The following is a 54,268-nucleotide window of genomic DNA, read 5'->3' on the forward strand; positions in this document are numbered from 1 at the left end:
ATCGCCGGCCGAGCCTTCCGCCGAACCGCCGCCCATGGCGAGCTTGCGGCGAGCATCGGCCAGTTCGCGCTCCAGCTTCTTGCGCTCATCCAGCAGACCCTCGACGCGCGAGATAACATCGCCTGGCTGCACGCGCAGCGACGAGGCAAGTGTTTTCACCCGGTCATCCTGCTCTGCAAGATAGGCAAGCGCACCCGGTCCCGTGACTGCTTCAACGCGGCGCACGCCCGCACCAACGGCACTTTCGCCAAGAATACGCACGAGGCCGATCTGTCCCGTAGCGGAGACATGCGTACCGCCACAAAGTTCGACTGAATAAGGCCGGTTGGCCTTGGCGCCGTGGATACCAGTGCCCATGGAGACAACGCGCACTTCATCGCCATATTTTTCGCCAAAGAGCGCCATCGCGCCTTCTGCAATCGCATCGTCCACGCTCATCAAGCGCGTGACGACCGGCGAGTTCTGGAGAATGATCTCATTAGCCATCTCCTCGACGACCTTGAGCTCGTCCGCCGTCATCGGCTTTGGATGCGACACGTCGAAGCGCAGACGTTCCGGTGCCACAAGCGAGCCCTTCTGCGCCACATGGGTTCCGAGAACCTCGCGAAGCGCTTCGTGCAGCAGGTGGGTTGCGGAGTGGTTGGCACGCAGGCGCGATCGGCGATCATGATCGACCGTCAATTGAACGGCGTCGCCGAGCTTCACGCCGCCCTTGGCGACCTTGCCGATATGGACGAAGAGACCCTCGCCCTTCTTCTGCGTATCGGTGACCGTGACGCTGCCGTTGTCGGAGGAGATGACACCGGTGTCGCCCATCTGGCCGCCGGACTCTCCGTAGAACGGCGTCTGGTTGACGACGATCTGGACAGTCTCGCCTTCGGCTGCAGCGTCGACCGACTTGCCATCCTTGACGATCGCCTGGACCACGCCCTCGGCAGTCTCGGTGTCGTAGCCAAGGAACTCGGTCGCGCCGAACTTTTCCTTCAGCTCGAACCAGACGGTCTCGGTTGCCTTGTCGCCCGAGCCGGCCCAGTGCGAGCGGGCTTCCGCCTTCTGGCGCTCCATGGCATCAGTGAAGCCGGCAATGTCCACGCCGATTTCGCGGGCGCGCAGTGCGTCCTGCGTCAGATCGAGCGGGAAGCCATAGGTGTCGTAAAGCTTGAAGGCGGTCTCGCCGTCCAGCATGCCGCCCTTGGAAAGGTCGGACGTGGCGTCGGACAGAAGCGAAAGACCACGCTCCAGCGTCTTGCGGAAGCGGGTTTCTTCAAGCTTCAGCGTCTCGGAGATCAACGCTTCGGCGCGCACGAGTTCCGGATAGGCGCGGCCCATCTGCTGGACAAGCGTCGGCAAAAGTTTCCAGATCAACGGTTCCTTGGAGCCCAGAAGCTCGGCATGACGCATGGCGCGGCGCATGATGCGGCGCAGAACGTAACCGCGACCCTCATTAGAAGGCAGAACACCATCGGCGATCAGGAATGCCGAAGAACGCAGGTGATCGGCAATCACACGGTGGCTTGCGCGCTTCTCGCCTTCAGCCGGAACGCCGGTCGCTTCGACGGACGCCGAGATCAGCGCGCGGAAAAGGTCAGTATCGTAGTTGTCATGCTTGCCCTGCAGCAGAGCGGAGATGCGCTCAAGGCCCATGCCCGTGTCGATGGATGGACGCGGCAGGTTGATGCGCTCTTCCTTCGTCACTTGCTCATACTGCATGAAGACGAGGTTCCAGATTTCGATGAACCGGTCGCCATCCTCATCTGCAGAGCCAGGAGGTCCGCCCCAGATATGATCGCCGTGGTCGTAGAAGATTTCCGAGCAAGGACCGCAAGGACCGGTGTCGCCCATGGCCCAGAAGTTATCGCTCGTCGGAATGCGGATGATGCGATCATCGGAAAAACCGGCAATCTTCTTCCAAAGGTCGAAGGCTTCGTCATCGGTATGATAGACCGTCACCAGAAGACGGTTCTTGTCGATGCCGAACTCCTTGGTGATCAGGTTCCAGGCGTGCGTGATCGCCTCTTCCTTGAAATAGTCACCGAACGAAAAGTTGCCGAGCATTTCGAAGAAGGTGTGGTGGCGCGCGGTGTAACCGACATTGTCGAGGTCGTTATGCTTCCCGCCCGCGCGAACGCACTTTTGCGATGAAGCGGCCTTCGAATAAGGACGGCTTTCAAGACCAGTGAAGACGTTCTTGAACTGGACCATACCCGCATTGGTGAACATCAGGGTCGGATCGTTGCGCGGCACCAGCGGGCTGGATGGCACAATTTCATGGCCGTTCTTCTTGAAGTAGTCGAGGAAAGTCGACCGGATTTCATTCACACCGCTCATACGAAGTCCTTCATTGCCACGCTCACGCAGCGATAATAAAAAAGTCACAGGCTTTTATCGTCCGCCACCCTGCCTGTCCAGCCAAAGAGCGCCGGGCTCTGCCAGAATGAGGCAGCAAAATGACAAAGGCCGCGCGAAGGGATCGCACGGCCTTGGATCGATTAACGGTGGACGACGATGCCGGAGAAAGCCCGGCAGCGTTTAATCATGCGTCCGGTTCTACCCCATCCGCATCGGCTTCGGGTCCGCCGTTCTCAAGGAAGCGGTCGGCGATCAGGCCGGCATTCTGACGCAGCGCCATTTCGATTTCGTTGGCGACAGCGGGATTGTCGCGCAGGAAGGACTTGGCGTTTTCACGCCCCTGCCCCAGCCTCTGGCTGTTATAGGAGAACCAGGCACCAGACTTCTCGACGATGCCGGCCTTCACGCCGAGATCGACAAGTTCGCCCGTCTTGGAAACGCCTTCACCATACATGATGTCGAATTCGACCTGCTTGAAGGGAGGCGCCATCTTGTTCTTGACGACCTTGACGCGCGTCTGGTTACCAACAACCTCTTCCCGCTCCTTGACCGAGCCGATACGACGAATATCGAGACGAACCGAGGCGTAGAACTTCAGTGCGTTGCCGCCCGTCGTGGTTTCCGGCGAACCGAACATCACACCGATCTTCATGCGGATCTGGTTGATGAAGATCACCATGGTCTTCGACTTGGAAATGGATGCGGTCAGCTTGCGCAGCGCCTGGCTCATCAGACGGGCCTGAAGACCCGGCAGGCTGTCGCCCATCTCACCCTCGATTTCAGCACGTGGCGTCAGAGCAGCAACGGAGTCGACCACCAGCACGTCCACGGCACCGGAGCGCACCAGCGTGTCGGTAATTTCAAGCGCCTGCTCGCCCGTGTCGGGCTGCGAAATCAGAAGGTTGTGAAGATCGACGCCAAGCTTGCGGGCATAGACCGGATCAAGCGCGTGCTCGGCGTCCACAAAGGCGCAGATGCCGCCCTTCTTCTGGGCTTCTGCAATGGTCTGCAGTGCCAGGGTCGTTTTACCCGAGCTTTCCGGCCCGTAAATTTCAACGATACGCCCCTTCGGCAGACCGCCGATGCCGAGCGCAATATCAAGGCTGAGAGATCCCGTCGAAACGGTCTCGACCTCGATGACGTTTTCATTGGAACCGAGCTTCATAATCGATCCCTTGCCGAACGAACGTTCGATCTGGGAGAGCGCCGCTTCCAGTGCCTTGCTTTTATCCACCGAATTGTCCTCTACAAGACGCAAAGAATTTTGTGCCATCTGAACCACCTTTAGGTTATTGAAGCCGCACAGGCAACGAAGCAGTGTGTAGACTGTATGTACTCTTTTTGTTCTCATTCCACAACAGCGCATCAGCCCGTTGAAAACAAATAACGATAAGCCGTTCGTTCTGCTTTTGTTTTTCTTTGTTGAAGAATTTTCCACTGCCAAGGGGTCAGTTGGAAAGAGCCGAAAAACACCGAATCGGATTTGGCAGTTTGTCGCGTGAAGAAGGATTGGCCAGCGTGAAGAAAATACTCGTTCTGGGCGGCGCGCATATTGACCGGCGCGGCATGATCGAGACGGAAACGGTGCAAGGGGCAAGCAACCCCGGTTCCTGGATGGAGGAAGCCGGCGGCGGCGGTTTCAATGCGGCCCGCAACCTTTCCCGGCTGGGATTCGAGGTGAGGCTCATCGCGCCGCGTGGCGGTGACGGCAATGGTGCGGCTGTTGCCGCAGCAGCGCGAGATGCGGGGGTCGAGGATACGCCTTTCACCTTCCTGGACCGCAGTACCCCGAGTTACACGGCAATTCTGGAGCGCGACGGCAATCTGGTCATCGCCATTGCCGATATGGATCTCTACAAGCTCTTCACGCCGCGTCGCCTCAAAGTGCGCGCCGTGCGCGACGCGATCAACACCACCGATATCATTCTCTGCGATGCCAACCTGCCTGAGGATACGCTGAGCGCGATCGGCATGGCGGCGCGTGCCTGCGAAAAGCGTCTCGCGGCCATTGCCATTTCGCCAGCCAAAGTCGTGCGTATGAAGCCCGCATTGGCCGAGATCGACATGCTGTTCATGAACGAGGCGGAAGCGCGCGCGCTGACAGGCCAGAATGTCACCGAGGTGAGACAATGGCCGACTTTGCTGAGAGAGGCCGGCCTACGCGGCGGCGTCATCACCAGTGGCGCCAAACGCGTTGTCGCTTTCGACCAGAACGCTACTGCGGTGCTGACTCCGCCCCTGATCGAGGATGTGAAAGATGTGACCGGTGCGGGCGACGCCATGGCATCCGGCTACCTGTCGGCCATTGCCAGCGGCAAACCCATCACCGAAGCCTTGCGCCATGGTGCCGCCGCAGCTGCCATCACCGTCCAGTCTCCTTTTGCGACGGCCAGCGAATTGAATGCGGAGACACTTGCTGCCGCACTGGCGCTTGTGCCGCAGGCTGAAATGGTGTGAAGAGATCGCTTAATTAAACTGGAAGAGACCATGACCAAGACCACCTCCCCGCTCCTGCCGATCGTCTATTCGGAAGAAGTTGCCGCCGCCAAGCAGCGCGGCGCGCCGATCGTTGCGCTTGAATCCACGATCATCACCCACGGCATGCCCTATCCGGGCAATATCCGCATGGCTGAAGGCGTGGAGAAACTGATCCGTGATAATGGCGCGGTTCCGGCCACCATTGCCGTCATTCACGGCACGCTGCATATCGGTCTCGAAAAGGATCAGTTGGAAGCCCTGGCACAGACCAAGGATGCCATGAAGGTCTCTCGCGCCGACATCGCTTTCGCGATTGCCGAGCGTCGTACGGGTGCAACGACGGTTGCCGCCACCATGATTGCGGCTGAACATGCCGGGATCAAGGTCTTCGCGACCGGCGGAATCGGGGGCGTACACCGTGGGGCCGAAGAAAGCTTCGACATCTCGGCCGACCTGACCGAGCTTGCACGCACCGGCGTCATCGTCGTCTGCGCAGGCGCAAAGGCGATCCTCGATGTGCCGAAGACGCTCGAGGTTCTGGAAACCAACGGCGTTCCGGTCGTCACCTATGGCTCGCAAGAATTCCCGGCCTTCTGGTCGCGCGCGTCGGGCCTCAAGAGCCCGCTGACGCTCAACAGCCCGGCAGCGATCGCAAACTTCCAGACGACCCGTGAACAGTTCGGCCTCGACGGCGGCATGCTGATTGCCAACCCGGTGCCGGAGGAAGATGAAATCGGCCGTGACGAGATGGAGATCTACATCGAGCGCGCGCTTTCCGCAGCCGAAGGAGACAACATCACCGGCAAGGCGGTCACGCCCTATCTGCTGGCAAAGATTTTCGAGATCACCGAAGGCCGCAGCCTCGACACCAATATCTCGCTGGTGCGCAACAATGCCCGCCTCGCAGCCGAGATCGCCGTCGCACTCGTCTGAACACGGCCGCTTAGAGACAAAAATAGGCCCGGAAGCTGATGGCTTCCGGGCCTTCTTATTGATCGGTACGAATTTTAGTTCTGCGCGACCGGGCGCACCAGCGGCGTGATACGGCGGATGGTAACGCGACGGTTCTCCTGGTTCGGACCAAGCGTCTGGACCTTCAGGTAGCGCTCGCCATAGCCCTGCGTCGTCAGGTTTTCCGGCGGAATGCCGTACACTTCGGTCAAGACCTTGGCGACAGACTCTGCGCGTTCGTCAGAGAGCACAAGGTTGCTTTCATCCGAACCGACGGCATCGGTATGGCCTTCGATCAGGAAGGTTTCAGCCGGGTTCTTTTCAAGCACCTTGTTCATCGCATCGGCAACCTTGCGCAGCGAGCGTGCCTGGCTCATGGGAATTTCGGCACTGCCGGTCGCAAAGGTGATGGTGTCAAGGTCGATACGACGCACCATGTCACGCACACGAGCCGAGTAGCGGACCTCATCCATGGAGTAAACGCGCTGGACGGGCTCTACCGGAGGCTGTTCCAGGAAGCGATAGTAGTCGCGGTCATCGTCGGACGACGTATCGATGATATACTCGTTGACGGGAATGCGCAGACGCAGTGGCGGCAGGTCGAGACCAGGATCGCGATAGACGTATTCGCGGTCCGGTTCATCCGCCAGCTCCGGTGCGTAGAACAGCACATATTCGCGACCGCGGGCGTCGATACGGGAACGCTGAATGACGTCACCATAGCGATTGCGGATCGTCACCACCTGCGTTCCGTCGGATCGCTCGATCGTCTCGCGGTAGCGATCGTCAGGAAGGCGCTCATAGTAGGGCTTCGCGCCTTCGCTGACGAAGCGGTCGTCATCACTGCCACGCACCACGACGCGGTCACCGAACTGCAGGAACACGCGGTCGCCCATGTCGCGGTCGCGCGGCATGTCGCGAGGACGCCATTCGCGTACACCGTCGGGACGGTCGAACTGCGGACGGCGGTCGATGCGCTCACCCTGGATATTGGTGATGTTCTGAATATTGATCTGCGGCGCGGGCTGTCCGTCACGGCGTCCACCCGCCTGGGCTTCGGCATCCGAGGTCGGGACCTTGAAGTCCTGGCCCTGCTCGCGTTCACGACGACGCTGTTCGCGAAGCTGCTCGTTGCCGCTGCGATAGACTTCCTTGTCGCTGTCGAGAACGGCAGCTCCCTTGTCCACGGGCAGCACGACGGTATCAGCCGACTTGGACGGGTCCTTGGCTATCGCGCGGGCCTTGTCCAGCTGTTCCTTGGTCGTCGTAGGCGCTTCTGTCTGAGGCGTTGCGACCTGGGCTGGAACCGGCTCACCGGCTGGTGCCTGGCCAGTCGCGGCGCCGTCCAGCGGCGTTGCGGGCGCACCCGGAACAGGGGCTGGTGCAGGTTCGCCGTTTTGCGCGCGCGGCGGGCGTGGCTGCTCGGATGGCTGCTGGCCTGGGGCCGGGTTCGGCTGCTCTGTCGGTGCGGGAGCGCGACCAGGTGTCGGCGGTTCTGCAGGCACCGGTGCGGCACCCTCGGCAGGTTCTGGAGCTGCCGGACGCTTTGCAGGCTTCGCAGGCTTTTCCGGTGCAACTTCATTGGCTGCGGGTTCATTTGCAGGCTTTGCGGTCGGGGCTTCGGGCTTTGCTGCCGGCGCTTCCGGCTTCGGCGGCTGCTTGCCTTCAGCTTCAGGCTGCGCTTCGGCAGCGGGCTTGCGGCGCGGGCGCTCCTGCTGCTGCTCGGGCTCAGCCTGTGGCGCGGCTTCGGGAGCAGCGTCGCGGCGCGGACGCTCTGGACGTGGCTGGCCTTCGGCTTCAGGCTGAGCCTCTGCGGCTGGCTTGCGGCGCGGGCGTTCCTGCTGCTGCTCAGGCTCGGCCTGCGGCGCTGCCTCTGGGGCGGCTTCACGGCGTGGGCGCTCTGGGCGAGCCTCACCTTCTGGCGCTGCTTCGCGGCGTGGACGCTCCTGTGGCTGCTCGGCCTGCGGTTCAGGTGCTGCTTCGCGCTTCGGACGCTGCGGGGCTTCCTCACGCTTCTGCTCAGGCTCGCGCTTCGGCTCAGCCTGGGGCTCGCCCTGCTGCTCGCGCTGGCGGCGCTTCAACAATTCTTCTTCTGGGTTCGGCGGCGCTTCGGCCTGCGCAAGAGTGATGGCTCCGTTGCCGTTGGAAAGGGTTCCCTGTTGCTCAACCTGCGCCATCGGCGCTGCATGCGCAACGGTGGCCACAAGTGCCGGCTCGACTGCAATGGCAATCGACATCAGGGGAAAAACGACCCCGGTCATCAATTTATTCTTATTCAGCATGGCGCTTCCTCATCTGCCGTCTTCATTTGCGTCTGCCCTGCGGCATTGGGGCACAGTCTGCACATCGTGGCGCTAAACAACGCCCGGCATGCCGTCTTGTTCCAATGATGAAGATGCCGGCCTGTACCGGGAATGAACGAATAAAGGCATTTTCTGGGAGGACTGCCATGATTGAAAGAACTGGCTTATGGCAACAGCCGCCATGCCCATCACATCGCAACGACGGCGGGGATGAATCCGCCGTCGTCCAGCGCAAATTTCAAGCCGTTCTTCCCCGCGCTGACGGCGCAGGTTCAACCGGTTGGTCATCTGGGACGCCAAACTGTACGTTGCGCTTTTCATATCCGAACCCCGCCAGCAGGGCGACCGCGCAGGCAACGACAACGGCAACGCTGAACAGCGCCAGAGCGTAGTCCCCCTGCCAGTGGGCGGCCAGCGTCGTCTGCAGGGTTGCGTTGCCGGAGGCCAGCAGGTTTCCAAGCTGGTAGGCAAAGCCTGGGAATGTGCCACGCACTTCGTCCGGCGAGAGTTCGTTCAGGTGAACAGGGATAACGCCCCATGCACCCTGGACGAAGAACTGCAGCACGAAAGCACCGATAGCAAGCAGGACGGCGCCGGGAGCATAAACCCAGAACCAGGCGGCCGGAATGGCCAGAAGCGAGGCAATCACAATTGCCTTCCGGCGGCCAATTCGTTGCGACAGAGCGCCGAAGAACAGACCACCGCAAATCGCCCCAATGTTGTAAACGATCGCAATGGCGCCTGTCGTGTGGCTGTCATAGCCCCGCTGCGTTTCCAGGAAGGTTGGGTAGATATCCTGCGTGCCGTGGCTGAGGAAATTGAACGCCGTCATCAGGATAACAGTCCAGATGAAGAGTGGAATATTCTTCTTCAAGACAGTCAGGAACGGTTGCTGAGGTCTGCTCTTGCGTTGGAGGAATGCGGGGGATTCCTCGACGCTGCGCCGGATATAGAGAACGATCAGCGCGGGCAGAGCGCCGACGAAGAACATGCCTCTCCAGCCGATGATCGGGTAGAGCAGAAAGAAGACGATCGACGCCAGCAAATAGCCAGCCGGGTAGCCCGCCTGGAGCAGGCCGGAAACGAAGCCACGTGCTTGTGGCGGCACCGTTTCCATGGTCAGTGAAGCCCCGACACCCCACTCGCCGCCCATGGCGATGCCATAGAGCAGACGCAGGACGATGAACATCGTAAGCCCGGTCGAGAAGCCGGAGAGAAGTTCAAGGGCCGAATAAAGAAGGACGTCGACCATGAGCGTGATGCGGCGACCGTAACGGTCGGATGCAAGGCCAAAGATCAGCGCGCCGATCGGACGCATGGCAAGCGTCAGGAAAATTGCGATCGAGACCGCAGGGATGCTTGTATTGAACTCCTTCGCGATATCCTTGATGACAAAAACAAGGATGAAGAAATCGAAGGCGTCGAGAGTCCAGCCGAGGAAGCTGGCGATGACAGTGTTGCGCTGCGCAGGTGTCAGCGCCCGAATGCTGTGTGTGATACCCATGAAAATTCCTCCTGGAGGTGGAGGCGGAGGCCGAAAATCGGGAACCGTCGTCTGAAAAAAATGAATTATCGCCTGAAATTATAAGGCTTCCTTACTACGCATAAGCGCCATATTTTGTTCCCTGGATTTCGAGCAGGTGGCAGCGATTCAAATCGATTTATTGAGGAGGCTGTCGCAGCGCAAAACAATGATGTTGCATTTTTTTTGCAACGGGATGAGTATCCCGGCAAGCATCCGCAACCGGCCTCGACCGCGCGCGGAATGCCAAAATCTTCACGCACGCAGAACATAAATGAGGCGTGCGTCGTATCGCCGAAAGAGAGGATCTAAATGCTGAACCCCACCCGTCTGTTTGCTGCAGCTTCCATTGCAGCCTTGTCGCTGTTTGCTGGCTCCGCCATGGCGCAGGACAAGATCGTCATCGGCACGGAAGGCGCCTACCCGCCATTCAACGTTCTGGAGGCTGACGGAAAGCTGACCGGCTTCGATATCGATATCGCCAAGGCGCTCTGCGAACAGATGAAGGCCGAATGCACCTTCGTCACCAATGACTGGGACGGTATCATTCCAGCCCTTCAGGCGAAGAAATTCGACGCCATCGTTGCCTCCATGTCGATCACGCCTGAGCGCCTTGAAAAGGTGGACTTCTCCGAGAAGTACTACAACACGCCTCCGGCGATCGCCGTACCAAAGGACTCGCCGATCAAGTCCGTTGAGGACCTGAAGGGCAAGACAATCGGCGCGCAGGGCTCCACCACGCACGCCAACTATGCTGAAAAGCACTTGGCTGATTCCGAGCTGAAGCTCTATCCGACAGCTGACGAGTACAAGCTCGACATCACCAATGGCCGCATTGATGGCGTCATCGACGATATCGTGGTTCTGTCGCAGTGGGTGAAGTCGGACGCTGGCGCATGCTGCAAGATTCTGACGGCTATGCCTGTCGATGAACAGATCAACGGCAAGGGCGCAGGCATTGCCGTTCGCAAGGGCGACAAGGCTCTCGCCGATAAGTTCAGTGCGGCGATCAAGGCCATCCGCGCCAATGGCAAGTACAAAGAGATCAACGACAAGTACTTCGATTTCGACGTCTACGGCCAGTAAGCCTGTTTCTCATGTTGAAATATCGTGGCGGGAGGGTTGCCCTTCCGCCATTTTTGTTTGAGAACACCTTCATAAAACAAATATGAAAGCGGCGCAGACCGCGGGGGAAGTTGGCATGAGCGGAGTGTTTTCCGCCATAGGTTCGTTCTGGACCTATCTCACATATCTGTTCGACCCGTTCTGTGGTCCGGTCGGTATCTTCTCACTCTTTGGTAACGGCACCCTGCTCGCCTGCGGCGATGGCTGGGGCGACGAAATTGCCTTCGGCGTGAAAGTGACGATTTCCGTGGCCCTCGCCACGCTTCCCGTCGGGCTGTTCCTGGGTTTCCTGATCGCGCTAGCCGCGCAGTCGCAGGAAAAATCCCTCCGGCTCGCGGTCGGCATCTACACCACGATCTTCCGTGGTCTACCCGAGCTCCTGACCCTCTTCATCGTCTATTACGGCATGCAGATCCTGCTCCAGACGATCGGCGGTTATCTCGGCTTTACCGGCCCCATCGAGATCAACGCCTTCGTTGCGGGCATGATTGCGCTTTCAGTCGTCTTCTCGTCCTACTCGTCCGAAGTGCTGCTGTCTGCGTTTCGCGCCATTCCCAAGGGGCAATATGAGGCGGGTGATGCGCTTGGCCTGTCGCGCGGCCGCACCATGGTTCTCATCATCATCCCGCAGCTCGTGCGTATCGCTCTTCCCGGCATGACCAATCTTTGGGTCATTCTGTTGAAGGACACGTCCTACGTCTCGATCATTGGGTTGGCGGATATCGTGCGCCAGACCGGTATCGCCGCACGGGTGACCAAGGATGCGTTTCTGTTTTACGGCATTGCCTGCCTGCTCTACCTCATTCTCGCTCTCATTTCCTCGATCGGCATTGGCTATATCGACCGCTGGGCGCGCCGCTCGGAGGTGCAGAGATGAGCCATATCGACAATTTGATTGAGGCAAGACCCGCACCACCCGCTCCTGCGCGGCGGTTCTCATTCGCGCGGATCGCCGGCTATGTCATCGTCACTCTCTGGGCCATGCTGTTCGTCGGTCTGGTGCTTTCGCTGATCCTGGACTGGGACGCGGATAAGATCGCGCGCTATGGCTGGCGCTATATCGATGGATTGTGGACGACGGTCAGCCTCGTCGGCCTTGCTTTGATCCTTGGCGCTGTCCTGTCTGCTCCGATTGCTTTCGCCCGCATGTCGAAGAATAGGATCGTAAGCGCCATTGCGTTCGCCTATGCCTATCTCTTTCGCAGCACGCCACTTCTGGCGCAGCTTTTCCTCATCTATTACGGCCTCGGTGGCTTTCGTACCGAGCTTGAGGCCGTCGGCCTGTGGTGGTTCTTCCGCGACGCGTGGTATTGCGGGCTTCTTTCACTGACGCTGAACACCGCCGCCTACCAGGCCGAGATCCTGCGCGGCGCAGTCCAAAGCGTTCCACGAGGCCAGCACGAGGGCGCCGCATCGCTTGGCATTTCCAAGCCGGTGACATTCTGGAAGGTCGTTCTGCCGCAGGCATTGATCGTGGCGCTTCGCCCCTACGGCAACGAAATCATTCTGATGATTAAAGGCTCGGCGGTCGTTTCCATCGTCACCGTCTTCGACCTGATGGGGCAGACCCGATACGCCTATTCCCGCACATTCGACTTCCAGGCCTATCTCTGGGCGGCGATCTTCTACCTCTCGATGGTGGAAATCCTGCGCCATGTCTGGGCAGGCGTGGAAGCGCGGTTGACACGCCACCTGAAGCGATGAGAGATTGGCAGCACTCATAAAGCTAGGATGCTAACACTCTGAGAAATATAAATAATTTGTGACATCTCGGTTTCTTGGCAAGCTTTGATTAACCATGTCATGTTCCCATTGTCGATGACACCTCGGTGTGTCGGCGATCAATAGAATGGGAGCAGCCACATGAACCAAGACATGGAAATGATGCTGAAAGGCTATGGTCTCACCACAGCCGAAATCCTTTATCGCATGCCGGATCATCCTTCCGTGCTTCAGAGCTATCTCTGGCAGAACTATGACCTCGCACCCGACTTTCCGGAAATGCACGGCTTCCTGAAATTCTGGCAGGAAAAGCTGGACGGCCCACTGCACTCGGTGCGCTACGTCCACCGAAAGCTGATATCGGCCCAGGAATGGCGCTCGTTGAAGGGCGAATTCATCCTGCACTGACATAAATGTCTGCACGGATGCGCCTTCGGCTTCAAATCGAACGATGAAACAAAACATTGCGCGCAAAAGCGTTGCGGCTTAATCAGGCTTCCAACGAAGCGGAGCCTGATGAACGCCATGACCAAGAACGCCAAGATCGATGAAGAGGCTCTTGCAGAAGCCTATAACCGCGCGCTTGCGCTCGAAAAGGCCGGCGATATCGACGCCGCGGTGAAGGCTTACGAAGAGGTTCTCGCGATCGATCCCGAAGATCATGGCGGTGCCGCCGTGCGCATCGCATCGATGGGACGAGGCGAAGCGCCGCCTAAGGCACCGGACGCCTATGTCGAAACGCTCTTCGATCAGCACGCGGAAGCCTTTGAAGGCATTCTCGTCGAACAGCTTGGCTACGCCGTTCCGATGATGGTGCGCCAGCGTTTACAGACGCTTGAACTCGGTCCCTTCAAGCGCATGCTGGATCTTGGTTGCGGCACCGGTCTCACGGGCGAAGCGCTTCGCGACATGGCCGACGACATCACCGGCATAGACATCTCCGAGAACATGGTCGAAATCGCCCATGAAAAGGATGTCTACGAGACGCTCTACGTCGCCGAAGTCGAGGATTTCCTCGAAGACAATGACGACGATGCTTTCGATCTGATCACCGCAACCGACGTGCTGCCCTATCTCGGCGCCCTCGAACCGCTGTTCTTCGGTGCCGCAGAAAACATGGTGAAAGGCGGCATCTTCGTCTTTTCGTCAGAGACCCTCCCCAACGATAAAATGGCTGACAGACCCTACATCGTCGGCGCGCATCAGCGCTTTGCCCATGCGGAAACCTATGTGCGCGAACGTCTGGCCGCGACGGGCTTTGATGTGATCGAGGTCACCGACATCAACGTGCGCATGCAGGATGGCGAGCCGACACCCGGCCATCTGGTGATCGCGAAGTTCAAGGGCTGAGCGTGGCTCTAATCATTCCCGCGATCAGCGCGGGAATGAGCTATCCGTTGAAACGGCTGATCACTCTTCGCCGGACTTCGGATTGTCCAGGATCATGTAATCGAGCGGCAGTTCGGTCGTATACTTGATCTGCTCCATGGCAAATACCGATGACACATCGCGGATTTCGATCTTGGCAATCATCCGCTTGTAGAAGGCATCATAAGCAGCAATATCCGGTACGACGACGCGCAGCAGATAATCCACGTCACCGCTCATACGGTAGAATTCGACCACTTCCGGAAACTCGGAAACAACCTCCGAAAAGCGCTTCAGCCACTCGATCGAGTGAGACGCGGTGCGAATGGAAACGAAGACCGTGACCTTGGTATTGACCTTCGCCGCATCCAGAATCGCCACGCGACGACGAATGACGCCATCCTCTTCCATCTTCTGGATACGCCGCCAACAGGGCGTCGTGGAAAGCCCGACCTTCTTTGCAAGGTCGGCAACAGCCAGCGTGGAATCCTCTTGCAGAATACGCAGAATTTTACGGTCGAGACGGTCCAATCTTCTCTCCTACGGAATTATTTTCCTCTATTTACACTAAAAAAAACGAAGAAAAAGAAATTTGTTTCATCGCGTGAGAATTTCCACATGCTGACGGAGGGTCGGCAGTATCTCCTGCTCGAACCAAGGGTTCTTTCGCAACCAGGAGGTATTGCGCCAGCTTGGATGCGGTAGGGGCAGCACGGGAATGCCCGTATTGCTTTGCAGATAGTTTCGCCAGTTCTGCACGGTTTCCGTCATGCTTTTCTTGCGGCGGCCGCCAAGATGATAGGCTTGCGCATATTGGCCAATCGCCAGCACAAGCTCGATCTGCGGCATGGCGGACATCGCCTCATCGCGCCAGCGCGGTGCGCATTCCCGCCGGGGCGGCAGGTCGCTGCCGCGCTCGTCATATCCGGGAAAGCAAAAGCCCATCGGCACGATGGCGAACCGATCGGCATCGTAAAACATCTCCCGATCGACATTCAGCCACGTGCGCAGTCGGTCGCCAGAGGCATCATTGAATGGCAGACCGCTTTCATGCACACGAAGTCCGGGCGCCTGCCCGGCAATCAAGATTTTAGCCTTGGCCGAGATGACAGCGACCGGTCTGGGCTCATGCGGCAGCCGGTCGCCTTCGCCCTTCAGCGGCGTGTCCCGACAGATCCGACATCGCGCAATACTGTCGCGCAGCGTCTCGATCAATGCCTCTTGGATATCCCCCTGCTTCTCCACAGTCACGCTCATGTCACCAGCCGAAGGCATGGCGCAGCACCGTCAAAGGCCCTGCCCGCGGCGCATCGGCTTCCATTGTCTTCTGCTCCTGTCGCCAGTCCCTGGGGTTTTCGAATGCTCCACTCCAGAGGCCAAGCTTTTCCTCTCGCGCATTGTCCTCCTCCTTGGCGTAGAGGAAATATTCCGTGGTCACAGCCAGACCTTCAGAGACGATGAGGCTGCCGAGGTCTGCACCATTCACAGAACAGCGAACGAGAAAACGGGAATACCGATCTTTGCTACCGCCGGTACACTCGACCTCGCCTGTCTCGAGAACCTCTCTGACGAAATCCTTAGCCGCGTGTCCACATGCCCAGGTTCCATCACCCGTTCCGCAATCCTGACGAAGCTCAGGCGCATCGATCCCGATCAACCGATAACGGGAAGCACCGAGCGCAAGCGTATCTCCGTCAATCGCGACGAAGCTACCGGAGAACTGCCGATCATTCAGACCATCGACCTTCGCCATGATCAAGGCACCCAGAACGATCAGCAAAAGCAGAATGATTCCGTCCTTCACCGGAGAAAATCTCCTGCCTGACTTTCGTCTCATATCCCAACAAACCCTTTGCAGAAATGGCAAACAAATCCTTTCGCGGCAGCATCTTCTTAAGACTTTACCGGTAACGTGCAAACATCTCGCATCGGTTTCGTTCAGTAGATGAGTAAAAGCGCCAGCAACATAGCCGACAAGAACATCGTCGATCGGTCTCGCACGCGGCGTAATAAAGCAGTGTTCGATGCCGTGAAGTCGACGCGCGAGCGGCTGCAATATGGCGGTGTCGGCACTGTGGCCTTCGAATGCGAAATGCTGCAGATGCATATCGCAGAGACGCTGTACGGCGCAACCATCATGCCGCTCTTCATCCTGCTGGCAACCGGCATCGGCGTCTACATTACCCGCGACATCGAGATCGTCGGCTGGACCCTTCTGGCGCTGAGCGGCCACGCCCTCGCGCTGATCTTTGCGCGCAAGGCGCAAAAGCAGACTATCACACCCGCAAACGTCAACCGCTGGGTCAGCACGTTCCTTGCCGTGCAGATCATCATCGGCCTGATCTGGGCGCTTTTTGCCGGCTACCCGATGGGTGCCAAGGACGCGGCCTTGCCGATGTTCTACAAAGGCGCCACGCTGCTCATTGCGCTCTCCATCACCGCCATGTCCAACTTCATGTTGCGGCGGGCGATCTTGATGACTTTTCTTCCGGTGCTGATGGCGCTTGGCATCAATGCCGCCACCTCGCAGGATCCGATGGCAATCGGCATGGCGCTGATGTTCTTCATGGCCATGCTGTTTTGCCATTACATCACCAGGCGTCTGCACAATTCGAGCATCAAGCTTCTGTCCTTCCAGTCGGAAAAGGACGACCTGATCGCCGAACTGGAAGTGGCAAAGTCCATGTCGGACGAGGCAAGGCGCCGGGCGGAGGAAGCCAATCTCGCAAAGTCCCGCTTTCTGGCATCCATGTCGCACGAACTGCGCACACCGCTCAACGCCATTCTCGGTTTTTCCGAAGTCATGGCATCGGAAATCCTCGGGCCGCTCAACAACCCGCTCTACAAGGAATATTCGGGCGATATTCACCGCTCCGGCCAGCACTTGCTTGATCTGATCAACGAAATCCTTGATCTCTCCCGTATCGAGGCAGGCCGGTACGAGTTGCAGGAAGAGGCCGTCTCTCTCCTAGAGATCGCCGAAGACTGCGTTGGCATGATACAGCTGCGCGCACGCGGCAAGAATATCCGCATCGTCCAGCAGTTCGAGCGCAGCCTGCCGAGCGTCTGGGCAGATGAAAAGGCGCTCCGCCAGGTGATCCTCAATCTCCTATCCAACGCCGTCAAATTCACCCCACAGGGCGGCGAGATTTCGATAAAGGCCGGTTGGACCGCGCGTGGCGGCCAGTACGTTTCTATCAAGGACAACGGTCCTGGCATTCCGGAAGAAGAAATTCCAGTGGTGCTCTCTGCCTTCGGCCAGGGATCGATTGCCATAAAGAGTGCAGAACAAGGCACAGGTCTCGGCCTGCCGATCGTTCAGGCCATTCTCTCCAAACATGATGGTCAGTTCGTGCTGAAATCGAAACTGCGCGAGGGGACCGAAACAATCGCGATCCTGCCGGCCAAGCGCATCCTGCAAACCGTGCCTGCGGTTGAAGACGTGCAGGCGGTGCAGCCACGCAAGCGGTCTTTTGCCTGAATCAGATCGCGCTGACGCTGAAGAACACCGTTGAAATCAACGAGTAGAGAATAAAGCCGCCATTGGCGAGCAGAAGGCAGAAGACCGCAAAGGAGCCCAGATCCTTGGCGTTGCGGGCAGCGCTGGAAAACTCCGGCGAAACGCGATCGACGATTTCCTCGATTGCCGTATTCAGCGCTTCCACACAAAAAAGCAGCAGCATCAGCAGGATGAAGATCAGATCGTGCACCAGAGGTGCGTTGATGGCTGCCAGGAAAACAAGTCCGGCACCCAAGGCAATCACTTCATGACGAAACGCCGCCTCTTGCCAGAGGCGCTGAAGCCCTTGCAGCGAGTAGCGTGCAGCGGCAAGCAGATGGCGAAAGCCGGTTTCCTTGCGGAAAACTGGCTCTGACACTGGGCTCTTGGGAAGGTTGTCCATCATCGCCTCAATGGTGAGCAGCACCGGTATCGACGCCGGCCTGTGCGAAGGTCGCCATGCCGGAGTGGCATGCAGCAGCGGCCTTGACGATACCGGCTGCAAGTGCAGCACCGGTTCCCTCACCAAGACGCATGCCAAGTGCCAAAAGCGGCGTTTTGCCCAGCCGCTCCACCGCCGCCATGTGGCCCGGCTCGCCGGACACATGGCCGATCAGGCAGTGATCGAGAGCCGCAGGGTTTGCGGCTTTCAGCAGAGCGGCAGCCGCGGTTGCCACATAGCCGTCAATCAGGACAGGTATCTTCTCCACACGGGCTGCGAGGATCGCGCCGGCCATGGCGGCGATTTCGCGACCGCCCAGTCTGCGCATAATTTCCAGCGGGTCGGAGAGATGATCCTTGTGGAACTCCACGGCCGCCTTCACAGCGGCGATCTTGCGCTCCATGACGTCACCTTGAGAGCCCGTGCCAGGACCGGTCCACTCTTCAGCCGTGCCGCCATAAAGCGCCAGATTGATGGCGGCAGCAATCGTCGTGTTGCCGATGCCCATTTCCCCGATGCAGAGCAGATCGGTGCCGCCTGCGATCGCTTCCATACCGAAGGCCATGGTGGCGGCGCAATCCCGCTCGGAGAGTGCTGCCTCGCAGGTGATGTCACCGGTCGGGTAATCGAGGGCAAGGTCGAAAATCTTGAGGCCGAGATCGTGGGTCACGCAGATCTGGTTGATCGCAGCACCGCCTGCCGCGAAGTTCTCCACCATCTGCTGCGTCACGGAGGACGGATAAGGCGTCACACCGTTGCGGGTCACACCATGGTTGCCGGCAAAGATCGCGACGAGCGGACGATTGACTGCAGGTGCGCGACCCGACCAGGCGGCAAGCCACATTGCAATCTCTTCCAGACGACCCAGCGAGCCGGCAGGCTTGGTCAACTGCGCATTGCGCTCCTTGGCGGCAACCAGCGCATAGGTATCCGGACCCGGCAGATCACGCAAAAGAACACGAAAATCGTCGAAAGGCAGGCCGCTCACGCTCATGGTATCGATCTTTCTCTCATGCCGAAGACTTGTGTTTTCCGGCAAATCGGTCTTTGTTGCGCCTCTCATAATCGGGGACGGGCAGAGGGACAACCTCTAAAGCATGTGGCGCAAACCGAGGACGCGGTTTTGCCATACTATTGCGCTCGTCGACAGCGCAACATTGGCCTTTCGAAATGCGGGAGAGCGGATTGATCCTGGATGGTTTTCTGACGCGGGTCATGCACGCACTCAGCTTTCTCAGTCGCGTCCCTGTCCATGACAGCTTCTTTCAAGGTCGCAAGGTAGACATGCTGGCCGCCACCCGTGTCTTCCCCATGGCCGGGCTGCTGATCGCCCTGCCATCCGCCATTCTCGTCTCCATTCTCCATCACGCGCACGCCGACCCGTTGCTGACCGCGGCATTGGCCTTGGCTGTCGCCACTGCTCTCACAGGCGCCTTGCATGAGGACGGGCTGGCAGACACCGCGGATGGTTTTGGCGGCGGGGCGGACAAGGAACGGTCCCTCACCATCATGAAGGACAGCCGCATCGGAAGTTATGGCGCCATCGCGCTGATCCTTTCCTTCATGGTCAGAGTTGCAGCCATCGCCATCCTGATCCGCGAACTCCCCGGGCTGGCAAGCGCGGCCTCTCTGATCGCCGTGGCAAGCTTCAGCCGTGCCATTATGGTGTGGCACTGGCATGGTCTTCCACCTGCCCGCCAAGCTGGCGTCGCAGCCTCCCTTGGCCAGCCAGGAACGACCGATCGAAACCACGCTCTTGCCTACGGCATCGTCATCGCCTGCATGGTGCTGTTTTTGTCATACGCTGTAGTTGCCGCAATCGTCGCGATCGCCGCCTCTTTCGCGGCCGCGCACCTGTTCAAACGTCTGTGTCTCCGCAAGATCGACGGGCACACCGGCGATACGATTGGCGCAACACAGCAAATCACCGAGATCGTGATGCTGGTCGCTCTTGCTCTCCTCGCCTGAAGAACAGATATGAAAACGATGGAAACACCTTGCATTCACGTCTGCCAGCTCAGCCCTGAAGGTCTTTGCACCGGTTGCCACCGGACAATCGCTGAAATCACTGGCTGGAGCGGCTTTACCGTCGCTGAAAGGCACAGGATCATGAGTGAGTTACCCAGACGCAGGACGGCGAAGGCGACAGGAATGGAGAGTGCATGAACAGGCTGACTTTGGTTCTTCTCATCCTTGGCATCGGCCTGGCACTTCTCTTGATCAACAACAGCAGCGGACAGACCTTCGGCATCGACAACGATCGATTCGCCAGCGCGCTCTATCTGACGCCGATTGCCGTTCTGCTAGCGGCCGGCATTTTGGCGGGCAGTCGCGGCAACCTGCCCACGGTGCTCCGACAACTGGCCATCTGGCTCGTCATCATCTTGGGGCTCGCCGCAGGCTATCTTTACCGGGGAGATCTGCAGCGTTTCGGCGACAGGCTGATGGCAGGCCTCGTTCCCGGTCGCGCCGTGGTGACGACGACATCCGACGGTGTCCAGGAAGTTATCCTCAGCAAATCCATGGGCGGCCATTTCGAGGCGGATGCCACGATCAACGGCGTCTCTGTCCATATGCTGGTGGATACCGGTGCAAGCTCCGTCGTCCTTTCCAATGCCGACGCCGAGGCAGTCGGCATCAATCCGGACAATCTGAATTATACCGTCTCGGTGACGACCGCCAATGGACGGACATCGGCAGCCCCCGTGCGTCTGTCGGAGATCGCGGTCGGTCCGATTGTTCGGCGCAATGTCCCTGCGCTTGTCGCGCAGAAGGGCCAGCTGGATCAAAGCCTGCTTGGCATGACCTTCCTATCGACACTCGGATCGTTGCAAATGCAGACAGACCAGCTGACGCTCAGGGATCGGTAAGAACGGTCAGTTGCGCAGCTTGTAGCCCGTCCTGAACATCCAGCTGACGATGGCAAGGCATACGGTCAAAAACCCGATGATCATCACAATGCTGATCAGCGGATTGACGTCGGCGATCTCGTAGAAGCTCCAGCGAAAGCCACTGATCAGATAGAGCACCGGATTGAAATGGCTGACCGTCTGCCAGAAGGGCGGCAGCATGTTGATCGAGTAGAAACTGCCGCCGAGGAAGGTCAAGGGCGGAACAACCAGCATCGGAATGAGGTTGAGCTGCTCGAAATTCGACGCCCACATACCGATGATGAAGCCGAACAGGCTGAAGCTGACGGCCGTCAGCACGAAGAACAGGACCATCATGAACGGATGGGCAATCGAGATATCGACGAAGAAAGACGCCGTGATCAAGATAATTGTACCGATCATCAGACCTTTGGTGGCCGCCGCTCCGACATAGCCTGCCAATATCTCCGTCATCGAGATCGGGGCGGAGAGAATTTCATACACGGTGCCGGTGAATTTCGGGAAATAGATGCCGAAGGAGCCATTGCTGACGCACTGCGTCAGCAGCGTCAGCATGATAAGGCCAGGCGTGATGAAAGCTCCATAGGAAACGCCCTCGACCTCCTGGATGCGCGATCCGATCGCGGTGCCGAAGACGATGAAATAGAGCGATGTCGAGATGACCGGCGAGATCACGCTTTGCAAAAGCGTGCGGCGCGTGCGTGCCATTTCGAACAGGTAGATGGACTTGATGGCTTCAAAATTCATTTCTGTCCTCCTACCAATGCAACGAAAATATCCTCGAGCGAGCTTTGTCGTGTCGAAATATCCTTGAAATGAATGCCCTCACCGGCAAGCGCTGACAAAAGCTCGGCGATCCGTCCCTGCTCTCCATTGCCGTCATACTCATAGGTCAGACAGGTACCGTCTTCCGAAAGTTGCAGATGGAAAGGCGACAGGCTTTCGGGAAGCGTGGTGACCGGCGTCGTCAATTCCAGCGAAAGCTGCTTGCGGCCCAGCTTGCGCATCAGCGCAGTCTTTTCTTCCACCAACAGAAGTTCGCCGCCATTGATCACCCCGACACGATCGGCGATTTCCTCGGCCTCTTCGATGTAATGGGTGGTCAGAATGATGGTGACGCCAGCGGACCGCAGCTCTTCGACAACCTTCCACATGTCACGCCGCAGCGCCACATCCACACCAGCCGTCGGCTCGTCGAGAAACAGAACCTTCGGCTCATGCGCCAGCGCCTTGGCGATCAGCACGCGGCGCTTCATGCCGCCGGAAAGCTCACGCAGCATATTGTCCTTCTTGTCCCACAGCGACAGGGATTTCAGAACGCGCTCGATCAGTTGAGGGTCTTTACGATAGCCATGCAATCCGCGGGAAAACGACACCGTGTTCCACACCGTCTCGAACTGGTCGGTCGTCAATTCCTGTGGCACGAGCCCGATCAAAGCGCGTGTCTTGCGAAAATCCTTGACGACATCACTGCCGCCGACGAGCACGCTGCCCTCGCCCGGATTGACGAGACCGCAGATGATCGAAATCAACGTCGTCTTGCCAGCACCATTGGGGCCTAACAGCGCGAGGATTTCGCCCTCGTAGATATCAAGGGTGACGCCTTTCAGCGCCTGAAAGCCGTTGGCGTAAGATTTCGTCAGATTGCGGATGGAAACGATGGGTTTGCGGGAAGGCGTCATGAATGATCTTTCGGCACGTTCTTGAACTGCTCATATAAAGCATTTCCAGCAAAAGTGTTGTCCGTTTTGCATCCGGAAAAGGATCAAGACAAAAAGTCAGCTGGAGAGAGCGGAAACACCACACGCTGGTTGCAGTTCCGCAAATTTCACCAACTGCTTCACCTTCTTGGCGCCCCTGTCATGAATATGTGATGGTGATGTCGTAGAAATTGGCGTGACGGGTACCGGACTGTTCACCACATGGCGCCCGTCCGGTTTTCAGCACCGCTCGACATTTTGAGACATACGGCAGTCATATTGAAAAACATTATTTTGGGCAGAGGCTACCCCCGCACTCTGCCCTGTTTTTTTGGCTCTGTTTTTTGGGCAGTCGACATCCACCAGCCGATCGAGGAGCAAGGCCATCAATCGCAGTGGCGATAACCGGACTTGCGTGTGCGCAGATCGAAGTGAAAGTGGTTCCAGTGGTTGGGGTCGCTTCCCGGTCCGAGCACGGTGGAGAAGTACTTGCAGCTGTCGGAGCGAACGGCCTTCAGCAAGCCTTTCTCACGGAAAGCAAAGAAGCTCTTCTTGCGAACGTCGATTTCCTTGCCGTTCTTCAGCGTGATCGTTCCAATATCGATGGCGTTACCGCGCGCATGCTCAGACCAGGGGTTGCTCGCCCTCGAATTCATCTTGCGGCAGGAGTAACCACCCATCGGCGTGATACGGCCGACGCCGGAAAAGTAACGGAAGCGAGAAGACGGCACGAGTTCGAACTTCACCCATTTGGCGAAGGCGAGTGTCACCTGGCAGTTCAGCTTCACAGCCGGGCGGATCGCAACGCCACTATCGAGACCGCTAAGCTCTATCGGGTAATCGATACCGCAGGTCGGGCCATCGGCAATGCGCGCGACATCGCGGAAGGCGACACCCAATCGGCGAAGCTCTGTGCGACAGGCCACTTCGGAGGGCGGCATCATGCCGGGCGGCTGCGACATACGTCGCTCCTGCGCCGGATTGTCCGGCATCAGCATCGCCACCTCTTCCACGGGCTGCGCCTGACGCTGACCGCTTGGCGGCGGCGGAATGAGGCGGGATTGATTGGCGAGACGACGCGGCGCTGGCGGTGGCTGAGAAGCGGCACTGTCGGGAGCGGACACCTCCATATCCTGCTCCTCCGCAAGGCTCCGCCCCGGCGCCACGCCCAGTCCTGCATCCATGTTCACGCCCTCGTCACCCTCCGCCATCTGCGACGGCATGTGGGCTGACTGCGGCTGAACGGGCGCAAGGCGGCTCGCCTGCGCATCGAGCGTCGAGTAGCCCTGCCCGCCGGAGGCCAAGAGCGGATCACGCGAGACCGGCGCCTCCGGCAGCGGCTGCGACAGGGCGGACTGGTCGTTGAAAGGAAGATCCTGGCTGACAGGTGCGGGTGGCGCACTGTAGTTCTGCCGGCTGGAGGAGCGAATGGAACTGACCCGTGTCGCGCCATCGACCTCAGCGGGGGGCACCAGCCCCTCCGCTGAGCACGACACGATCACCGCCGACATTGTCATCAACGCCGCAAGACGACGCGGAAGGGAAACATACGCCATACCAGAACCTGTACCTTCAGCGACCGCAACACGCGGCGATCAGATCAAATCCTAAAGAAATCTGGTAAACGAACCCTTTGTGCTGACGCAAAGAAAGTGACCGGCAAAGGCTTGTATGTTCTGAAACGAAACAGCAGGCTCCCGAAAACCGCACAGTCGTAGCTGCGACCGAAGCGTTGCATCCACATGCGAAAACGAAAAGGGCGCCGCAAGCGACGCCCCTCTATCGGTATGGAAGCGAGAATCAAGCCGCCCGCGACATCGAGCCTCCAGCAGAAAAGCTTCCAAGCTGGAACCGCGCCAGCAGCGAATGCAGCTTGCGGCTCTCTTCTGCCAGCGTTTCGCTCGCCGCTGTGGTTTCCTCCACCATTGCGGCATTCTGCTGGGTCATCTGGTCCATATGGTTGACGGAAGTGTTGATCTCCTGCAGTCCCGTCGCCTGCTCACGCGCAGCCGTGGCAATCGAGTTCACGTGGCCGTCGACACGGTTGACCAGCGAGACGATCTCCTCCAGCGCCTCCCCGGTGGAACGAACGAGCGTCACACCACCACTCACCTGCTCTGCCGAGCTGTTGATCAGCGTCTTGATTTCCTTTGCAGCATTGGCGGAACGCTGAGCAAGTTCTCGAACCTCCTGCGCCACGACGGCAAAGCCACGACCCGCCTCACCGGCACGTGCGGCTTCGACACCAGCGTTCAAGGCGAGCAGGTTTGTCTGGAAGGCGATTTCATCGATGACGACGATGATCTGGCCGATCTTGCGGGAGGACTCCTCGATCCGGTTCATGGCCTCCACTGCGCTGCGGACGATATCGCCGGAGCGACCCGCACTTTGCTTCGTTTCCGTCACCATCTGCCGCGCCTCGTTTGCGCGCTCGGAGGCTGTGCGAACCGTTGCCGTGATCTCATCGAGTGCAGCTGCCGTCTCTTCCAACGCCGCTGCCTGCTGTTCGGTACGGCGGGAAAGATTACCCGTCGCCTCGCTGATATCGGAGGCGCTGGCGTTGACGACATCGCTGCTGCGCGAGATCGTTGCAATCACGTCCCGAAGGACACCAACAGCGCTGTTGAAGTCGGCGCGCAGCTTGTCATATTCAGCACCCACCTGCCCCACCTGAACGGTAAGTTCGCCGCGCCCGAGGTTTTCCATAGCCTGGCCAAGCGAGTCCATAGCCTGGGTCTGGCGCTCGGAGGCGGAACGAAGCACGTCCTCGCTTTCCCGGCGCGTATTCTCGATTGCCTTCTGCTGCTCGGCTTCGCGAAGCTGCAACTGGCTGCGCTCATTGACGGAGTTGCGAAGAACGAGCAGCGTCTTGGCCATGGCGCCGATCTCGTTGCGACGTTCGACGAACGGCACCTCGGCCTCGGCGTTTCCATCCGCGATGCTGGACATGCTCGTCTTCAGCTTGCCGATCGGGCCTGAAACGCTGCGCACGACCGCGGTGGCGACAGCAAGAACGACGAGGGCGCTGATCAGGCAAATGCCGACATAGAGGGTTGCCTCGCGCCAGAACATGGCGTTCAGATCGTCAACATAGACACCTGTGCCGACGATCCAGCCCCAGGGCGCAAAGCCTTCGACATAAGAAAACTTGCCCACGGGATCAGGCGCGCCGGGCTTCGGCCACTGATAATCGACAAAGCCCTTCCCGCTTGCCTTCACGGTATTGACGAACTCGACAAAGAGGAACTTGCCGTTCGGATCCTTGTTTTTTGTCAGATCGACACCGTTCAGCTCCGGCTTCACCGGATGCATGACCATTTTCGGACCCATGTCGTTGATCCAGAAATAGCCGTTGCCATTGTCATAGCGCATCGCCGCAATCGAAGCCTTCGCCTGTTGCTGAGCGACCTCCCGGGTCAGCGTCCCGCTCTGTTCCAGACGATAATATTGATCGAGAATGCCGACAGCCGAATGCGTCAACGCTTCCAGCCCGGCCTTGCGCTCCCTCTCCATCCCGCCATAGCCACCGAACAGGCTTGACGTCAGCGCCGCCGCCAGTATCGCCAGAAACAATGCGACCAGCGCATAAAGCCGCGTGGAAATGGTCAGATGTTTCATACGTCAAATTCCCCCCGAATGTGATCAATTATTGTTAATCTTAAAAAATTGACAAAAACATAAAGTGCACGCAATGGTAGGTGGAAATATAATTTGGAAGGTAACGGCTCAGACAACACATTTGAGATATCGGCGTATTGTTTTTAGTTCGCAGTATCGTGGGGAGTTTGTCTCCTGCAAGCCTAAAAAAAGTTCGCACAGACTACACATCAAGTAATTTCGAATTAAGAAATCAGAATCATGATCTCTGCGCCGAATAAAACGACGAGATCGATATGCCAAAACCTAATTTTCGCTACACCCACTACGATCTCAAGGAGATCCGTACTGGTACCATTATTGAAGTATCTCTCAACGCGGTCGCCAACGTACGCTTGATGACGGCCGGAAATTTCCAAAGATTCACAGAGCTTCTGGATTTCAAATATGTCGGCGGCGTTGCGCGAAAATCACCGCTGCGTCTGGCGATCCCCGAAACCGGCCATTGGCATGTCATCATTGATGGTGAAGGCCACAATGGCTTGGCGGAATCATCTGTGAAGATGCTGCCGGCAAACCCGGCCGCCGCCCAGCGCAAGAGCGCCTGATCAACCGTCCAGCAGGAATGAGAAGCGAAGCGCAGACAGCCAGCCCTAAAGCTGGTTTTGCGCTTCAGCGAGGGTTGCGTTCCCGTCTCAGCTTAGACCACCAATCCAGGCGCTTGCGAATGTCGCGTTCAAAACCCCGGTCGGGCGGATCGTAGAAGGTAGTGCGCCCCATCTTTTCCGGGAAGTAATCCTGGCCTGAGAAGGCATCTGGTTCGTCGTGATCATAGCGATAGCCATCACCATAACCCTCGCCCTTCATCAGCTTGGTCGGCGCATTGAGAATATGCTTGGGAGGCAGGAGCGATCCGTTCTCCTTGGCGGCCCGCATCGCACTCTTGTAGGCTGTGTAGACCGCATTGGATTTCGGCGCCGTCGCCAGATAGACGCATGCCTGCGCCAGCGCCAGTTCCCCTTCCGGCGAGCCGAGATAATCATAGGCATCTTTCGCCGCATTGCAGATGACCAGTGCCTGCGGGTCGGCAAGCCCGATATCCTCGACTGCCATACGCACCAGGCGTCTGCCGAGATAAAGCGGATCTTCGCCCGCATCGAGCATCCGAGCCAGATAATAAAGCGCTGCATCGGGATCGGAGCCGCGCACCGACTTATGTAGCGCCGAGATCAGATTATAATGCCCGTCCTGGCCCTTGTCATAAACCGGCGCCCGACGCTGCACGATGCGGGTCAGCGCTTCCGTATCGAACACCTCGCCTTCGCGCGCCGCACGCCAGACTTCCTCGGCGAGCGTCAGCACGGCGCGACCGTCACCATCGGCCATGCGCAGCAGTGAGAGCTGCGCGTCTTCGTCGAGCGGCAGCGGCTTGGCTTCCGCCTCCTCGGCGCGCTTCAAGAGCTCCATCAGACTTACTTCGTCATGCGGCTTGAAGGTCAGAACGCGGGCACGCGACAGCAAAGCGGCATTCAGTTCGAAGGACGGGTTCTCGGTCGTCGCGCCCACGAGGATGATGGTTCCATCTTCCATCACCGGCAAAAAGCTGTCCTGCTGAGCCCGGTTGAAGCGATGGATTTCGTCGACGAAGAGCAGCGTTTGCCGCCCATTCATCCGCCGCGTCCTCGCAGCCTCGAACACCTTCTTCAGGTCGGCCACGCCGGAGAAGATTGCAGAAATCTGCTCGAAGGCGAGACCTGCTTCACCCGAAAGCAGCCGCGCGACGGTCGTTTTGCCCGTGCCCGGCGGCCCCCAGAAGATCATCGAGCCCAGCGAGCCGCTTTCGATCATGCGGCGCAGAACACCCTCTTCGCCCGTCAGATGCGGCTGACCTGTGACCTGTGCGATCGTAGTCGGCCGCAGCCTGTCTGCCAGAGGCCGCCGGTTGGCGACCTCCGCTGGAACCTGAGGTGCAAAGAGGTCTCCGCTCATCGCAGGAACTGCCGCAGGCGCTGACCATCGCGAATGATCTCAAGACGCCAGAAGCCCGGATCGTCATGCAGCGCTTCCTCCATCTGGGCGCTGGAGGTGATATCGGCGCCGTTCAACGACACGATGATATCCTTTGGCTGGAAGCCGACGCGCGAAGCGGGCGAACCGCGCGCGACATCGACGATCACGACACCGGAGGGTGTTCCGACCATACGCAACTCATCGGCAAGCTTCGGCGAAAGATTGGCAACCGTCGCGCCGGCAAATGGATTGCGACCCTCCAGCAGGCGCTCGTCACGCGGTGCCGTTTCCGGCGCAGTATCGAGCGAGATGGTGACGGTCTTTTCCTTGCCCTTGTCGATCAGTGCGATCTTGGCGGATTTGCCGATACCTGCCGTCGTCAGGCGATAACCCAGCGCATCCGGATGCTCCACCTCGATGCCATTTACGGCAGTGACCACCTGGCCAGGCTCGATGCCCGCCTTTTCCGCAGGACCACCCTTCACAACGCTGACGACGAGTGCGCCGCGCGCGCGCTTTAGCCCAAGAGCTTCCGCGACTTCGGAGGTAACCGGATCGAATGTTGCACCGACATACGGCCGCTGAAAACTCTTGTCGCCCTTTTCAGCCGCGGCCAGGAACACCTTGACCAGGTTCGCAGGGATGGCAAAGCCGATACCGTTGGAGCCACCGCCGCGCGAGAAGATCGCCGTATTGATGCCGATCAGCTCGCCGTTCATGTTCATCAGTGCGCCACCGGAGTTGCCGGGATTGATCGAGGCATCCGTCTGGATGAAGAAGCCGAAATCGCCTTGCGTCACCTGATTGCGCGCCAAGGCTGAGACGATACCGCTGGTGACGGTCTGGCCCACACCGAACGGGTTACCGATGGCAAGCACCAGATCACCCACTTCCGTGGCATCTGAATTGCCGAGCGGCAGCACGGGGAACTGTTCCTTTGCATCGATCTGCAATACGGCGAGATCGACACGGTCGTCCTTCAGGAGAACCTTGGAGGAAAACTCACGGCCATCGGCCAACGCGACCTTGATGTCGTCGGCGCCTTCGATGACGTGGTTGTTCGTCACCACCAGGCCACTGGCCGAAACGATAACGCCGGAGCCCAGCGAAGATTGCTTTTCCGTGCGGTTCGGCAATTGCTGGCCGAAGAATTGTTCGAAGAACGGGTCGCCGGCAAAGGGCGAGGCGCGGCGCTGGACGATACGCTCGGCATAAACGTTCACCACGGCACCGGATGTGCGCTTGACCAGCGGAGCAAAGGACAGCTGCATCTCCATGCGGCTGGCCGGCACCGCTTTAGCGTCCTGCGCCTGCGCACCCAAGGGCGCAAGAAGCAACGCAGCAAGAAAGCCGTGGGCCATGAATTTCAACACGCGCTGCATGTGATTCCTCATCTTCATCAATAGGATGCAGTTATAGCGTCTCAGCCTATAAATCAAAGGGCGGCAATATCATGACGCACGGCTTTACAAGCGAGCGCTTTACTTTCTTTGGAACTGGTTTCGATGTCTGAGAATTGAACCGCCAAGATATGATGAAAGATGAGACAGAAAAATGCAGTTTCGAAAACACGCTCTGGCCCTGTTTATTGTTTGCGCCTCCTATTCGCATGGATCGCCCGTCGGAGCCGCGAGCTTCGATTGCAGCAAGACTGATCTCGCGGCAGATGAGAAGACCATCTGCGAGAACCGCGCCCTGAATGATCAGGACGTGAAAATGGCCACCACCTTCGACATCCTCACTCAGCTCATGGCCATGGGGTCTCGTGATGCACTGAAAACCGAACAGAGCGAATGGCTGAAGCGTCGCCAGACCTGTGAAGCGGATGTCGCCTGCCTTACCAAGGCTTATGACGAGCGCATGGTTAAACTTGGCGAAGCATTCCAGAGCATCAACCGCCCACTCTAACTCGCCGCGATGATATTCGTCATCAAACCTTGCAACGCATCCCGGTAACCCGTGCGCGCCGAGGGCGCATCTTCTCGGGACGTCATGACCACAGAGAGCTTTTTCGACGGCACGATATAGAGCATCTGTCCGCCATAGCCCCAGGCGTAGAATACGTTCTCTCCCGCCATCTCCTTGATGAACCAGCAATAGCCATAACCGTCTCCATTGAACACCGAGTTCGTTCGCTGCGTCCAGGACTGGTCGATCCATGATTGCGAGAGGATGCGCTCGCCATCGGCGGTAACGCCACCACGCCTATACAATTCTCCGAAAGCCAAGAGCGAACGCGCCGTCATCGCCATCTGGTTACCGCCCAGATAAATGCCCTGCGGATCACGTTCCCAGCTGCCGATGGCAAACCCATCGAGCGGTTTGAACCAGTCTCGGGCAAGCGCCAGCGTCGGGCGGCCGGAGGCTTTCGTCAAAATGGCCGAGAGGAGATGCGTTGACGCCGTCGAATAGAGCATGCCACCACCCGGCTCGCCATCGAAGCCCGAGCCGAGGGCTGTGCGTACCCAGTTTCGGCTCGCGACCCAGCGCCCGTAATTTGGACCAGACATGCGTGCGAGACCAGACTGCATCGAAAGCAGATTGCCGATCGTAACACGTTCCAGTCGCGGATCGGAGTTCGCGGGAAAGTCGGCTCTCAGCACGGAGGCGATAGGCTGATCGGTACCCTCTAAAATCTTGCGATCGATTGCCATGCCAACAAGGGCAGAGACGATCGACTTGGACGCGGACTTGATATTGGTCGATCCGTTGAGCGATGAACCATTATAGGCGCGCGAGGCGACTTCCTCGCCATCGAGGCTGACGATCACCGCCTTCAGCGTCTGGAGAGAACCCGCCCCTTCCAGGATGGGATCGAATTCGGCGCTTGTGCCTGACGATTGCGCGCGAACCGCTGTGGCGAAAGGCAGGGAGGCGAGGAGTGCGAGTGCTGTGCGACGTTTCATGTCTACCTAGGTAAGCGCTGCCACGATCAAAGGAAGCAGCATCACCACCTTGTGACTCGCAAAGCGTCGATGGCGAAAATGATTCTGGAAACAATGCGTTTCAGCACTTTCCTGAATCAAAATCTCAACGCCCTGATTCATTTTTTGAAGAAACACGAACGTTATTCCTCATAGATCATCTTCCGGGTCATTCCACCATCCAGCACCAGAACCTGACCCGTCATGAAGCCGGCACCCGCTAGATAGAGCACAGCGTCAGCAATATCCTTCGGCCTGCCAACGCGCCCTACCGGATGCTGCGCATGGTCCTTTTTGCGAAGATCAGTTTCATCGGTCACCCAACCCGGCGCGATCGCATTGACGCGGATCTTTGGCCCGAGACTGACAGCCAGCGCATGGGTGAAGGCAACAAGCCCACCCTTGGACGCGGCATAGGCCTCGGTTTCCGGTTCGGACATGAAGGCGCGCGTCGAGACCATATTAACGATGCTCGCACCCTCGCCCATCAGCGGCACGGCGGACCTTGTCATCAGGAAGGCGCCCGTCAAATGGCTATCGGTGACCTTGCGCCAGTCGGCAAGCGACAGCTCATGGATCGGCCCATTAACCGGGCTTGCAATACCGGCGTTGTTGACGAGCAGTTCAAGCCCTTTCCAACCAAGCTGATCGAAGGCGGCAAGCACTGAGGTCTCATTTCCCACGTCACACAGAATGTTGCGCGCCGCTGTCTTGGTGTCCTTGATATCGAAGCACGCAACGGTCCAGCCGTCGTCCAACAAAGCCTCGATAATTCCCGTTCCGATCAAGCCACCGCCGCCGGTCACAACTGCCCGCTTCATGATTTTCTCCCTAGCAATTCATGCGGCAACGTTTTCGATTGCCGGGTTGTTCCGATGCTGAAACAAGGGTTGCGTCGACGAACGTCTCGCGCATGATGAGGTCGATGAACAAGGTTCGAGACGGCTGTTGGTGAATTCGGCTATTGGCTCGGCCGCAGCGCTTGGGGCAAAGGCTTTGCCACGGAGGCAGCACGTCTTGTCATCAACCATGCTTTCGAGTGCCTAGAGATCGACACGCTTCATGCCAGCCCGATCGCGGACAACAAAGCATCTCGCCATCTGCTGGAGAAGCTGGGGTTTGAAAGGAACGGCGTCGCCAGAGCCTTTTGCTGTCAGCGTAGCAAGGTCGTGCCCCTTATCCGTTACAAGCTTGAGCGGCTGACATGGGAAAACGCTCAAAGCCGCGACCGAAGATGGAGGCGAAGTCTCAGCCCTTATCCAGAATCCGCATGGTGATCGGGACCTGATTCAATTTCATAACCAAACCTCCCAATCCGTTGAAGGAAATGAAAAAACGCCCGCGTCAGGGCGTTTTCCATTTTTACAAGATCATGCTGAGACCGGGAGAAAACTCACTCCGGCAAAATGCGCACCGCACCCTTATCCGCGCTGGATGCAAAGGCGGCATAGGCCTTCAGCGCGGTGGTAACGTTGCGCTTGCGGAATTCCGCCGGCTTCCAGCCAAGCTGATCCTGCTCCGCGCGACGGGCCGCAAGTTCGGCGTCCGAAACCTTGAGGTTGATCGTGCGGTTGGGGATGTCGATCTCGATGAGATCGCCCTGACGCACGAGGCCGATGGCGCCGCCCTGGGCCGCTTCCGGAGAGGCGTGACCGATGGAGAGGCCCGACGTGCCGCCGGAGAAACGACCATCGGTGATCAACGCGCAGGCTTTGCCCAGACCCTTGGATTTCAGATAGCTCGTCGGATAGAGCATTTCCTGCATGCCGGGGCCGCCCTTCGGGCCTTCATAACGGATGACGACGACATCGCCCGCCTTGACCTCGTTGGAGAGAATGCCCTTCACCGCAGCGTCCTGGCTTTCATAGACAACAGCGCTGCCATTGAACTTCAAGATGCTTTCGTCCACGCCCGCGGTCTTTACGATGCAGCCATCCAGCGCGATGTTGCCGTAAAGAACGGCAAGGCCGCCGTCCTTCGAGAAGGGCTTTTCGACTGAGCGGATAACGCCGTTTTCGCTGTCGGTATCGAGATCGTCCCAGCGCGAAGACTGGCTGAAGGCAACCTGGGTGGGCACGCCACCAGGCGCCGCCTTGAAGAACTCGCGCACCGTTTCGGAATTGGTGCGGGTAATATCCCAGCGGTCGATAGCGTCACCCAGCGTGGGCTCATGAACAGTATGGCAATCGCGATTGATGAGGCCGCCACGGTCGAGTTCACCCAGAATACGCATGATGCCGCCGGCGCGGTGCACGTCTTCCATATGCACGTCCTGCTTGGCAGGCGCGACCTTGGAAAGGCAAGGGACCTTGCGCGAAAGCCGGTCGATGTCTTCCATCGTAAATTCGATTCCACCTTCATGCGCCGCTGCCAGAATATGCAGAACCGTATTGGTGGAACCGCCCATGGCGATATCGAGCGACATGGCGTTCTCGAATGCGGCCTTGGAAGCGATGGTGCGCGGCAGCACGGTCTCGTCATCCTGCTCGTAATAGCGACGTGCCAGATCGACGATCAGGTGACCGGCTTCAACGAAGAGACGCTTGCGATCGGAGTGGGTCGCGAGCGTCGAGCCGTTGCCGGGCAGAGAAAGACCAAGCGCCTCCGTCAAGCAGTTCATCGAGTTGGCCGTGAACATGCCCGAGCACGAACCGCAGGTCGGACAGGCCGAGCGCTCGATGATCTTCACGTCTTCATCGGAAACCTTGTCATCGGCAGCAGCAACCATGGCATCGACCAGATCGAGCGCAACGGTCTTGCCATGCAGAACGACCTTACCGGCTTCCATCGGGCCGCCGGAGACGAAGACGGCAGGAATGTTGAGACGCATCGCGGCATTCAGCATGCCGGGCGTGATCTTGTCGCAGTTGGAGATGCAAACCATGGCATCGGCGCAATGCGCATTGACCATATATTCGACGGAGTCCGCGATGATCTCGCGCGACGGTAGCGAATAGAGCATGCCATCGTGACCCATGGCGATACCATCATCCACGGCGATCGTATTGAATTCCTTGGCAACGCCGCCCGCCGCCTCGATCTCGCGCGCGACGAGCTGGCCGAGATCCTTCAGGTGAACGTGACCAGGCACGAACTGCGTGAAGGAGTTCACCACCGCAATGATCGGCTTACCGAAATCGCCATCCTTCATACCGGTGGCGCGCCAAAGGCCACGCGCACCCGCCATGTTGCGGCCATGGGTTGTCGTTCTGGAGCGATAGACAGGCATCTCGTTATTCCTCGGTTCTCTCAAACTCGCGGGCATATCTCCCAGGCACATCAACGCGCCCTGCCCGCTTAAAATCTGACGCGTCTTCTACTCCATTCGCAAACTCCTGTCACTGTCACCTTGCGGCAAAACAGTACGGTGCGGTACGGTACGCCAATTCATTTGTTTCTCACCTGTACTGAGGGTGATACGATGCGTGACACGCATAGGTGCCAGTTGACGCGACTGTCTGTGAGGACGATCCAAGGTTGGAGATTTCAATGATCGTAATGCTTCTGCGGACACTCAGAATAGCGCCAGCATCGTTGTTGGCATTGACCTGCATGTCCCAGGCAGCCGAAGTAAAAGTCCAACAGGTTCGGGTAGCAGTTCTCCTTGACGCGTCCAAGGAGCCGCTCATCGCGACAGCAGCCTGCGAAAGCGGCAGGAACTGCGCCATCATTTCGGAACCAAAGCTCGGCATTACGGTGGGTATCGAGTTAGGTCAGGCAAACGGTATCTACCCAAACACACTGACCGTTGCCTGCGCCTCGCCCTGCTCGTTCCATACAGGTCAAGCGCGTATCACCTTTAGGGGCCAGGAAACCTTCAATCTTTTCGAGGGCGAGTCGCCGAGCGTCATGCACTATCTCGTCCAGCGCCCAAGGAAAAAAATCGGCGAAATCTCCGTCATTACAGTACCCAGCGAACCAATCCTTCGTCCACCTATCTGACCAGAATGTAGAACTTGTTTTACAAAGAAGGGCGCTCGCTCGTCATAGCAGACGAACATATTGCACCACGCTTTCACTTTCGCGCGATTAAGTGAACCGACGCCTGTTGTTTGCCGTAAACCAGGATCATATCATATGGACTTGCCTCATCATGCACGTCCGGTGCAGCACCTGTTTCTCAGGAGATTTCGATGCCCGTCTATCGCCCACCCCGTATCGCCTCCAGCGAAATCACGCCGCGCGATGTTTATCTCTCCAGGCGTCGCTTTCTCGGCACGGCGGCGGGGCTCGCGGCCATCGGGCTGACGGGTCGCGAAGCGGTCGCGGCGCCACTGACGGCAAAGCCGGGCGCCTATAAGCTGGATGAGCAACTGACGCCGCTTGATGCCGTCACCAGCTACAACAACTTCTATGAATTCGGCGTCGGCAAATCCGACCCGAAAGAAAACTCCGGAAAGTTCAAACCGACGCCCTGGACCGTGAAGGTCGACGGTCTCGTCGGCAAGCCGAGAGAGTTCGGGCTTGAAGAGTTGATGAAGTTCGATCTTGAGGAGCGCCCTTACCGCATGCGCTGCGTCGAAGGCTGGTCGATGGCGATCCCATGGATCGGCTTTCCGCTGGCAAGCCTTCTCGACAAGGTAGAGCCACTCGGCAGTGCGAAATTTGTCTCCTTCGAGACCGTCGTTCGCCCCGATGAGATGCCGGGTCAAAGCGGGCTTTTCCAGCCGCTCAACTGGCCCTATGTCGAAGGCCTGCGCCTCGACGAGGCCCGTCATCCACTGACGATCCTGGCTGTCGGCCTCTATGGCGAGACCCTACCGAACCAGAACGGCGCGCCGATCCGCCTCGTGGTTCCTTGGAAATACGGCTTCAAGGGCATCAAGTCGATCGTCCGCATTTCGCTGGTCGAGAAACAGCCCGAAACCACGTGGAAAAACTCCAACGCGCGGGAATACGGCTTCTATTCCAACGTCAATCCTAACGTCGATCATCCCCGCTGGAGCCAGGCCACGGAGCAGCGCATCGGCGAAGGCGGCTTCTTCAGCGTCAAGAACCGGCCGACGCTGATGTTCAACGGCTATGAAGACGTTGCTAGCCTCTATACCGGCCTGGACTTGAAGGCGAATTATTGACATGGCATTCGCCCTGCCCCTGCCTTCCTTGCCCAAACGCTACCAGCCCGCCGCCATCTGGGCACTCTACATCCTCGGCCTCTGTCCCGGCCTGTGGTATTTTTACCTGGCCGCGACAGGTGGGCTTGGATTTAATCCCGTCAAGGATTTCGAGCATCTGCTGGGCATCTGGGCTCTGCGCTTCCTCTGCCTTGGGCTGCTGGTGACCCCACTGCGCGATCTGTTCAACATCAACCTGATTGCCTATCGACGCGCCCTCGGCCTCTTGGCCTTCTATTATGTGCTGGCGCATTTTGCGGTCTATTTGACGCTCGATCGCGGTCTGGTCTTCAGCTCCATCATCGGCGATGTTCTGAGACGCCCCTACATCATGTTCGGCATGGCGGGACTGGCAATGCTTCTGCCCCTGGCATTGACCTCGAACCGCTGGTCGATCCGCAACCTCGGCTCGCGATGGAACACGCTCCATAAGCTCGCCTATCCGGTGCTCATCGTCGCCGTTCTTCACTTCGTTCTGGCGCGCAAGAGCCTGACGCTGGAACCGGCCTTCTACATCACCCTCACGATCCTGCTCCTCGGCTATCGCCTGATCCGGCCAACCATCATGGCGCGGCGCAGAGCCCGCAGAGCCGCTACCGCTTCGCGACCTGCAGCGTGATCGCGGCAGCCATTCCGATACCGGCGAAATAGCAAAGGATATTCCACGGCGAGAACACGCGGCCGAGCAGCAAGGTGCCGGTCGCCGTGTCGCGGAATGTATCCAGCGCCGGGAAATGCACCAATCTCAACAACTCCACAGCGATAGCGAAGCAGCACGTGGCGGCGATGATGAAAAGCTGCGTCCTGTGGTTCACGAATAGCAGCGCCGCCAGAAGATAGACCATCGCGCCCCACAACACCGAACCGCCATATTTGACGATGAGGAATGGCAGTCCGATCATGTATCCGTAACGACGCAGCGCCAGTCCCGCCAGAATGACGAGGATGAGGCCTGACAGGATCAGCACTCGGGACGCATAAAATTTGCCGCTATCGATCATCATCATCCTGCCTTACGTCGATTCCCTCACCCATTTCGCGACGCCGGTAAACAGGAGCATAGACCTTGGTATCCGATACAATGTTCCCGGCAACCCGTCTGTCATTCCTGGATCATTATCTTTGTGACGCGCGGCCTTGGGGAGGCTTGAGCGGCATCAGGCGCTTTGCCGTTGAATTCCTCTACTTCGGTATCAAGAATGCCAGAGCCTGCCTATTTGCCGGGCTGTTCTTCCTGTCCATCTTTCTGGTGCCGCGTGCCGGCCTCTTCGGTCTGCCGCGCTACGACGTTCTTCTCGTCATTGCGTTGACGATCCAGATCTTCATGATCTGGAGCAAGCTCGAGACGCTCGATGAGGCGAAAGCGATCTTCCTGTTTCACATCGTCGGCTTCGCGCTGGAATTGTTCAAGACATCCGGCGCCATCCAGTCATGGTCCTACCAAGACTTCGCTTACAGCAAAGTCTTAGGTGTGCCTCTGTTTTCCGGCTTTATGTACGCGGCCGTCGGCAGCTACATCATTCAAGCGTGGCGGCTATTCGATTTGAGAATTCGCCATCATCCGCCTTACTGGATGGCAACGCTGATCGCGCTTGCGATCTACGCCAACTTCTTCACCCATCACTATATTGGCGACTATCGCTGGTACATCGCCGCCTGCGCGCTGGGCCTTTATGCCCGCACCACAGTGACCTACCGCCCTTATGACAGGGATCGGGAGATGCCACTGCTTCTTTCCTTCATCCTCATCGGCTTCTTCGTTTGGCTGGCGGAAAACATCTCTACCTTCTTTGCCATCTGGAGCTACCCCAACCAACTCGGCGCATGGTCCGCAGTGAGCCTCGGCAAATGGAGTTCGTGGTCGCTGCTCGTCATCATGACTTTCACCATCGTCTGCCATTTGAAGCATATCAAACACAGAATCTTCATCCCGGAGTAGAGGCAGACTACAAACACACCTAACGGTTTTGTTTCACTCCGAAAAATCGTACGAGAAACCATAATTTACAGACCTTCAGATGAGGCCTATCTTCAAGTCTTATGCCGGATACGGCCGCCGACATGACGTCGTGAAGATCTGCGTGATGACCACGAAACGTTCTGCCTCTCTTGAAAGGAACCGGCGTTGCGTATTGGTATCTTCATTCTTCTGGCAAGCCTGTCCAGCGCTCCGGCTTTAGCCGCCTCCACCGCCAAGCCTGGCCCCTCCCAGACGGATTACATGTTCCAGTGTGGAGCGACCTTCATCATCAACGCCCACGCGTTGCAGGATGGTCCAAAATCCGCCAAGGCGAGAGCGCAGGCGCAGGCTTACGAAAGCAGGTTCAACAGACTCGCTGCGATGGCGGAAGCGTCTTTCGAAGAGAACAGAATGTCGAAGTCGGAAGCCCGGACCTACCTGCAGAAGCACGTCGACACGATGTCCGCGATCTTTGCCAAAGACCCCGACTCCATGAAGCGCTTCGTCACCCTTTGCGACGCGCGTTTCCCAGAAAAACAGTAGGCCGGTCAAAGCCTCTCATGGACGGACGCCGGGGTATCTCGCAATGGCGTCATGCGCACAACGAAGGTGCGCTGCATGAGCAACAGCCACAGGTGTTTGCTGCGTTATCCCCTAGCAGCAACGAGCAAAACTGATAGCGAGAGGCGTCAGACTACACCCGCCGACGTCGCTTGACCGTCTGGCCCGAGAAAACCACGCACCGAAAACATTGATCGGCATTTTCGACTACTATTGGGCAAGAAAGCCGCGACGCTTCAAAGTGTCCCTGCACTAGCTTGTGTCGGCCGATACAAACCGCGTTGGTGTCACAGTGCTGGCCACACCGCGACTTGAGACATCAATGCATGAACCAGGAGGTTCTGACAGCATCGGCCCGAAAATCGAAATCGATTCTCGCAAAGCACGATGCGTAGATCAAAGAAGATGAAGCATCCTCTGTGCGTTCAATAGAGACGCACGGCGCGCTAGACATTTCGACACCGGTCATCCAACCGCTTCCCCATCGTGCCGGACCGCTTCACCCGCCCGACCATGCAAGAAGGCAAAGAAGCCGGGTGATCGCTCACCCGGCTTCTCAAGTCTTGATGCTTAAGCGCGAGGCTTATGCAGCTTCGGCAGCAGCCGTCTCAGCAGCAACGCGAGCCTTGTCGGCTGCGCCCTTGGCGTCGACGTCGCGCTCGACGAATTCAACGACAGCCATAGCCGCGTTGTCGCCCTGACGGAAGCCAGCCTTCATGATGCGGATGTAGCCGCCGTTACGGTTTGCGTAACGAGCTGCAATCGCGTCGAAGAGCTTACGGACAGCGTCCTGGTCCTTGATCTGCGAGATGGCCTGACGACGAGCGTGCAGGTCACCACGCTTGCCGAGCGTGACCAGCTTTTCTACGATCGGGCGAATTTCCTTCGCCTTCGGCAGAGTGGTGACGATCTGCTCATGGGTGATGAGCGAAGCAGCCATGTTGGCAAACATTGCCTTGCGGTGGCTGGCGGTTCTATTGAGCTTGCGGCCTGAATTTCCGTGGCGCATTGCTATTCTCCTTTAGTGCAGGTTCCCTATCCGGTCCTGCCGTTTCCTGGCACATGCAGACGACTGGTCTGCTGTTTGACGGGGAAAGGCAGTCTTTGAGGGCCTGCCTTTTCTTTGTTAGTACTGGTCTTCGTAACGCTTAGCGAGATCTTCGATGTTCTCTGGTGGCCATGCGGGCACTTCCATGCCGAGATGCAGACCCATGGAAGCGAGAACTTCCTTGATTTCGTTGAGCGACTTGCGACCGAAGTTCGGCGTGCGAAGCATTTCGGCTTCGGTCTTCTGGATCAGGTCGCCGATATAGACGATGTTGTCGTTCTTCAGGCAGTTTGCCGAACGAACGGACAGCTCGAGCTCGTCGACCTTCTTGAGAAGTGCCGGGTTGAACGCCAGTTCCGTAACCGATTCTTCTTCTGCTTCCTTCTGCGGCTCGTCGAAGTTGACGAACACGCCAAGTTGGTCCTGAAGAATACGAGCGGCGAAGGCAACGGCGTCTTCGCCGGAAACCGAACCGTTGGTCTCAATCGTCATGATCAGCTTGTCATAGTCGAGAACCTGACCTTCACGGGTGTTTTCCACCTTGTAGGACACTTTCTTGACCGGAGAATAAAGGCTGTCCACAGGGATGAGGCCGATCGGGGCATCTTCCGCGCGGTTACGCTCTGCAGGCACATAGCCCTTGCCGTTGTTGACGGTGAATTCCATGCGGATTTCAGCGCCATCGTCGAGCGTGCAGATAACATGGTCGGGGTTCAGGATCTCGATGTCGCCAACCGTCTGGATATCGCCAGCGGTAACGGCACCAGGGCCCTGCTTGCGCACGACCATGCGCTTGGAGTCATCGCCGTCCATCTTGATGGCGATTTCCTTGATGTTGAGCACGATATCCGTCACATCTTCCCGAACGCCGGGGATGGAGGAGAACTCGTGCAGGACGCCGTCGATCTGCACGGCAGTAACAGCGGCGCCACGCAGAGACGACAGGAGCACGCGACGCAGCGCGTTGCCGAGCGTCAGACCGAAACCACGCTCCAGCGGCTCAGCAACAAGCGTTGCCTTGGTGCGGCTGGAGGACGTGAACTCGACCTTGTTCGGCTTGATCAGTTCCTGCCAATTCTTTTGAATCATCTTTAAACCTTCCGTTCGCCGCCACCATCCAATCGTGGCGGACCGAGCATGATCACCGAGAGGAACCGCAAAGGTTCATCGGAGGGTTTCAAGCGTAAGCACACCGGCCACGCCGGCAACCACACGCCGATTACGCGAAAATTCCGCCAGACCGATGGAAAGGCGGAACCTCCAGACAGAACGCGTTAGACGCGGCGCTTCTTGCGCGGGCGGCAACCGTTGTGCGGGATCGGCGTCACGTCGCGGATGGAAGTGATGAGGAAACCGGCAGCCTGCAGAGCGCGAAGTGCGGACTCACGACCCGAACCCGGACCGCAAACCTCGACCTCAAGCGACTTCATGCCATGTTCCTGAGCCTTCTTGGCGCAATCTTCAGCAGCGATCTGGGCAGCGAACGGGGTCGACTTACGCGAACCCTTGAAGCCCTTGGCACCGGCAGACGACCAGGCAATCGCGTTGCCCTGTGCGTCGGTGATGGTGATCATCGTGTTGTTGAAGGTCGAGTTGACGTGCGCTACACCCGACGTGATATTTTTGCGTTCGCGACGGCGTACGCGTGCGGCTTCCTTGGCCATGATAGTCCTTTCATTGATCTCTTCACCGCCGTAACACCAGCGGCTACACCGGCGCGCCACCCGCTTGCGAGCATTGCGCCAAACTCAGAAAGGCTGGCGCGGTTCGCACCAGCCTCCTCTTCCGCATAAACGGAAAATTACTTCTTCTTGCCCGCGATGGCCTTCGCTGGACCCTTACGGGTACGAGCGTTGGTGTGCGTGCGCTGACCGCGAACCGGAAGGCCACGGCGGTGGCGCAGGCCACGGTAGCAACCGAGGTCCATGAGGCGCTTGATGTTCATCGCGGTTTCGCGACGAAGATCGCCTTCGACCTGGTAATCGCGGTCGATGGTTTCGCGGATCTGAAGGACTTCAGCGTCCGTCAGCTGATGAACGCGCTTATCGGCCGAGAGACCAACCTTGTTCATGATTTCCTGCGCGAATTTCGGACCGATCCCGTGAATATAGGTCAAAGCGATAACAACGCGCTTAGCCGTCGGGATGTTGACGCCAGCGATACGTGCCACGTCTATTCTCCTTGCGTTCCAGTTGCCATCCGGCAAGTGGTGCTTCCATTTGAGCGGCACGATGCTGCCGCCAGTTCAAATTCCTGTTCGTCACAAGTCAAAACGACCGAACCCGGACTTTCCTTCCCTAAAGGAAAATCCGCGCCAGTCGCTTGGGTTGTCGCGAGTTGGCGCGGTGTTTAACGGAATCGGTTGAAAAAAGCAACCGGCCCCGCCAAGATTCTTTAGATCCGTGCAGCAGAGGCCGCCGGGCTGTTGTCTTTTTCCAAGGCGCCAGCGATTGCGGCAGTCACCGCATCCACATCGGCCATCCCGTCCAGCACGACGAGCTCGCCCTGCTCACGGTAGTATTCGGAGAGCGGCGCTGTCTTCTCACGATACTCGGAGAGGCGCTTGCGGAAGGCTTCCGGATTGTCGTCCGAGCGAACGGTTCCGCCAGCAGCGATCGTCTCAGCCACACGATTTTCGATTCGACGCACAAGCGCCTCTTCGTCGACCTTGAGCTCGATGACCGCATCCAGCTGAATGTTCTTCTGCTGAAGATTCTCGCTCAGAGCCTTGGCCTGCGGTACCGTCCGCGGGTAGCCATCGAGAATGAAGCCGTTCGCACAGTCAGCCTGCTCGATCCGTTCGGACACGATCTGGTTGACGATATCGTCCGACACGAGACCACCGGCATCCATCACCGCCTTGGCGCGCTTGCCGATGTCCGTTCCAGCAGTCACAGCCGCACGCAGCATATCGCCGGTGGAAAGCTGCGGAATGCCGTACTTGTCCGTCAGACGCTTGGCCTGTGTTCCCTTGCCTGCACCTGGCGGTCCCAAAAATATCAGTCTCATCGTCCCCTCTTTCCTCCACGCAGTTTCGATTTCTTGATCAGCCCCTCATATTGCTGAGCAATCAGGTGGCCCTGGATTTGCGCAACAGTATCCAGAGTTACACTGACTACGATCAAAAGCGAAGTACCACCAAGGGCTAACGGTATGCCTGTACGGGCAATAAGTGTCTCAGGAAGGATACAGACGAAGACAAGATAAATCGCGCCGACAACCGTGATGCGTGTCAACACATAGTCAATGTACTCTGCGGTGCGCTCGCCGGGACGAATGCCGGGAATGAAGCCGCCATGCTTCTTCAGATTATCCGCCGTGTCCTTTGGATTGAACACGATCGCCGTATAGAAGAAGGCAAAGAACGCAATCAGCAGGCCGTAGAACAGCATGAAGAGCGGCTGGCCATGCTGGAGAGACGCAATGATCGTCGTCGCCCAGGAAGGAAGGTTCGTGCTGTTGGTAAAGCCTGCAGCCGTTGCCGGCAGGAGCAGCAGCGAGGACGCGAAGATCGCAGGGATAACACCCGCAGTGTTCAGCTTCAGCGGCAGGTGCGAGGTGTCGCCCTGGAACATGCGGTTGCCGACCTGACGCTTCGGATACTGGATCAGAAGACGGCGCTGGGCGCGTTCGACGAAGACGATCAGCGCGATCACCAGGATGGCGACGATGACGACAGTGAGAATCAGCGTCGTGGACAGCGCTCCTGTGCGGCCAAGCTCCAGCGTACCGGCCAGAGCCTTCGGCAGACCAGCAGCGATACCCGCAAAGATAATTAGCGAAATACCGTTGCCGATACCGCGCGAGGTGATCTGCTCGCCAAGCCACATCAGGAACATCGTGCCGCCAAGCAGCGTGAGGACGGTGGAGACGCGGAAGAACAGACCTGGGTCGACAACGAGGCCAGCACCGCTCTCGAGCCCGACGGAAATGCCGTAGGCCTGCAGCGTACCCAGCAGCACAGTGCCGTAGCGGGTGTACTGGTTGATGATCTTGCGGCCTGCTTCGCCTTCCTTTTTCAAGGATTCCAGCGACGGCACGACCGATGTCATCAGCTGAACGATGATCGAAGCGGAGATGTAAGGCATGATGCCGAGCGCGAAGATCGCCATGCGCTCGACAGCGCCGCCCGCAAACATGTTGAAGAGACCGAGAATGCCGTTCGCCTGACCGCGAAATGCCTGGGCATAGGCTTCCGGGTTCAGACCGGGAAGCGGAATATGCGTGCCGAGGCGATAGACGAGAAGTGCGGCAAGGGTAAACCAGAGGCGCTTTTTCAGATCTTCAGCCTTGGCGAAGGTCGAAAAATTCAGGTTTGAGGCCAGTTGTTCCGCTGCTGAAGCCATAAATTTCTCCGCATGACCCTATCCAGCAGCACGGTGAACGGCGTCTCCGGCAGGGTCCATAAAGATACTGGTTCAAAAACCGGGCTTCGGACGGAAAGCGACTGTAACGTCGCAATCATGCCTCACCCTTGTTTTCGTATGTCCTATCCCCTCCCCCTACCGAGTTCAAGGTCAAAGGGAGTTCAAGGACTGTGAGGCACTCACTTGCGCTGCACGCTGCGGCATTTTGAGCGCGAGACATGCGAGATCGCAATGAGTCGCTGCGCATTTCCGTCAAATCGATTAGATTTTCAAAGACTTACGTAGCGTAAAGAGAAACGCCCGGGGCGAAACACCCCGGGCGTTCAGAGATCATATATTACTCGAAAGCTTCCGGCGCAACAACGAGAAGCTTGATGGACCCACCAGCCTTCTCGATTTTTTCAAGCGCAGGCTTGGAAGCGCCGGCGACTTCGAAAGCCACCTTTGCCGTTAGCTCGCCGTCGGCCAGGATACGCACGCCGTCTTTCGGACGACGGATCACGCCAGCAGCCTTGAGAGCAGCGGCATCAACCGTTGCCTTGGCGTCGAGCTTGCCAGCATCGATCGCAGCCTGAACGCGGCCGAGCGAAACGGTCACGTATTCGGAAGCGAAGATGTTGGTGAAGCCGCGCTTCGGCAGACGACGGTAGATTGGCATCTGACCGCCTTCGAAGCCGTTGATGGCAACGCCCGAACGAGCCTTCTGACCCTTGACGCCGCGACCACCGGTCTTGCCCTTGCCGGAGCCGATACCGCGACCTACGCGGATACGGTCTTTGGTGGCGCCTTCGTTGTCTCTGATTTCATTGAGTTTCATGATAGGTTCCTCCGTCTCACTTCTCGTCTACGACGCGAACGAGATGCTGGACCGCACGAATCATGCCACGAACAGAAGGCGTATCTTCCAGCGTGCGCTGACGGTGCATCTTGTTAAGACCCAGGCCGATCAGCGTCTGACGCTGGATCTCCGGGCGGCGGTTTGGGCTGCCGATCTGTTCGACCGTAACAGTCTTCTTGGCTTCAGTAGTGTTCTTGGCCATGATCCAGATCCTTACTCTTCAGAAGCGACGCCGGATGCGACGCGACGTGACTGAAGGGTTGCATACTTGAGACCACGCTGAGCAGCGATGTCCTTCGGATGAACCTGATGCTTCAGGGCGTCAAACGTTGCACGGACCATGTTGTACGGGTTCGAAGAGCCCGTAGACTTGGCAACAACGTCGTGAACGCCGAGCGTTTCGAAAACAGCGCGCATTGGACCACCGGCGATGATACCGGTACCAGCCTTGGCGGAGCGCAACAGAACCTTGCCGGCGCCGTGGCGACCGTTAACGTCGTGGTGCAGCGTACGGCCATCGCGCAGCGGAACGAAGATCAGATCGCGCTTGGCAGCTTCAGTTGCCTTGCGGATTGCTTCTGGAACTTCACGAGCCTTGCCGTGACCAAAGCCAACGCGGCCCTTCTGGTCGCCGACGACGACGAGAGCTGCGAAGCCGAAACGACGGCCACCCTTAACAACCTTAGCAACGCGGTTGATCGCGACCAGCTTGTCGACGAATTCGCTATCGCGCTCTTCGCGGTTCTGGCGATCGTCGCGAGAACCTCTTTTTTCCTGTGCCATTGTCCTTTTCCTTTTTCTTTTCCGGTATCGAACGGCAAACGAAAGTAGGCCCTCCGGCTCCATTGCTGAAGTCCGGTTGGCCCGGTGAAAATCCACCCGGTGCGACATGCGCCCGGGTGGATAAAGTCTTAGAAGTTCAGACCGCCTTCGCGGGCAGCATCTGCCAGGGCCTTGACGCGACCGTGATAGATGAATGCGCCACGGTCGAATACGACATCCTTGACGCCAGCCTTGCCAGCGCGCTCGGCAACCAGCTTGCCAACGACGGCAGCAGCCGCAACGTCAGCGCCGGTCTTCAGCGACGAGCGCAGATCGGCTTCGAGCGTGGAGGCAGACGCGAGCGTCTTGCCTGCAACATCATCGATGATCTGAGCGTAGATGTTCTTCGACGAGCGATGAACCGACAGGCGCGGGCGACCGTTAGCAACCGCCTTGAGCTGGCGGCGTACACGGTTCGCACGACGTGCAAGTGCTTCTTTCCTGCTAGCCATTTCGCGAGTTCCTTACTTCTTCTTGCCTTCTTTGCGGACGATCCGTTCTTCAGCGTACTTGACGCCTTTGCCCTTGTAGGGCTCGGGACCACGGTATTCGCGGATTTCCGCGGCAACCTGACCGACCTGCTGCTTGTTGATGCCGGAAACGATGATTTCCGTCGGCTTCGGCACGGCGATGGTGATACCCTGCGGCGGCTCGTAGACAACGTCATGCGAGAAACCGAGAGCCAGCTGCAGGTTCTTGCCCTGCATGGCGGCACGGTAACCGACGCCGTTGATTTCGAGCTTGCGCTCGTAGCCATCCTTGACACCCTTAAAGATGTTCTCGATCATCGTGCGGGACATGCCCCACTTGGAACGAGCTTCCTTGGTGTTGTTGGACGGCTGTACCGAAACGCCGTTGTCTTCCAGCTTGAGCTGGATATCGTCATTTGCGACGAAGAACAGTTCGCCCTTTGGACCCTTGGCAGTAATCTTCTGGCCTTCAACGTTGGCCGTCACACCTGCGGGAACCTGAACGGGCTTTTTACCGATACGAGACATATTTCTATCCTGTCTGTCCGTTACGGAGATCCTTACTCGGCCTTAGAAGACCGAGCAGAGAACCTCGCCACCAACGTTCTGTTCGCGAGCCTGGTGATCGGCCATCACACCCTTCGGGGTCGAAAGGATGGTGATGCCGAGGCCGTTCGCGACCTGCGGAATGGACTTAACCGAGACATAAACTCGGCGGCCCGGCTTGGATACGCGGCCGATCTCACGGATCACCGACGCACCTTCGTAGTACTTCAGCTCGATGGTGAATTCGGACTTGCCGTTTTCAAAATCGACCTTGGAATAACCGCGGATGTAGCCTTCAGCCTGCAGCACGTCGAGAACGCGTGCGCGGAGGCTGGAAGCAGGTGTGCTAACCGAAGACTTGCGACGGGAAGCACCATTGCGGATGCGGGTGAGCATATCACCCAAAGGATCAGTCATGGTCATGTGCCCGTCTCCTTACCAGCTCGACTTGACAATGCCCGGCACCTTGCCGGAATTGCCCAGCTCACGAAGCGCGATACGCGACATCTTGAGCTTGCGATAGAACGCGCGCGGACGGCCCGTTACTTCGCAGCGGTTGCGGATACGCGTCTTCGAGCCGTCACGCGGCAGCGAAGCGAGCTTCAGAGTTGCCTGGAACCGCTCTTCGATCGGAAGGGACTGGTTCATGACGATGGCCTTGAGGGCGGCACGCTTGCCGGCCTGGGAGGCAACTGTCTTGCGGCGGCGCTTGTTCTTTTCAACTGCGCTTGTTTTCGCCATATCGGAGTTCCTTTTCTACGCTCGTCGTTACGGTTACTGACGGAACGGGAAGTTGAACTCTGTCAAAAGAGCCCGTGCTTCGTCGTCGGTCGGCGCCGTCGTGCAAACGATGATGTCCATGCCCCACATCTGATCAACCTTGTCGTAGTTGATTTCTGGGAACACAATGTGTTCCTTGATGCCCATGGCGAAGTTGCCACGGCCGTCAAAGCTCTTCGGGTTCAGGCCCCGGAAGTCGCGAACGCGCGGAAGCGCGATGTTGACCAGACGATCAAGGAATTCGTACATGCGTGCGCCGCGAAGAGTAACCTTCGCACCGATTGGCATGCCTTCGCGAACCTTGAAGCCAGCAATCGAGTTGCGGGCGCGGGTCACGACCGGCTTCTGACCTGCAATAGCAGCCAGATCGCCTGCAGCAACCGTGGGCTTCTTGGAGTCGGCAGTCGCCTCACCCACACCCATGTTGATCACGATCTTGTCCAGCTTGGGGATCATCATGACGTTAGCGTAGGAGAACTTCTCCTGCATGGCGCCGCGGATACGGTTTACGTATTCCGTCTTGAGACGCGGTTCGTACTTGGTCTCAGCCATCGATGACTTCTCCCGAACGCTTGGCCACACGGACCTTCTTGCCTTCTACAACCTTGAAGCCAACGCGAGTCGGCTTGCCATCCTTATCGGCGATGGCAATGTTGGAGATGTGCAAGGATGCTTCCTTGTTGATAATGCCGGCTTCCTGGCTCTGGGTCTGGCGCTGGTGACGCTTCACCATGTTGACGCCACGCACAACAGCACGGTCTTCCTTCGGCATTACCTGGATTACTTCGCCGGTACGGCCCTTGTCCTTACCGGTCAATACGACAACCTTGTCGCCTTTACGAATCTTCTGCATCGCTCGTGCTCCTTACAGTACTTCTGGAGCCAGCGAGATGATCTTCATGTGGTTCTTGCCGCGAAGCTCGCGAGGAACCGGTCCGAAGATACGGGTGCCGATCGGCTCTTTCTTGTTGTCGATAAGAACAGCTGCGTTGTTATCGAAACGGATGACGCTGCCGTCGGCGCGGCGGATGTCCTTGGCGGTACGCACAACAACCGCCTTCATCACGTCGCCCTTCTTGACGCGGCCGCGCGGAATAGCTTCCTTGATGGAAACGACGATAATGTCGCCCACGGAAGCGTACTTGCGCTTGGAGCCGCCCAGCACCTTGATGCACATGACACGACGTGCGCCGGAATTATCCGCCACGTCGAGGTTTGTTTGCATCTGAATCATGTCAGGTCGCCTTCTTGTTGTTACCGGACCGGTTGGGCATACATCATGGATGCTGCCCCCTGTTCCAGCTTATGAAATCTCTGTCTTTGCGCGGAAGAAATCTTGCCAGGGTGGTTTCCCAAAGGGACCTTCCGTGCGCATCAAAGCAAAAGACGCTCGGGTTACGAGCGTCCTTGCGCTGCTTCATACAGATTTTCGCGCCAAGTGCAAGACACCTGGCGCGATTCCGTTGAAATTAAGCGTGAGCGGCAACCACCGTCCAGCGCTTATCCTTGGAGATCGGTGCGCATTCCTCAATGGAAACCACATCGCCGACCTTGTATTGGTTGTTTTCGTCGTGCGCCTTGTACTTCTTAGAACGACGAACGGTCTTCTGCAGCAAGGGGTGAGCGAATCGGCGCTCAACACGGACTACGACAGTCTTCTCGTTCTTGTCGGATACAACGACGCCCTGGAGAATGCGTTTAGGCATAGTATTCTTCCTTAGGCCTTGGCTTCTGCGGCCTTTTGGGCAGCAATGGTTTTGATCCGGGCGATGTCCTTACGGACTTCGTTGATGCGCGAGGACTTTTCCAGCTGGCCGGTGGCCTTCTGGAAACGCAGGTTGAACTGTTCCTTTTTCAGGTCAGCCAACTTGTCCTTGAGCTGGTCGGCGCTGAGGCCGCGAATATCTTCGGCTTTCATTTGCCTTGCTCCTTACTCTGCGATGCGCTGTACGAAGCGCGTCTTGACCGAGAGCTTGGCAGCGCCGAGACGAAGCGCCTCGCGGGCGATCTCCTCGGAAACACCGTCGATCTCGAACATCATACGACCAGGCTTGACCTTGCATGCCCAGTAATCAACCGAACCCTTGCCCTTACCCATACGAACTTCGGTCGGCTTAGCCGTAACCGGAGTATCGGGGAATACACGGATCCAAACGCGACCTGCGCGCTTCATGTAACGCGTGATCGCGCGGCGGGCCGCTTCGATCTCGCGTGCATTCACGCGGTTCGGTTCCTGCGACTTCAAGCCGAATTCACCGAATGCCAGGTCAAAGCCGCCCTTGGCAACGCCCTTGATGCGTCCCTTGAACTGCTTGCGGTACTTTGTACGCTTTGGCTGCAACATTTTCTTACTTCTCCGAGCTTATCTTTCGCCAGCGTCAATCAAGCGTTTTCGCGACGACGATCGTTGCGATCGCCACGCTCACGGCTTGCAGGACCCTGAGCATCGCCTTCGAGCGCACGACGCTCGGAAGCCATAGGATCGTGCTCAAGGATTTCGCCCTTGAAGATCCAGACCTTGATGCCGCAGATGCCGAATGCGGTTTCGGCTTCAGCCGTACCGTAGTCGATGTCTGCACGCAGCGTGTGAAGCGGAACGCGGCCTTCGCGGTACCATTCGGTACGAGCGATTTCCGCGCCGCCGAGACGGCCTGCGCAGGTGATCTTGATGCCTTCTGCGCCAAGGCGCAGAGCGGACTGTACGGCGCGCTTCATGGCGCGACGGAAAGCCACGCGGCGTTCCAGCTGCTGGGCAATCGACTGTGCAACGAGCGTTGCGTCGACTTCCGGCTTGCGCACTTCAACGATGTTGAGGTGCGTTTCGGAGCTGGTCATCTCGGAGATCTTCTTGCGAAGCTTCTCGATGTCAGCGCCCTTCTTGCCGATGATGAGGCCCGGACGAGCGGAGTGGATCGTAACGCGGCACTTCTTGTGTGGGCGCTCGATAACGACCTTTGCAATACCGGCCTGCTTCAGTTCCTTCACGAGGTAGGCACGGATAGCGAGGTCTTCATGCAGGAGGTTGCCGTACTCGGAAGTGTCAGCGTACCAACGGCTGTCCCACGTACGGTTGATGCCCAGGCGGAAGCCGATTGGATTGATTTTCTGACCCATTATGCGGCCTCCCCTTTTTCCTCGGCTTCACGAACAACGATCGTGAGGTGCGAGAACGGCTTTTCGATGCGCGATGCACGACCACGGCCACGAGCGTGGAAACGCTTCATGGTGATGGACTTGCCAACATAGGCCTCGGCGACGACGAGAGCGTCTACGTCGAGGTCATGGTTGTTTTCGGCGTTTGCGATAGCCGATTCCAGCGTCTTCTTGACGGTGGAAGCGATACGCTTGCGCGAGAACTCGAGCTCGGCGAGAGCGCGATCAACCTTCTTGCCACGGATAAGAGCGGCAACCAGGTTCAGTTTCTGGGGGCTGACGCGAAGCGTACGGGCAACGGCCTGAGCCTCGTTGTCCTTCAGCCGGCGTTCGGTCTTAGCCTTCGCCATGATTACTTCCTCTTTGCCTTCTTGTCCGCGCCATGACCGTAATAGGTCCGGGTCGGAGAGAATTCACCGAACTTGTGACCGACCATGTCTTCGTTGACAGAGACGGGCACATGCTTGCTGCCGTTGTAAACGCCGAAGGTCAGACCAACGAACTGCGGCAGGATCGTGGAGCGACGGCTCCAGATCTTGATTACTTCACTGCGTCCGCCTGCGCGCACCTTCTCAGCCTTAGCGAGAAGATAGCCGTCAACAAACGGACCTTTCCATACTGAACGAGCCACTTGAGACTTCCTCTCTTACTTCTTGCGCTGATGGCGCGAACGCATGATGAACTTGTCAGTCGACTTGTTCGAGCGGGTACGCTTGCCCTTGGTAGGCTTGCCCCATGGCGTCACAGGATGACGACCACCGGACGTGCGACCTTCACCACCACCGTGCGGGTGGTCGACCGGGTTCATGACAACGCCGCGAACATGCGGACGCTTGCCGCGCCAACGCGAACGACCGGCCTTGCCATCGTTGATGTTGCCGTGGTCAGCGTTGGAAACAGCGCCGATCGATGCGAGGCAGGAGCCGTGCACCAGACGCTGTTCACCGGAGTTGAGACGCAGGATCGCCATACCGGCATCGCGGCCCACGAGCTGTGCATAGGTACCGGCGGAGCGAGCGATCTGGCCGCCCTTGCCCGGCTTCATCTCGACGTTGTGGATGATCGAGCCGACCGGAATGAACTGCAGCGGCATGGTGTTGCCGGGCTTTACGTCCACTGCCTTGTCGGAGGCGATCACCTTGTCACCGGCAGCGAGACGCTGTGGCGCGAGAATGTAAGCCTGTTCGCCGTCCGTGTATGTCACGAGCGCGATGAATGCGGTGCGGTTAGGGTCATATTCCAGACGTTCAACCGTACCTTCAACGTCGAACTTACGACGCTTGAAGTCAACCAGACGGTAGGTCCGCTTGTGACCGCCGCCCTGGAAACGAACGGTGATCCGGCCCTGGTTGTTACGGCCACCCTTCGAGCTGAGGCCCTGTGTAAGAGCCTTTACCGGCTTGCCCTTGTAGAGCGAAGCGCGGTCCACAATAACCAGCTGACGCTGGCTAGGTGTGGTCGGATTGAAACTTTTCAATGCCATTGTATTTGTTCCCTTTTGGGTCTTTGCCCGCTTGGGCCTAACCTTTAGAGTCCGGTGGACACGTCGATGGATTGACCTTCAGCAAGTGTCACGATCGCCTTCTTGACGTCCTTCTGCTTGCCAGCGAATCCACGGAAACGGCGCGTCTTACCCTTGCGGATAAGCGTGTTCACACCCGTGACCTTGACGCCGAAGAGAGCTTCCACGGCAGCCTTGATTTCAGGCTTGGAAGCGTCCTTGGCGACGTTGAATACGACCTGGTTCTGTTCGGATACCAGCGTCGACTTTTCCGTGATCGAGGGAGATACGATCACATCGTAGTGGCGAAGATCCGTCATTTGAACCGCTCCTCCAGAGCCTCTACAGCAGCCTTGGAAAGCACGAGCTTGCCACGGCGCAGGATGTCGTAAACATTGATGCCCTGTACCGGCAGAACGTCCACATTCGGGATGTTCTGAGCCGCGAGCTTGAAGTTGCCATCAAGTTCTGCGCCGCCGATAACGAGAGCGTTGGTCAGGCCGAGCGAAGCGAAGTTGCCCAGCAGAGCCTTTGTCTTTGCGTCCGATGCAATCAGCTGATCGACGATGATCAGTTCTTCGGCCTTTGCCTTTGCAGACAGGGCGAGACGCAGGCCGAGCGCGCGAACCTTCTTAGGAAGGTCGTGAGCGTGGCTGCGAACGACTGGGCCGTGGGCCTTGCCGCCGCCGCGGAACTGCGGTGCGCGAGCCGAATGGTGACGAGCGCGGCCCGTACCCTTCTGCTTGTACATCTTTGCACCCGTGCGGGAAACTTCCGAACGGTTCTTGGTCTTGTGCGTGCCCTGCTGCTTCTTAGCAAGCTGCCAGCGCACAACGCGGGCCAGGATGTCCTGGCGTGGATCGAGGCCGAAGATTGCGTCCGACAGGGCTACCTTGCCGGCGTCTTTTCCCTCGAGGGTTGTGACGTTCAATTCCATGATAAGGCTCCCTTACTTCGCAGCCGACTTGACGGCGTCGCGGACGATGATCCAGGAACCCTTGGAACCGGGAACGGCGCCCTTCACGAGGATCAAACCGCGATCCTCATCGGTCGAAACCACTTCCAGATTCTGGGTGGTGACGCGGGTCTGGCCCATATGACCAGCCATGCGCTTACCCTTCCACACGCGACCAGGATCCTGGTTGGAACCCGTCGAACCGTGCGCACGGTGAGAGATCGAGTTACCGTGCGATGCGCGGCCACCACCGAAGTTGTGACGCTTCATCGAACCGGCAAAACCCTTACCGATCGTTGTTCCGGTGACGTCGACCAGTTGGCCGGCTTGAAAATGATTTGCGGTCAGTGTTGCACCGACGTCGATCAGGTTCTCGCTGGAGACCTTGAATTCGACGAGCTTTGCTTTCGGCTCGACATTGGCAGCAGCAAAATGGCCGCGAAGCGCCTTTGTCGTGTTCTTGACCTTGGACTGGCCGGCACCGAGCTGAACTGCGGTATAGCCATTCTTGTCTTCCGTACGCTGGGCAACGACTTGTACGTTGTCCATACGCAGGACCGTTACGGGAATATGCTCACCAGCGTCGTTGTAGACGCGGGTCATTCCCACTTTCTGTGCAATCACACCTGAACGCATTGGTTCAATCCTCTTGCGAGCCTTGAAGGGAAAACCCTTGCTCGGCCTTTGTTAGGGAGTTCCCTTCGACATCTCACGATGTTTCCGGTCTCCGGATTGGAAGACGTTGGATTGCTCCACGTACCTTCCTTGTTATATCGGCCCTTACTTTCGCAAGGTCAGGCCGAGGTCTTAGAGCTTGATTTCCACGTCAACGCCAGCAGCGAGGTCGAGCTTCATCAGCGCGTCAACAGTCTGCGGGGTGGGGTCAACGATGTCGAGAAGACGCTTGTGCGTCCGCATTTCGAACTGCTCACGGCTCTTCTTGTCCACGTGGGGAGAGCGGTTGACAGTAAATTTTTCAATGCGGGTAGGCAGCGGAACCGGGCCGCGAACGCTGGCGCCGGTGCGCTTGGCGGTCGACACGATTTCACGGGTGGAGGCATCGAGGATCCGGTGGTCAAACGCCTTGAGGCGGATACGGATATTCTGGCCGTTCATTCGTCTTGTCCTTGTTCTTTATTATTGATTTCCGCACGCGGAAATACATGAACCTAGTTAATCGTGGCGCCGCAGATTTTCAAAAATCGAGAGGAATGCGAAGGGCGCACCCCAATCATTTCAGTAGTCTGTATTGCGAAATCACCCGGCTTCGCA

64 protein-coding genes and 1 pseudogene (1 of these 65 cut by a window edge) are annotated in these 54,268 nt (G+C 58.1%); 19 read left to right on the forward strand and 46 right to left on the reverse strand.

The window, feature by feature from the left end:
• On the reverse strand, positions 1-2,328 hold the 5' portion of the coding sequence (alaS, locus tag ACTJKV_RS11750) for an alanine--tRNA ligase (RefSeq protein ID WP_274102525.1). Its footprint begins 336 nt before the window's first position; 2,328 of the gene's 2,664 nt are visible here — the first part of the coding sequence; its start codon is at positions 2,326-2,328; the stop codon falls past the left edge of the window.
• A 205-nt stretch (positions 2,329-2,533) separates the two neighbouring features.
• On the reverse strand, positions 2,534-3,622 hold the full coding sequence (gene recA / locus ACTJKV_RS11755) for a recombinase RecA (protein WP_062427486.1): 1,089 nt from the start codon (positions 3,620-3,622) through the stop codon (positions 2,534-2,536).
• Between the two features lie 245 nt (positions 3,623-3,867).
• On the opposite strand from recA, the gene ACTJKV_RS11760 reads away from it, so the two are divergent.
• Positions 3,868-4,806, forward strand: coding sequence for a carbohydrate kinase family protein (locus ACTJKV_RS11760; protein WP_274102526.1), 939 nt, complete (start codon positions 3,868-3,870; stop codon positions 4,804-4,806).
• A 30-nt stretch (positions 4,807-4,836) separates the two neighbouring features.
• Positions 4,837-5,760, forward strand: coding sequence for a pseudouridine-5'-phosphate glycosidase (locus ACTJKV_RS11765; protein WP_274102527.1), 924 nt, complete (start codon positions 4,837-4,839; stop codon positions 5,758-5,760).
• Positions 5,761-5,834: 74 nt separating this feature from the next.
• On the opposite strand, the gene ACTJKV_RS11770 is transcribed toward ACTJKV_RS11765, so the two are convergent.
• Positions 5,835-8,060 (reverse strand): OmpA family protein, encoded by a 2,226-nt coding sequence (locus ACTJKV_RS11770; protein WP_274102528.1) that lies wholly within the window; start codon positions 8,058-8,060, stop codon positions 5,835-5,837.
• 259 nt (positions 8,061-8,319) lie between these two features.
• Positions 8,320-9,585 carry an MFS transporter gene (locus tag ACTJKV_RS11775; RefSeq protein WP_274102529.1) on the reverse strand — a complete coding sequence of 422 codons (1,266 nt, stop codon included), beginning with the start codon at positions 9,583-9,585 and terminating at the stop codon, positions 8,320-8,322.
• A gap of 330 nt (positions 9,586-9,915) precedes the next feature.
• On the opposite strand from ACTJKV_RS11775, the gene ACTJKV_RS11780 reads away from it, so the two are divergent.
• The 5 genes from ACTJKV_RS11780 (at position 9,916) to ACTJKV_RS11800 (ending at position 13,800) form a co-directional block, all read left to right on the forward strand.
• On the forward strand, positions 9,916-10,689 hold the full coding sequence (locus ACTJKV_RS11780; protein WP_062427490.1) for an ABC transporter substrate-binding protein: 774 nt from the start codon (positions 9,916-9,918) through the stop codon (positions 10,687-10,689).
• Between the two features lie 115 nt (positions 10,690-10,804).
• Positions 10,805-11,605, forward strand: a complete 801-nt coding sequence (locus ACTJKV_RS11785; RefSeq protein ID WP_062427557.1) for an ABC transporter permease — start codon at positions 10,805-10,807, stop codon at positions 11,603-11,605.
• Positions 11,602-12,432, forward strand: a complete 831-nt coding sequence (locus tag ACTJKV_RS11790; protein WP_440598705.1) for an ABC transporter permease — start codon at positions 11,602-11,604, stop codon at positions 12,430-12,432. The genes ACTJKV_RS11785 and ACTJKV_RS11790 overlap by 4 nt, the downstream gene beginning before the upstream one ends.
• A gap of 159 nt (positions 12,433-12,591) precedes the next feature.
• On the forward strand, positions 12,592-12,858 hold the full coding sequence (locus ACTJKV_RS11795; RefSeq protein ID WP_062440802.1) for an usg protein: 267 nt from the start codon (positions 12,592-12,594) through the stop codon (positions 12,856-12,858).
• Positions 12,859-12,975: 117 nt separating this feature from the next.
• Positions 12,976-13,800 carry a class I SAM-dependent DNA methyltransferase gene (locus ACTJKV_RS11800; protein WP_274102602.1) on the forward strand — a complete coding sequence of 275 codons (825 nt, stop codon included), beginning with the start codon at positions 12,976-12,978 and terminating at the stop codon, positions 13,798-13,800.
• A 60-nt stretch (positions 13,801-13,860) separates the two neighbouring features.
• On the opposite strand, the gene ACTJKV_RS11805 is transcribed toward ACTJKV_RS11800, so the two are convergent.
• The 3 genes from ACTJKV_RS11805 to ACTJKV_RS11815 form a co-directional block, all read right to left on the reverse strand.
• Positions 13,861-14,349 carry an Lrp/AsnC family transcriptional regulator gene (locus ACTJKV_RS11805; RefSeq protein ID WP_062427493.1) on the reverse strand — a complete coding sequence of 163 codons (489 nt, stop codon included), beginning with the start codon at positions 14,347-14,349 and terminating at the stop codon, positions 13,861-13,863.
• A 66-nt stretch (positions 14,350-14,415) separates the two neighbouring features.
• On the reverse strand, positions 14,416-15,075 hold the full coding sequence (locus ACTJKV_RS11810; protein ID WP_113179834.1) for a uracil-DNA glycosylase family protein: 660 nt from the start codon (positions 15,073-15,075) through the stop codon (positions 14,416-14,418).
• A gap of 1 nt (position 15,076) precedes the next feature.
• Entirely contained in the window at positions 15,077-15,622 is a 546-nt protein-coding gene (locus ACTJKV_RS11815) for a thermonuclease family protein (protein ID WP_274102532.1), read from the reverse strand.
• A gap of 141 nt (positions 15,623-15,763) precedes the next feature.
• On the opposite strand from ACTJKV_RS11815, the gene ACTJKV_RS11820 reads away from it, so the two are divergent.
• Positions 15,764-17,299 (forward strand): sensor histidine kinase, encoded by a 1,536-nt coding sequence (locus tag ACTJKV_RS11820; protein ID WP_062427496.1) that lies wholly within the window; start codon positions 15,764-15,766, stop codon positions 17,297-17,299.
• Position 17,300: 1 nt separating this feature from the next.
• Here the strand turns inward: ACTJKV_RS11820 and ACTJKV_RS11825 are convergent, their stop codons facing one another.
• A complete protein-coding gene (locus ACTJKV_RS11825; RefSeq protein WP_062599003.1) occupies positions 17,301-17,720 on the reverse strand; it encodes a diacylglycerol kinase in 420 nt (139 codons plus the stop codon).
• 7 nt (positions 17,721-17,727) lie between these two features.
• The gene (gene cobT / locus ACTJKV_RS11830; protein ID WP_113226294.1) at positions 17,728-18,753 is read right to left on the reverse strand and encodes a nicotinate-nucleotide--dimethylbenzimidazole phosphoribosyltransferase; all 1,026 of its coding nucleotides are present in this window, start codon (positions 18,751-18,753) and stop codon (positions 17,728-17,730) included.
• A gap of 191 nt (positions 18,754-18,944) precedes the next feature.
• On the opposite strand from cobT, the gene cobS reads away from it, so the two are divergent.
• Genes cobS through ACTJKV_RS11845 form a run of 3 tightly spaced genes read left to right on the forward strand, consistent with a single transcriptional unit; the run spans position 18,945 to position 20,629 of the window.
• Positions 18,945-19,727 carry an adenosylcobinamide-GDP ribazoletransferase gene (cobS, locus tag ACTJKV_RS11835; RefSeq protein ID WP_440598706.1) on the forward strand — a complete coding sequence of 261 codons (783 nt, stop codon included), beginning with the start codon at positions 18,945-18,947 and terminating at the stop codon, positions 19,725-19,727.
• 18 nt (positions 19,728-19,745) lie between these two features.
• On the forward strand, positions 19,746-19,925 hold the full coding sequence (locus ACTJKV_RS11840; protein ID WP_062427560.1) for a DUF1289 domain-containing protein: 180 nt from the start codon (positions 19,746-19,748) through the stop codon (positions 19,923-19,925).
• On the forward strand, positions 19,922-20,629 hold the full coding sequence (locus tag ACTJKV_RS11845) for a retropepsin-like aspartic protease family protein (protein WP_274102533.1): 708 nt from the start codon (positions 19,922-19,924) through the stop codon (positions 20,627-20,629). The genes ACTJKV_RS11840 and ACTJKV_RS11845 overlap by 4 nt, the downstream gene beginning before the upstream one ends.
• Positions 20,630-20,635: 6 nt before the next feature.
• On the opposite strand, the gene ACTJKV_RS11850 is transcribed toward ACTJKV_RS11845, so the two are convergent.
• The 4 genes from ACTJKV_RS11850 to ACTJKV_RS11865 all read right to left on the reverse strand — a co-directional run bounded on the left by ACTJKV_RS11850 (position 20,636) and on the right by ACTJKV_RS11865 (position 25,968).
• On the reverse strand, positions 20,636-21,397 hold the full coding sequence (locus ACTJKV_RS11850) for an ABC transporter permease (protein WP_062427500.1): 762 nt from the start codon (positions 21,395-21,397) through the stop codon (positions 20,636-20,638).
• Positions 21,394-22,332 (reverse strand): ABC transporter ATP-binding protein, encoded by a 939-nt coding sequence (locus tag ACTJKV_RS11855; RefSeq protein WP_062440788.1) that lies wholly within the window; start codon positions 22,330-22,332, stop codon positions 21,394-21,396. The genes ACTJKV_RS11850 and ACTJKV_RS11855 overlap by 4 nt, the downstream gene beginning before the upstream one ends.
• A gap of 404 nt (positions 22,333-22,736) precedes the next feature.
• The gene (locus ACTJKV_RS11860) at positions 22,737-23,906 is read right to left on the reverse strand and encodes an extensin-like domain-containing protein (protein ID WP_274102534.1); all 1,170 of its coding nucleotides are present in this window, start codon (positions 23,904-23,906) and stop codon (positions 22,737-22,739) included.
• 244 nt (positions 23,907-24,150) lie between these two features.
• Entirely contained in the window at positions 24,151-25,968 is a 1,818-nt protein-coding gene (locus tag ACTJKV_RS11865) for a methyl-accepting chemotaxis protein (protein ID WP_440598707.1), read from the reverse strand.
• A 275-nt stretch (positions 25,969-26,243) separates the two neighbouring features.
• Between ACTJKV_RS11865 and ACTJKV_RS11870 the strand changes: the two genes are divergently transcribed.
• Positions 26,244-26,555 carry a DUF1883 domain-containing protein gene (locus tag ACTJKV_RS11870; protein ID WP_116493833.1) on the forward strand — a complete coding sequence of 104 codons (312 nt, stop codon included), beginning with the start codon at positions 26,244-26,246 and terminating at the stop codon, positions 26,553-26,555.
• A 64-nt stretch (positions 26,556-26,619) separates the two neighbouring features.
• Here ACTJKV_RS11870 and ACTJKV_RS11875 read toward each other — a convergent pair whose 3' ends face one another.
• Positions 26,620-27,936, reverse strand: coding sequence for a replication-associated recombination protein A (locus ACTJKV_RS11875; RefSeq protein ID WP_274102536.1), 1,317 nt, complete (start codon positions 27,934-27,936; stop codon positions 26,620-26,622).
• Positions 27,933-29,339: a DegQ family serine endoprotease gene (locus ACTJKV_RS11880; RefSeq protein WP_274102537.1), complete on the reverse strand. Its 1,407-nt coding sequence runs from the start codon at positions 29,337-29,339 to the stop codon at positions 27,933-27,935. The genes ACTJKV_RS11875 and ACTJKV_RS11880 overlap by 4 nt, the downstream gene beginning before the upstream one ends.
• A 172-nt stretch (positions 29,340-29,511) precedes the next feature.
• On the opposite strand from ACTJKV_RS11880, the gene ACTJKV_RS11885 reads away from it, so the two are divergent.
• Positions 29,512-29,865, forward strand: coding sequence for a lysozyme inhibitor LprI family protein (locus tag ACTJKV_RS11885; protein ID WP_062440774.1), 354 nt, complete (start codon positions 29,512-29,514; stop codon positions 29,863-29,865).
• On the opposite strand, the gene ACTJKV_RS11890 is transcribed toward ACTJKV_RS11885, so the two are convergent.
• Positions 29,862-30,863: a serine hydrolase domain-containing protein gene (locus ACTJKV_RS11890; RefSeq protein WP_274102538.1), complete on the reverse strand. Its 1,002-nt coding sequence runs from the start codon at positions 30,861-30,863 to the stop codon at positions 29,862-29,864. The two genes, ACTJKV_RS11885 and ACTJKV_RS11890, sit on opposite strands and share 4 nt — an antisense overlap.
• A 161-nt stretch (positions 30,864-31,024) precedes the next feature.
• Positions 31,025-31,702, reverse strand: coding sequence for an SDR family oxidoreductase (locus ACTJKV_RS11895; RefSeq protein WP_274102539.1), 678 nt, complete (start codon positions 31,700-31,702; stop codon positions 31,025-31,027).
• A 141-nt stretch (positions 31,703-31,843) separates the two neighbouring features.
• On the opposite strand from ACTJKV_RS11895, the pseudogene ACTJKV_RS11900 reads away from it, so the two are divergent.
• Positions 31,844-32,158: pseudogene (locus tag ACTJKV_RS11900) on the forward strand (GNAT family N-acetyltransferase); the annotation flags it as partial.
• Between the two features lie 116 nt (positions 32,159-32,274).
• Here the strand turns inward: ACTJKV_RS11900 and ilvD are convergent.
• On the reverse strand, positions 32,275-34,110 hold the full coding sequence (ilvD, locus tag ACTJKV_RS11905; protein ID WP_062427511.1) for a dihydroxy-acid dehydratase: 1,836 nt from the start codon (positions 34,108-34,110) through the stop codon (positions 32,275-32,277).
• A 260-nt stretch (positions 34,111-34,370) separates the two neighbouring features.
• Here ilvD and ACTJKV_RS11910 point away from each other — a divergent pair, with 260 nt between their 5' ends.
• The 3 genes from ACTJKV_RS11910 (at position 34,371) to msrQ (ending at position 36,614) form a co-directional block, all read left to right on the forward strand.
• Positions 34,371-34,823, forward strand: coding sequence for a hypothetical protein (locus ACTJKV_RS11910; RefSeq protein WP_274102540.1), 453 nt, complete (start codon positions 34,371-34,373; stop codon positions 34,821-34,823).
• 191 nt (positions 34,824-35,014) lie between these two features.
• Positions 35,015-35,956, forward strand: coding sequence for a protein-methionine-sulfoxide reductase catalytic subunit MsrP (msrP, locus tag ACTJKV_RS11915; protein WP_113179761.1), 942 nt, complete (start codon positions 35,015-35,017; stop codon positions 35,954-35,956).
• Position 35,957: 1 nt separating this feature from the next.
• Positions 35,958-36,614 (forward strand): protein-methionine-sulfoxide reductase heme-binding subunit MsrQ, encoded by a 657-nt coding sequence (msrQ, locus tag ACTJKV_RS11920; protein ID WP_274102541.1) that lies wholly within the window; start codon positions 35,958-35,960, stop codon positions 36,612-36,614.
• Here the strand turns inward: msrQ and ACTJKV_RS11925 are convergent.
• Positions 36,589-36,996: a DUF2809 domain-containing protein gene (locus ACTJKV_RS11925; RefSeq protein ID WP_440598713.1), complete on the reverse strand. Its 408-nt coding sequence runs from the start codon at positions 36,994-36,996 to the stop codon at positions 36,589-36,591. The two genes, msrQ and ACTJKV_RS11925, sit on opposite strands and share 26 nt — an antisense overlap.
• Before the next feature lie 80 nt (positions 36,997-37,076).
• Between ACTJKV_RS11925 and ACTJKV_RS11930 the strand changes: the two genes are divergently transcribed.
• Together ACTJKV_RS11930 and ACTJKV_RS11935 are read left to right on the forward strand one after the other, a co-directional pair.
• Complete coding sequence (locus ACTJKV_RS11930; protein WP_274102604.1) at positions 37,077-37,934, forward strand: DUF817 domain-containing protein; 858 nt, start codon at positions 37,077-37,079, stop codon at positions 37,932-37,934.
• A gap of 186 nt (positions 37,935-38,120) precedes the next feature.
• Entirely contained in the window at positions 38,121-38,498 is a 378-nt protein-coding gene (locus ACTJKV_RS11935; RefSeq protein WP_274102543.1) for a hypothetical protein, read from the forward strand.
• Between the two features lie 601 nt (positions 38,499-39,099).
• Here ACTJKV_RS11935 and rplQ read toward each other — a convergent pair.
• The 27 genes from rplQ to rpsJ form a co-directional block, all read right to left on the reverse strand.
• Entirely contained in the window at positions 39,100-39,525 is a 426-nt protein-coding gene (gene rplQ / locus ACTJKV_RS11940) for a 50S ribosomal protein L17 (protein ID WP_062427518.1), read from the reverse strand.
• 117 nt (positions 39,526-39,642) lie between these two features.
• The gene (locus tag ACTJKV_RS11945; RefSeq protein WP_003495228.1) at positions 39,643-40,653 is read right to left on the reverse strand and encodes a DNA-directed RNA polymerase subunit alpha; all 1,011 of its coding nucleotides are present in this window, start codon (positions 40,651-40,653) and stop codon (positions 39,643-39,645) included.
• A gap of 185 nt (positions 40,654-40,838) precedes the next feature.
• Positions 40,839-41,228, reverse strand: a complete 390-nt coding sequence (rpsK, locus tag ACTJKV_RS11950) for a 30S ribosomal protein S11 (RefSeq protein ID WP_062427519.1) — start codon at positions 41,226-41,228, stop codon at positions 40,839-40,841.
• Positions 41,229-41,365: 137 nt separating this feature from the next.
• Complete coding sequence (gene rpsM, locus ACTJKV_RS11955) at positions 41,366-41,734, reverse strand: 30S ribosomal protein S13 (protein WP_062427520.1); 369 nt, start codon at positions 41,732-41,734, stop codon at positions 41,366-41,368.
• Between the two features lie 224 nt (positions 41,735-41,958).
• Complete coding sequence (locus ACTJKV_RS11960; protein ID WP_062427521.1) at positions 41,959-42,573, reverse strand: adenylate kinase; 615 nt, start codon at positions 42,571-42,573, stop codon at positions 41,959-41,961.
• Entirely contained in the window at positions 42,570-43,910 is a 1,341-nt protein-coding gene (secY, locus tag ACTJKV_RS11965; protein ID WP_062427522.1) for a preprotein translocase subunit SecY, read from the reverse strand. Before secY ends, ACTJKV_RS11960 begins: the two co-directional genes overlap by 4 nt.
• A gap of 358 nt (positions 43,911-44,268) precedes the next feature.
• Positions 44,269-44,748: a 50S ribosomal protein L15 gene (rplO, locus tag ACTJKV_RS11970; RefSeq protein ID WP_440598708.1), complete on the reverse strand. Its 480-nt coding sequence runs from the start codon at positions 44,746-44,748 to the stop codon at positions 44,269-44,271.
• Positions 44,749-44,764: 16 nt separating this feature from the next.
• Positions 44,765-44,971, reverse strand: a complete 207-nt coding sequence (gene rpmD, locus ACTJKV_RS11975) for a 50S ribosomal protein L30 (protein WP_062440744.1) — start codon at positions 44,969-44,971, stop codon at positions 44,765-44,767.
• An 11-nt stretch (positions 44,972-44,982) separates the two neighbouring features.
• Positions 44,983-45,552: a 30S ribosomal protein S5 gene (gene rpsE, locus ACTJKV_RS11980; protein ID WP_062427525.1), complete on the reverse strand. Its 570-nt coding sequence runs from the start codon at positions 45,550-45,552 to the stop codon at positions 44,983-44,985.
• 128 nt (positions 45,553-45,680) lie between these two features.
• Positions 45,681-46,043, reverse strand: a complete 363-nt coding sequence (rplR, locus tag ACTJKV_RS11985; protein ID WP_062427526.1) for a 50S ribosomal protein L18 — start codon at positions 46,041-46,043, stop codon at positions 45,681-45,683.
• A gap of 12 nt (positions 46,044-46,055) precedes the next feature.
• Entirely contained in the window at positions 46,056-46,589 is a 534-nt protein-coding gene (gene rplF / locus ACTJKV_RS11990; protein WP_062427527.1) for a 50S ribosomal protein L6, read from the reverse strand.
• Between the two features lie 42 nt (positions 46,590-46,631).
• Positions 46,632-47,030: a 30S ribosomal protein S8 gene (gene rpsH / locus ACTJKV_RS11995; RefSeq protein WP_062427528.1), complete on the reverse strand. Its 399-nt coding sequence runs from the start codon at positions 47,028-47,030 to the stop codon at positions 46,632-46,634.
• Positions 47,031-47,042: 12 nt separating this feature from the next.
• Positions 47,043-47,348 (reverse strand): 30S ribosomal protein S14, encoded by a 306-nt coding sequence (rpsN, locus tag ACTJKV_RS12000; protein WP_062427529.1) that lies wholly within the window; start codon positions 47,346-47,348, stop codon positions 47,043-47,045.
• A 33-nt stretch (positions 47,349-47,381) separates the two neighbouring features.
• Positions 47,382-47,939: a 50S ribosomal protein L5 gene (gene rplE / locus ACTJKV_RS12005; RefSeq protein ID WP_062427530.1), complete on the reverse strand. Its 558-nt coding sequence runs from the start codon at positions 47,937-47,939 to the stop codon at positions 47,382-47,384.
• Positions 47,932-48,240 carry a 50S ribosomal protein L24 gene (gene rplX / locus ACTJKV_RS12010; RefSeq protein ID WP_062427531.1) on the reverse strand — a complete coding sequence of 103 codons (309 nt, stop codon included), beginning with the start codon at positions 48,238-48,240 and terminating at the stop codon, positions 47,932-47,934. Before rplX ends, rplE begins: the two co-directional genes overlap by 8 nt.
• Before the next feature lie 12 nt (positions 48,241-48,252).
• Positions 48,253-48,621 (reverse strand): 50S ribosomal protein L14, encoded by a 369-nt coding sequence (gene rplN, locus ACTJKV_RS12015; RefSeq protein WP_027677419.1) that lies wholly within the window; start codon positions 48,619-48,621, stop codon positions 48,253-48,255.
• Positions 48,622-48,856: 235 nt separating this feature from the next.
• A complete protein-coding gene (rpsQ, locus tag ACTJKV_RS12020; RefSeq protein ID WP_027677420.1) occupies positions 48,857-49,093 on the reverse strand; it encodes a 30S ribosomal protein S17 in 237 nt (78 codons plus the stop codon).
• Between the two features lie 11 nt (positions 49,094-49,104).
• Entirely contained in the window at positions 49,105-49,305 is a 201-nt protein-coding gene (gene rpmC / locus ACTJKV_RS12025; protein ID WP_027677421.1) for a 50S ribosomal protein L29, read from the reverse strand.
• 12 nt (positions 49,306-49,317) lie between these two features.
• Positions 49,318-49,731 carry a 50S ribosomal protein L16 gene (gene rplP, locus ACTJKV_RS12030; RefSeq protein WP_027677422.1) on the reverse strand — a complete coding sequence of 138 codons (414 nt, stop codon included), beginning with the start codon at positions 49,729-49,731 and terminating at the stop codon, positions 49,318-49,320.
• A 38-nt stretch (positions 49,732-49,769) separates the two neighbouring features.
• Positions 49,770-50,501: a 30S ribosomal protein S3 gene (rpsC, locus tag ACTJKV_RS12035; RefSeq protein WP_062427532.1), complete on the reverse strand. Its 732-nt coding sequence runs from the start codon at positions 50,499-50,501 to the stop codon at positions 49,770-49,772.
• Positions 50,501-50,890, reverse strand: coding sequence for a 50S ribosomal protein L22 (gene rplV / locus ACTJKV_RS12040; RefSeq protein WP_062427533.1), 390 nt, complete (start codon positions 50,888-50,890; stop codon positions 50,501-50,503). The genes rpsC and rplV overlap by 1 nt, the downstream gene beginning before the upstream one ends.
• A 2-nt stretch (positions 50,891-50,892) precedes the next feature.
• On the reverse strand, positions 50,893-51,171 hold the full coding sequence (gene rpsS, locus ACTJKV_RS12045; protein ID WP_027677425.1) for a 30S ribosomal protein S19: 279 nt from the start codon (positions 51,169-51,171) through the stop codon (positions 50,893-50,895).
• 15 nt (positions 51,172-51,186) lie between these two features.
• On the reverse strand, positions 51,187-52,023 hold the full coding sequence (gene rplB, locus ACTJKV_RS12050; protein ID WP_062427534.1) for a 50S ribosomal protein L2: 837 nt from the start codon (positions 52,021-52,023) through the stop codon (positions 51,187-51,189).
• 44 nt (positions 52,024-52,067) lie between these two features.
• Entirely contained in the window at positions 52,068-52,361 is a 294-nt protein-coding gene (locus ACTJKV_RS12055; protein ID WP_027677427.1) for a 50S ribosomal protein L23, read from the reverse strand.
• Entirely contained in the window at positions 52,358-52,978 is a 621-nt protein-coding gene (gene rplD, locus ACTJKV_RS12060) for a 50S ribosomal protein L4 (RefSeq protein WP_062427535.1), read from the reverse strand. Before rplD ends, ACTJKV_RS12055 begins: the two co-directional genes overlap by 4 nt.
• Positions 52,979-52,990: 12 nt before the next feature.
• A complete protein-coding gene (gene rplC, locus ACTJKV_RS12065; protein ID WP_062427536.1) occupies positions 52,991-53,632 on the reverse strand; it encodes a 50S ribosomal protein L3 in 642 nt (213 codons plus the stop codon).
• A gap of 171 nt (positions 53,633-53,803) precedes the next feature.
• Positions 53,804-54,112 carry a 30S ribosomal protein S10 gene (gene rpsJ, locus ACTJKV_RS12070; protein WP_003507767.1) on the reverse strand — a complete coding sequence of 103 codons (309 nt, stop codon included), beginning with the start codon at positions 54,110-54,112 and terminating at the stop codon, positions 53,804-53,806.
• Positions 54,113-54,268: the final 156 nt, after the last annotated feature.

The organism is Agrobacterium sp. 22117, assembly GCF_052045735.1.
GTDB lineage: Bacteria > Pseudomonadota > Alphaproteobacteria > Rhizobiales > Rhizobiaceae > Agrobacterium > Agrobacterium cavarae.

Excerpts from the sequence above, each read along its gene's own strand:
- ACTJKV_RS11870 (WP_116493833.1), top strand. The coding sequence starts at position 26,244 with ATGCCAAAACCTAATTTTCGCTACACCCACTACGATCTCAAGGAGATC.
- rpsH (WP_062427528.1), bottom strand. The coding sequence starts at position 47,030 with ATGACCATGACTGATCCTTTGGGTGATATGCTCACCCGCATCCGCAAT.
- rplQ (WP_062427518.1), bottom strand. The coding sequence starts at position 39,525 with ATGCGCCACGGAAATTCAGGCCGCAAGCTCAATAGAACCGCCAGCCAC.
- rpmD (WP_062440744.1), bottom strand. The coding sequence starts at position 44,971 with ATGGCCAAGAACACTACTGAAGCCAAGAAGACTGTTACGGTCGAACAG.
- ACTJKV_RS11795 (WP_062440802.1), top strand. The coding sequence starts at position 12,592 with ATGAACCAAGACATGGAAATGATGCTGAAAGGCTATGGTCTCACCACA.
- ACTJKV_RS11865 (WP_440598707.1), bottom strand. The coding sequence starts at position 25,968 with ATGAAACATCTGACCATTTCCACGCGGCTTTATGCGCTGGTCGCATTG.
- ACTJKV_RS11825 (WP_062599003.1), bottom strand. The coding sequence starts at position 17,720 with ATGGACAACCTTCCCAAGAGCCCAGTGTCAGAGCCAGTTTTCCGCAAG.
- rplV (WP_062427533.1), bottom strand. The coding sequence starts at position 50,890 with ATGGCGAAGGCTAAGACCGAACGCCGGCTGAAGGACAACGAGGCTCAG.
- ACTJKV_RS11885 (WP_062440774.1), top strand. The coding sequence starts at position 29,512 with ATGCAGTTTCGAAAACACGCTCTGGCCCTGTTTATTGTTTGCGCCTCC.
- rplE (WP_062427530.1), bottom strand. The coding sequence starts at position 47,939 with ATGGCTGAGACCAAGTACGAACCGCGTCTCAAGACGGAATACGTAAAC.
- rplO (WP_440598708.1), bottom strand. The coding sequence starts at position 44,748 with ATGAAACTCAATGAAATCAGAGACAACGAAGGCGCCACCAAAGACCGT.
- rpsE (WP_062427525.1), bottom strand. The coding sequence starts at position 45,552 with ATGGCACAGGAAAAAAGAGGTTCTCGCGACGATCGCCAGAACCGCGAA.
- ACTJKV_RS11930 (WP_274102604.1), top strand. The coding sequence starts at position 37,077 with ATGTTCCCGGCAACCCGTCTGTCATTCCTGGATCATTATCTTTGTGAC.
- msrP (WP_113179761.1), top strand. The coding sequence starts at position 35,015 with ATGCCCGTCTATCGCCCACCCCGTATCGCCTCCAGCGAAATCACGCCG.
- rplB (WP_062427534.1), bottom strand. The coding sequence starts at position 52,023 with ATGGCATTGAAAAGTTTCAATCCGACCACACCTAGCCAGCGTCAGCTG.
- ACTJKV_RS11890 (WP_274102538.1), bottom strand. The coding sequence starts at position 30,863 with ATGAAACGTCGCACAGCACTCGCACTCCTCGCCTCCCTGCCTTTCGCC.
- rplR (WP_062427526.1), bottom strand. The coding sequence starts at position 46,043 with ATGGCTAGCAGGAAAGAAGCACTTGCACGTCGTGCGAACCGTGTACGC.
- ilvD (WP_062427511.1), bottom strand. The coding sequence starts at position 34,110 with ATGCCTGTCTATCGCTCCAGAACGACAACCCATGGCCGCAACATGGCG.
- ACTJKV_RS11840 (WP_062427560.1), top strand. The coding sequence starts at position 19,746 with ATGGAAACACCTTGCATTCACGTCTGCCAGCTCAGCCCTGAAGGTCTT.
- secY (WP_062427522.1), bottom strand. The coding sequence starts at position 43,910 with ATGGCTTCAGCAGCGGAACAACTGGCCTCAAACCTGAATTTTTCGACC.
- rpsN (WP_062427529.1), bottom strand. The coding sequence starts at position 47,348 with ATGGCGAAAACAAGCGCAGTTGAAAAGAACAAGCGCCGCCGCAAGACA.
- ACTJKV_RS11765 (WP_274102527.1), top strand. The coding sequence starts at position 4,837 with ATGACCAAGACCACCTCCCCGCTCCTGCCGATCGTCTATTCGGAAGAA.
- rpsC (WP_062427532.1), bottom strand. The coding sequence starts at position 50,501 with ATGGGTCAGAAAATCAATCCAATCGGCTTCCGCCTGGGCATCAACCGT.
- ACTJKV_RS11875 (WP_274102536.1), bottom strand. The coding sequence starts at position 27,936 with ATGAGCGGAGACCTCTTTGCACCTCAGGTTCCAGCGGAGGTCGCCAAC.
- ACTJKV_RS11850 (WP_062427500.1), bottom strand. The coding sequence starts at position 21,397 with ATGAATTTTGAAGCCATCAAGTCCATCTACCTGTTCGAAATGGCACGC.
- recA (WP_062427486.1), bottom strand. The coding sequence starts at position 3,622 with ATGGCACAAAATTCTTTGCGTCTTGTAGAGGACAATTCGGTGGATAAA.
- rplC (WP_062427536.1), bottom strand. The coding sequence starts at position 53,632 with ATGCGTTCAGGTGTGATTGCACAGAAAGTGGGAATGACCCGCGTCTAC.
- ACTJKV_RS11775 (WP_274102529.1), bottom strand. The coding sequence starts at position 9,585 with ATGGGTATCACACACAGCATTCGGGCGCTGACACCTGCGCAGCGCAAC.
- ACTJKV_RS11780 (WP_062427490.1), top strand. The coding sequence starts at position 9,916 with ATGCTGAACCCCACCCGTCTGTTTGCTGCAGCTTCCATTGCAGCCTTG.
- ACTJKV_RS11820 (WP_062427496.1), top strand. The coding sequence starts at position 15,764 with ATGAGTAAAAGCGCCAGCAACATAGCCGACAAGAACATCGTCGATCGG.
- ACTJKV_RS11925 (WP_440598713.1), bottom strand. The coding sequence starts at position 36,996 with ATGATCGATAGCGGCAAATTTTATGCGTCCCGAGTGCTGATCCTGTCA.
- ACTJKV_RS11810 (WP_113179834.1), bottom strand. The coding sequence starts at position 15,075 with ATGAGCGTGACTGTGGAGAAGCAGGGGGATATCCAAGAGGCATTGATC.
- ACTJKV_RS11785 (WP_062427557.1), top strand. The coding sequence starts at position 10,805 with ATGAGCGGAGTGTTTTCCGCCATAGGTTCGTTCTGGACCTATCTCACA.
- rpsQ (WP_027677420.1), bottom strand. The coding sequence starts at position 49,093 with ATGCCTAAACGCATTCTCCAGGGCGTCGTTGTATCCGACAAGAACGAG.
- rpsK (WP_062427519.1), bottom strand. The coding sequence starts at position 41,228 with ATGGCCAAGGAAGCCGCACGCGTACGCCGTCGCGAACGCAAAAATATC.
- rpmC (WP_027677421.1), bottom strand. The coding sequence starts at position 49,305 with ATGAAAGCCGAAGATATTCGCGGCCTCAGCGCCGACCAGCTCAAGGAC.
- rplF (WP_062427527.1), bottom strand. The coding sequence starts at position 46,589 with ATGTCTCGTATCGGTAAAAAGCCCGTTCAGGTTCCCGCAGGTGTGACG.
- rplD (WP_062427535.1), bottom strand. The coding sequence starts at position 52,978 with ATGGAATTGAACGTCACAACCCTCGAGGGAAAAGACGCCGGCAAGGTA.
- ACTJKV_RS11790 (WP_440598705.1), top strand. The coding sequence starts at position 11,602 with ATGAGCCATATCGACAATTTGATTGAGGCAAGACCCGCACCACCCGCT.
- rplP (WP_027677422.1), bottom strand. The coding sequence starts at position 49,731 with ATGTTGCAGCCAAAGCGTACAAAGTACCGCAAGCAGTTCAAGGGACGC.
- rpsJ (WP_003507767.1), bottom strand. The coding sequence starts at position 54,112 with ATGAACGGCCAGAATATCCGTATCCGCCTCAAGGCGTTTGACCACCGG.
- ACTJKV_RS11945 (WP_003495228.1), bottom strand. The coding sequence starts at position 40,653 with ATGATTCAAAAGAATTGGCAGGAACTGATCAAGCCGAACAAGGTCGAG.
- msrQ (WP_274102541.1), top strand. The coding sequence starts at position 35,958 with ATGGCATTCGCCCTGCCCCTGCCTTCCTTGCCCAAACGCTACCAGCCC.
- ACTJKV_RS11910 (WP_274102540.1), top strand. The coding sequence starts at position 34,371 with ATGATCGTAATGCTTCTGCGGACACTCAGAATAGCGCCAGCATCGTTG.
- ACTJKV_RS12055 (WP_027677427.1), bottom strand. The coding sequence starts at position 52,361 with ATGACGGATCTTCGCCACTACGATGTGATCGTATCTCCCTCGATCACG.
- ACTJKV_RS11960 (WP_062427521.1), bottom strand. The coding sequence starts at position 42,573 with ATGAGACTGATATTTTTGGGACCGCCAGGTGCAGGCAAGGGAACACAG.
- rplN (WP_027677419.1), bottom strand. The coding sequence starts at position 48,621 with ATGATTCAGATGCAAACAAACCTCGACGTGGCGGATAATTCCGGCGCA.
- ACTJKV_RS11770 (WP_274102528.1), bottom strand. The coding sequence starts at position 8,060 with ATGCTGAATAAGAATAAATTGATGACCGGGGTCGTTTTTCCCCTGATG.
- ACTJKV_RS11845 (WP_274102533.1), top strand. The coding sequence starts at position 19,922 with ATGAACAGGCTGACTTTGGTTCTTCTCATCCTTGGCATCGGCCTGGCA.
- rplX (WP_062427531.1), bottom strand. The coding sequence starts at position 48,240 with ATGCAGAAGATTCGTAAAGGCGACAAGGTTGTCGTATTGACCGGTAAG.
- ACTJKV_RS11880 (WP_274102537.1), bottom strand. The coding sequence starts at position 29,339 with ATGCAGCGCGTGTTGAAATTCATGGCCCACGGCTTTCTTGCTGCGTTG.
- cobT (WP_113226294.1), bottom strand. The coding sequence starts at position 18,753 with ATGAGCGTGAGCGGCCTGCCTTTCGACGATTTTCGTGTTCTTTTGCGT.
- ACTJKV_RS11800 (WP_274102602.1), top strand. The coding sequence starts at position 12,976 with ATGACCAAGAACGCCAAGATCGATGAAGAGGCTCTTGCAGAAGCCTAT.
- ACTJKV_RS11895 (WP_274102539.1), bottom strand. The coding sequence starts at position 31,702 with ATGAAGCGGGCAGTTGTGACCGGCGGCGGTGGCTTGATCGGAACGGGA.
- ACTJKV_RS11860 (WP_274102534.1), bottom strand. The coding sequence starts at position 23,906 with ATGGCGTATGTTTCCCTTCCGCGTCGTCTTGCGGCGTTGATGACAATG.
- ACTJKV_RS11855 (WP_062440788.1), bottom strand. The coding sequence starts at position 22,332 with ATGACGCCTTCCCGCAAACCCATCGTTTCCATCCGCAATCTGACGAAA.